Consider the following 42377-nt stretch of genomic DNA (forward strand, 5'->3'; position numbering starts at 1 on the left):
TTCAGATTATCCAAATCAAGTAAATAATATGTTAGCTTTCCCAGGAATATTTAGAGGTGCTTTAGATGTAAGAGCTACGGCGATTAATGAAGAAATGAAGTTAGCTGCAGTAGAAGCAATTGCTTCATTAGTATCAGATGAAGAGTTAAGTGAAGACTTTATTATTCCAAAATCGATGGATGAACGGGTAGCTCAAGTGGTAGCAAAAGCGGTTGGAAAAACAGCTATTCAAACCGGTGTATCTATTTTATATAAACAGTCATTAAATAGCGAATTAGTAATTTAAAAAAAGGGCTACATGATCTATTTTTTCAAATAGATCAGTGTAGTCCTTTTCCTCTTATGCCTTTGTTTCTTCTACTATTTCATTTGTTAATTGTTCAAGCTGGTCTATTAAAGAACCGATAAATGCGATTGTATCTTTTAATGGTTGATCTGTCGTAATATCGACTCCTGCCATTTTAGCAAGTTCTACTGGAGTTTTTGTTCCACCAGTTTTCAATACATTGATCCAATCTTGTACAGCTGTCTCTCCTTCTTGAAGAATGCGCTGAGAAACTTGAGTAGCGATAGTTAGTCCAGCTGAGTAAGTGTATGGATATAAGCCCATATAATAATGTGGTTGGCGCATCCAAGTAAGCTCTGCACCTTCAGTAATTTCAACAGCGTCTCCCCAGAAATCTTCTAATACGTTGCGTTTAATTTGATTTAAAATCGATGCATTTACACTACCACCTTCATCGATGATTTCGTAAACTTTACGTTGGTAAGCAGCCTCAAGTAAATGGGTAACGAAATTATGATAGTAAGTACGGGCAATAATTGTTGAAATAACCCAACGTTTAAAGCGAGGATCATTTGAATTTGCAAGTAAATGATTGGCCATTAACATTTCATTCATTGTAGATGGTGCTTCGATAAAGTATAAAGATGGTCTTGAATTGAAAATGTTTTGTTCGCCATGGGCTAAATAGAAATGGCCCGCATGACCTAATTCGTGGGCTAAGACAAACACTTCGTTCATACGGCTCGTCCATGAAATTAAAATGTATGGATGATACCCATATGGGCTTGAACAGAAGGCACCCGTTGACTTTCCTTGATTTTGAGCAAAGTCAATCCAACGCTCATCAAAGGCACGGTTTAACATGTTTTGATAATCTTCCCCCATAACGGCTAAACCGTCGAGCATATATTGGCGCGATTCTTCAATTGAAATTTTTGGTTCATATGTCGGGTCTAAAGAAATTTTTAAATCTGCAAACGTCATTTTCTCTAATCCATGTACTTTTTGTAATAGCTTTGCATAACGACGCATATGTGGAGCTAACTCTGTTGTAATTAAATCAATTTGGCGATTATAAAGTTCGCGGTCAACCTTTTGATCAAAAAGGAGGGCATCAAAAACGGAATCGAAACCACGCAAATCAGCATCTGTTTTTTCAATTTTTAAATGGTTGTCATACGTTTTAGCTGTCGTATGTTGATAATCACGTAACTTAGTAGAGAAGGCTTCAAATGCAGCGCGGCGAATGGCTGTATCACTTTCTAATTCCCAATCTCCTTCAAAGGAATTGTAGCTAAGTGGATAACTTTCCCCATTTACTTCGAAATTATCAAACTTCATATCTACTAATTTCGTCGTATTATATAGTTCATAAGGTCCGTCAAAGGTAGAACCGAAAGCGGCTAAAGCTTTTTCTGCTTCTGGATGCAATTGATAAGGTTTTTGACGTAACACGTCATCAATGTAATGTTCAAATTGAGGTGCTAACTTTTTAGCCTCCATTAAAACGTCTTCATTCAATTGAAGAAGTTCACTTGTAATGAAAGAAAGTTGAGCGCGAACTTTTGAATAATTTTGCCCTACTTTAGCTGAACGCATTTGTGCTTCATCATTTGTTTGATCTTCACTTAATGAAAGACTTGCATAGGTTGAAATAGGGACCATTTTTTCATATAAATTTTGGTAAGCTGTTAGAACTAAGGTAACTTTTTTTGCACTATCGATTTTCCCTTTAAATTCTTCTTCAATTTGATTGGATACTTTTAGAACGTTTTTCATTGCTTCTTCAAAGGCTTGTTCTGTTTCGAAAAGATGGGATAGATCCCAAGTTTCTTCTAATTTAACTTCGCTTCTTTTTAACATTCCTTTTCCTCCCTTATTCCGGTAGTCGAAATAAATTGTACCATAAACTTTTCAATATGAATATCTATTGAGCGAAAATTCGAACATTTAATTTGTTAATTTAGATAGAATATAATGTAAGGAATCAATGTAAAATGATTTATTATAGGAGGGGATTAGAGATTTTACAATTACTAATTGATGCTGATGCATGTCCAGTTATTGATTTAGCGCTAACTGTCGCATCTCAATACGATATTAAACCGATTTTATTCTGTGATACTTCCCATCGGATTGAAAGGGAAAATGCGATGACAATTATAGTACCAAAAGGACCGGATTCCGTAGACTTTAAATTGGTAAACGCAATCAATAAACATGATATTGTTATTACTCAAGACTATGGCCTTGCAGCAATGTGTATAGCTAAGGGTGCCTTTGTTGTTGATCAAAACGGTCGAGAAATGACGTCAGAAAATATTGATCAGTTGCTTGCTATCCGTTATGAAAATGCAAAATTAAGGCGTGCAGGTGGAAGAACAAAAGGACCGAAAAAAAGGACAGAACAAAATAATTTAAACTTTAAAAATTCCTTTCAACGAATATGTGAAAAAGCTGTATTAGTAAAGGGGGAAGGAAATCGGTGAGGGAAAATAAACAAATAAATCAATTATATCAACAACATCCTTTACTGAAGAAAATCGCTTCTCTGAAAAAGGTTTTGTGGCTTAATCCGTTTGAAGCCCGTGATAAAAAAGTAGAATCTTTTTCTTTTCATAAAGTATTAGATGCAGAACAAAGGCTTAAACGCTTTTCGTCTTATTTAAAAATAGCCTTTCCTGAAACTGAATACTGTAACGGTATTATTGAATCGGATATTAAAAACATATCGAATTTTAGACATTGGTTACAAAAGAGTGGTGATGTTAGCATACAGGGGAAACTATTGTTAAAGTGTGACCATGCCTTACCTATTTCTGGCTCGATTAAAGCGAGAGGTGGTATTTACGAAGTATTAAAATTTGCCGAACAACTTGCTTTAGAAAATCAAATGATTCGTCTAGAAGATGATTATTCCATTTTTCATTCTGAATCTTTCCGAACATTTTTTAACCAGTATAAAATCGCAGTCGGTTCAACTGGGAACTTAGGGTTAAGCATCGGTATTATAGGAGCGAAGCTAGGCTTCCAAGTAACCGTACATATGTCTGCTGATGCGAAGGAATGGAAAAAACAATTACTTCGTCAAAAAGGTGTAGAAGTCATTGAATATATGTCTGATTATAGTAAAGCAGTGGAACAAGGTAGAAAACAAGCAGAGCTAGATCTAAAGTGTCATTTTATCGACGATGAAAATTCACAGGATTTATTTGCTGGTTATGCCGTTGCAGCCTTAAGGTTAGAAAAACAATTAGCGGATGCTAATATTAAAGTCGATGCAAATCATCCCCTATTTGTTTATATACCTTGTGGAGTAGGGGGAGGTCCTGGTGGAGTTGCCTATGGATTAAAGCAACTTTATGGGGAACATGTACATATATTTTTTGGTGAACCACTGCAATCTCCTTGTATGTTAATCGGTATGATGACAGGTTTACATGATGAAATCTCTGTTGCTGACATTGGTCTAACGAATAAAACCGAAGCAGATGGATTAGCAGTAGGAAGGGCTTCGAAATTTGTTGGGAAAGTAATGGAGCCAATCATTAGCGGTTGCTATACTGTGGATGAATCTTTCTTATTTCAAAGCTTACGACGGTTAAATGAAATGGAACAAATTTTTGCAGAACCTTCTGCCCATGCAGGGATTTACGGTCCCATCGCCTTATTTAAAAATGGGCAGCAATATATCGAACGTAATCAATTATCCGATAAAATGGAACAAGCGACCCATCTTATTTGGTCAACTGGTGGTAATATGGTGCCGATAGATCAAAGACAACAATATTTACAAAACAGCAATTAAAAAAATGCCCTAAACGTTTACGTCTAGGGCATTTTAATTAGTCAGCTTGAACTTCTTTTACAGTTCGTTCTACTTCTTCTCTTGTCATTTTTTCTTGGCCATTTTTCATTGCCTTTAACGTTTTATGGGCTAATGCAAGGGGCAGTCGGCAGAACAAAAGAATAGATCGTTTATGAATATCTTTCATATATAAATCGGCTTTTTCTAAATTTTCTTCAGCATATGCAAATAAATCATTACGTGTCCAACCTTCTGGAACGAAGCTTACACCCCGCTCTTCCATATCTTCCTGTTGGTTACGTAAAATGTTTACTAATTGTAGACCGCGACCGTATCCAATAGCTAATTCCCGATCCGTTTTTATCCCTGCATTCCATTCCCAAAGTTCTGAAAGCATGACGCCTACTAGTCCAGCTACATAATATGTATATTCATCTAAGTCTTCTTTCGTACGAACTTGGAAATTAGATTTAGACCATTTCCCCATGCCATCTGCCATTTCACTCGTTGCATCTTTTACGATTTGTTCAGCTCCTGCGGGAATTAAACGAATCCAATCGGCAAGTCGTAAAGTAACCTCGGGCATAAAATCTTTTACAGGACGAAGAATTTCTAAATATTTTTCCTCATTAAAAGTTTTCTCTTTTAACAAGACACTAACATCTGCCAACATGGCGTATTTTAATTCGTTTGATACTTCTGCATGTTCATTATCTTCAATTTCATCGATTGCACGCATCATTAAATAAGCAGTAGCAACAGCCGTTTTCAACTCTTTTTGTAAAAATGTAATTGGAATATAAAAAGTCCGACTCGTTTCCTTTAATACTCGCATTGCATCTTTTAGGAGTTCTTTGTCATTCATTCACATGTTCCTCCGTTCATCACATACATCTATATTATGTTACATTAAATTTCTTCAATTGAGAAATAGAAACTCTAATTTTTTACATGAAATTAATTTTGTATGATAACGTTTCTCCAATTAAAAGTTATTATATTCTACTTTTATAGGTGTTATAATGTCTTTGTGACATTGTTATGTCAGTATTATAAAATTTCGTTACAATAAATAATAGAAATTACAAGAGAGAAGCAATATTAATATTGAAATAGATAATGGGATTTTAAATATATCAATATAGTATAACATCGTTATTTATCTTTCCATATGTGCTCAATTGTGTTTCTCTAACAGTTAAAGGTGGAATGATGGTGCGTAAAAATACTTACATTTTTGTCGATGTAGAGGCTACATTAATCCGTGGCAAACAACACATTATTGAAATCGGTGCAATTAAATGGTTGCCAGATGGAACGATTGAACGTTTTTCGCAGCTAATTCAACCGTATAAATTTAAAAAGTTAAACTCCCATATTCAAAAACTAACAGGCATTACGACGGGACAAATATTAAATGCTCCCTCATTTAAAAAGGTCATGCCTAAATTCATCCAGTGGTGTGAAGGAAATTCGGTTATCGTAACCTTCGGTGAATTTGATCGAAAAGTTTTAGAGGAGGAGCTAATACGAAATCATATGGATGTTCGTTTTTTATATCCAATTGTTGATTTTCAACAAAAATATATGATTGAATTTCAACTGAAGGAGCAACCAAGTCTTAAAAAATTATTAGAGACATATGACATCACTTCAGATATAAACCATCGTGCTTTAGCTGATGCGATTAGTTTATTTCAAGTTTTTAAAGAGGTAAATGGTGAAGAACTAATTGAAAAACATAAAACCGATGAGTTTGGTTTAATATTAAGTGAATTTCGACAACAGGAAGAAATGTATGAACTTTATCTTTCATATATCTCAGGTCGAGTATGGCCAACTTTTATAGATGTGCAATCTGTTAAAACAATTCATAAACAACTATTTTTTGATATAAAAGAAGAACGAAGGGAATTGGAAGACGGGGAAATCGAAACGATTCATCGTACAATTATCCAACCAAATGCTGAGGTCGAAACTTTTTTAAAAATGGTTATGGAAGATATACAGGATAAAGTATTAATTACTCGCAGTGGTTTAAAACAACTAGGGAAAATTAATCGGCTACATCATGCTGTATTTCCAAAAACAGAAGTTATGACGTTACAACATTTACTTCAAAAAGAAGAGGCTGTAAATGAATTTACGATTAGTCAGTTAACGGTTACAACTTATGAAATGAAACTTCAACAGTTGATAGGGAAATATGAAAAAGAAATTATAGCAGAATTTGAGAAAAGAAATTTATTTGTAAAAGAAAAAGTGGATATATAAACTAGTGCCTAGAGGTTTTTTCTTAAAAATCCAATTTTGTAAAATCATTGAATTGAAATAAGATAAAATCATTGCACAATAGTAATAAGACAGTTAAAGTTTAAAAAGGGAGAAAATAAAGGAGAACTTTTATGCAAAATGTAATTGGTATTGATGCAGGGGGAACTTTAACAAAATTAGCTTATATTAATGAGCAAAATGAAATGGATTTTGAAATATTTCCGTCCAATGATTTTTCAAAAGTAAAAAATTGGCTTGAAAATCATCCTCATATAGAAGAAATTGGGTTAACGGGTGGCCGTACAAAACAATTATTGAACGTGTTAAAAACAATGAAATCCATTCAATATTTAGTTGAGTTTGAAGCTACTTTCAAAGGTGTTAAATATTTATTAAATAAAAATGGGTATGACATTGAAAATGCCATTATTTCAAACATTGGCACAGGTACTTCTATTCACTATATGGAAGGTTATAGCCATATTCGAGTCGGAGGTACGGGCATTGGTGGAGGTACATTAACGGGCCTTTCAACGATTATGACCGGTGTTTCGGATTTCAATGAAATTACTTCAAATGCAGCTTTAGGTAGTCGGGAAAATATTGATTTGTTTGTAAAAGATATTTTCCAAGGAATGGAGCCCCCTATTGAAGGACATTTAACAGCAAGTAATTTTGGGAATGTTAGTATTTTAAAAGATACGAAATATGAAACAAATGACTTATTAGCGACTATTCAAGGGTTAGTCGGAGAAGTGATTACGACGTTGAGCATTCAATTTGCTGAAGAGAAAAAAGCAAATGAAATTATTTATATCGGGTCAACTTTAACGAATAATGATCATTTAAAAGAAGTTATTTCCAACTATACAATATTGAAAAAACATAAACCTGTTTTTTTAGATGATTGTGGTTTTACAGGTGCTATTGGTGCTTTATTAAACAAAGTAGAACAGTCCCATATTACACAACCTTAATTGAAAAGGCTTTTAAGCAACTTTTACTTGCTTGAAAGCCTTTTAACCTGTTCATTTTAGCTTGATTTGCATAGCATATACAAAAAACAGTTTTTCATGAATCGTTTATTGAAGGTGGAAAATTGAACATAATAAGATGACAATTATTTTGCCTTTAAAATGGCTTCGCGGGCTAAAGCATCTGCTGCTTTATTTTCGTTATCTGGAATCCATTTGATAAAAAATAAGTCAAATTGTTCTGATAGCTGAAGGGATTTTTCTAAAAATGGTTTATATTGCTCATTTTTCACATATTGTTTTTCAATAGAAGATACAACAATTTTTGAATCGGACCGAACGGAAATAAAGGAAGAACCTAATTTCAATGCTTCTTCTAACCCACGTTGTAAGGCAGTAAATTCAGCAATGTGATTATTTGTTTCACCGATGTATTCACTTATTTTAATGTGATGACCTTCACCTTTTATAAAGATGCCAATGCCACTTGGTCCCGGATTTCCAGCACTAGCACCGTCGATATAAACTTCTAACAAACTATCCCTACTTTTTCATCATTATTTTGAACATATTATAACTTACTTTTAGGGAATTTTAAAAAATTATTAGTAATGATGAAAGTAGCCTTCACTTTGACAAATGAAAAATGATAGTAGTAAAATAGGAAAACGTTGTGTAAAGGGGGAGTATTGTGAATAAAAATACTGTAATAAAAGATATTGATGAATTAACCGATACTTATTGCAACGATTGTCCAATTAAACGGGATTTACGCAATAAGAGGGGAAAATCAGGTGCACATCGTTTTTGTATTGAACAATGTTCTGTTGGGGAACAATTACAATTTTTAGGGAATGAATTAATGAAAATTTATGAGAAGAAGTAAAGTTGGGGAACAATAATGAAACTTTCTTTTCATTTATATACATGTAAATAAATTTTTCAATTAGAGGTCGTCTCCGAAAATTGGGGACGATTTTTTGTTGATGGTTGGGATCGAGATACAAAAAAGTCCTATAGGTTTCTATCCATCCTATAGGACCAATTCGTCTCGAATTAAATGAGCACTGTATTATATTCAAGAAGTTCTTGATAATATTTATTTAATGAAGAGGAAGATACGCCGAAGTATTCAGCAATTTCTTTTATCGTAAATGTTGTGCCATGGAAAAGATCCTTTTCTTGTCCGAAGCGAATAGCACCCGCTGCAATTGCCGCAGCTTTTCTAGCTTTTGGTTTTTTAACAACTAAATAATCCTCCAATTGTTCTAATAATTGGTTCGCTTCAATTTGACGTTCCTCTAAAAATTGTTTCGCTTGTTCCACGACTTCGATTTCGAAAGAAGTATATTCTTCGCCGCTATACCCTGAAGCAACGAGATTCGTCCAAAATTGTAGATGGTTATTTTGTAAAAATTGCTCAACTGTTCCGTTCGATTGATCATATGTTTTTGCAAAGCTTTCAAAGGCTTGTTTATAATTTGTTGGGAAGAAAATCAATGTCGACACCGCTAAGTAATGGTTCTCTTTTTTTGAACCATCTGGTAGTAAAAAGGCGAAAACTTGCATTCCTTCCGGTATAACGCGGTTTGATTCACGACGAATAAAAATAGGTTCATTTGTAATCGATCCTACCGCTTTAAAATATCGTTCCTCTACAGCTTCTACTTCTCCGATAAACATTTTCGGCTGTTGCCATTGATTCAATAACTCCACAATCGCTGGACGAATCGTTTTCTTCATCGTACGTTTAATATAATTTGTCCAAATATCTAATCGTTTATGGAAGAAAAAGTCGTCAAGGGCGACCGCTTCGATTAACTCACGCTGTAGGTGGGTTTCTAATTGGGGCGACCATTCTTTTACAATATCTAAGTAATCTTTTACATCTTTTCTTTCGGGATATATGTTATAAAAAGTTTGAAGAACTTGTTCTATTTCTTCTAAAAACACTTGTTCGGTAGTAACTTGTTCTTTACCTTCACAACACTTTTTGTATTTTTTTCCACTTCCACATGGACATGGGTCGTTACGTCCTACCATACGAACACTTCCTTTTCTTAAAATCTAGTTGAATAGTTACATGGTTTAGTAATTTTATATTTATTACTATGCATTCATAATAATATCGAAAATTACTATCCGATGAAAAATGAAAGTTTATTTTAAACTATTTGAAATATCGGACTTATTATTATTTATATGTTTTATATGGAAAAAATAGAATTAAAATCTATTAAATTGAATCAAATAATAGATTTTCTTTGTGTTTATTAATATAAACCCGAAATATATCTTATAGGCAACGATTCATATATAATGGCAATATAGTAAATGATAAAATCAATATAATAACTACAATAAAATTAGGTGATACGGTTGAAAACATTACAAGGTAAGAAAGTGTTAATTACAAGTGGTGGTACATTAGAAAAATGGGATCGGGTGCGTGGACATACAAATTTATCCAAAGGAACGATGGGTTGTTTTCTTGCAGAAGAAGCTTTAGCGGCAGGGGCAGAAGTTATTTATATGCACGGCTATTTTGCTAATCTCCCCCAACATGTATCGGAAATGAGAACAGTTTTATTTAAAGGGATAGAAGATTTAGCTGAAAAAATAAAATCAATTGTTCAAGGGGAAGTCATTGATTTCGTTATTATGGCTGCTGCTGGTTCCGATTGGGTAATCGATAAAGTATATGACCAATCCGGCAATTTGTTAGAAGAAAAGGGGAAAATGCCCTCAGATGAACCACCAATTATTCATTTTAAAAAAGCACCAAAAGTATTAGGTCAAATTAAAGGTTGGTCGCCGAACACAACATTAATTGGTTTTAAATTAGAGGCAACGGATGATGTTGATTATTTAATCGAGCGAGCTAAGTTAAGAATGGAATCTTCCAATGCAGAATATATGGTTGCCAACAGTTCTAACTCTCTTTATGGAGTAGAAGAACCCCACTTTATCATCTCAAAAGAGGGGGAAGTATTAAAAGTTGAGGGAAAAGAAAAAACAGCTAAAAAGCTAATTGAATTATTAGCGGACAATTAACTTTTATAGACTAGTATTTCTAGTCTATTTTATCATTTGATTTCAGAAATTTCTGTGTATATTCTAAAATAAAATCTTTGAAAGGACGGATACAATGTCATTACAAAGCGTAAAAGAACATTTAGAGAAATTTCATCGTGCACAAGATATTTTAGTATTTGATAAAATTAGTGCGACGGTGGAACAGGCTGCCGAAGCATTAAATGTTCATCCTGCCAGAATCGCCAAAACATTATCTTTTAAAGATAAAGAGGGAAATGGCTTATTAATTGTTACTGCAGGCGATGCGAAGATTGATAATCAAAAATTTCGGAATCAATTTAATATGAAGGCTAAAATGTTGAATGCCGATGAAGTAGAGGAGCAAACGGGACATCCGGTTGGCGGTGTATGTCCTTTTGGATTGGCTAAGGATTTGAAAGTGTATTTAGATCAATCTTTACAACGATTTTCTACGGTTTTCCCAGCATGTGGTCATGATCATTCCGCAATCGAGTTAACTTGCCATGAATTAGAAGAATATTCGAGCGCTATTGCTTGGGTAGATGTAAGTAAAGGGTGGGATCAAGACGTAAGTGAGGCCGGTACTGAGGAAAAGACGTCAATTTCATTTTATTGATATGGAAAGGAGTTCGTTATGTACTTATTAGATCATATTGTACATTTTGTAGAAAAACCTGAACATCTTATCGATCAAACGAAGGAAATCGGGCTTTATACAGTTAATGGCGGTAAACATGAAATGTGGGGAACTTATAACACGTTATGTTACTTTGGGTTAACGTACATAGAATTCATCGGGATCTTTAATAACGAGTTATTTGAGAGGGCGGCGAAAGAACCTTACACATTACATGAAACTTATAAAAAGAGTAATAGGAGCAATGGCTTCACACGTATGGCGCTACGAACAAATTCCATTGAAGAAGACGCTCTTCGGTTAAGACAAGTAGGGTTAGTCGTTTGTGGACCGGAAACCTTCTCAAGGACACGTCCTGATGGTTCGGTTTTAACTTGGAAACTATTACATATAGGTGAAGAAAACACGATAGTAGAATGGCCGTTTTTAATCCAATGGGAAGAAACGGATGAGGCTCGTTTGGATGATTTAGTTAAAAGGGGTACTATCGGAAACCACCCTTTAGGCGATCTTCGCATATCAGAAGTAGTCTATCAGGTGGAAGATTTACAAATCCCACAAAAATGGGCGGACGTTTTCGGATTTGCTATCGAAAAAAATGATTCATGCATTACATTACGAACGTCTAATTGTAACTTTACTTTTTATGAAAACCTCCAGGAAGAAGGGGAACGCAACAATATTGATCAAGTTGTCATTTCAGGTGCTATAGAAGAAAAGATGGTTCAATTAGAGTGCGGGTTGTACAAATTTACGAAGTGAGTATGAGGGCTTCACTTATAGCAGGTGTTTATTAAAAGGGGTTATGTGTCATGATTAACGCTATTTTTTTGTTTATTTGCATGGTTTTTGTTACGTTTATCGTAGTAATTTTTACTTTATTATCAGGTGAAATATATTATATAGGATTGATTGTTGTTGTTGCTTGTATACTTTACTTACTGTTTCTTTTTTTAATGTCTCATTTTTTTAAGACGAAAAAAAGGAAAAGGGTATTTATATCGATTTCAATAATCGCTATTATCATTGCATCTATTCAACCAATCTACCGTGCATATGATAGTTCAAAAATCATTGGAAATATGGAAGTTGATATCTATCAATATATACCGTTCTCTGAAAACGGAAGAATAGCAACGTTAGAGGAAGAATCATCTTTCAAAGTAACAGATGACTTACCGAAAATTGATGGAGCTACTGCTCTTTATCCTTTGTATTCTGCCTTCGTACAAGCTACATTTCCTAAAAAAGACTATGACCCTTATTTCAGTGAAGTGATGGTCAATCAAACCCCTAATGCTTACGAGAAATTATTTAATGGAGAAGTAGACATGATTTTTGTCGCTGCTCCATCTGATTCCCAGAAAAAAGTAGCGAAGAATAAGGGACTTGAACTTGAAATGACGCCAATTGGTCGCGAAGCGTTTGTGTTTTTTGTGAATCAAAAGAATTAAATCAACGGATTGTCTATAGATCAAATAAAAGATATTTATTCGGGTAAAGTGAAAAATTGGGAAGATGTTGGAGGAAAGAATGATTCGATACGAGCATTTCAACGTCCTGAAGATAGTGGTTCCCAATCGGCGTTGCAACGTTTAATGGGTGATAAGGCCATTATGGAGGCACCAACAGAAAATGTTGCTTCTGGCATGGGAGACATTATTGAAGAGGTTGCTAACTATAGAAATTATGATAATGCAATTGGCTATACATTCCGTTTTTATGTGAAGGAAATGGTTAAGAATGACCAAATTAAATTGTTAGAAATTGATGGCATAGCACCGACAAAAGAAACGATTCAAAATGGAACTTATCCCCTTTCAACAGAATTTTATATTGTAACAGCTGGTACTGATAATCCAAATGTAGAACCATTTATTGAATGGATTTTATCCTCACAGGGACAAGAAATTTTAGAAAAAACTGGGTTTGTGCCTGTACGTTAAAGTGAAGCGTAGAGTTGAATTAAAATAAAATTGGTGAGAAGAGGCTGGGACAAAAGAAAAATGTTAGACCAAAATTGTAAATGGTCTAACATTTTTTTGCGGTATAAAGGCGTAATCGAAGTTTTAAATCAGAAAGTTAATGCCCGACTTTTAGATTTCCTCAAAAATTCGAGTTATGTCCCAGCCTCTTTTACTAATTAAAAATTCAATTGATAAATTTTGCTTGGCCGTCCTTTTGCTTTTGTAACTTTATTTGTTATGGAAGTCGCATAGTTCGTTTCTTCTAGTCGTTTTAACAATCGATTGGCAGTGCGAATGGAAACAGATAAATGGATACTCAAATCTTCAGCTGTTATCGCCTCGCGTTTCAGCTTGTAAACTAAACTATAAATTTTTTGTAAATGGAGAAGGGATATATTCGTATCTTCCGCAATTTTTACTAATTTTTCGTTATCAAAATCGTTCATCGTAGCAGTAGCATTGCCATCCAGTGGTCCGATTAGTTGATTTTCTTTCGTTAAAATATAAGCCTCTGTAAGTGAACCAGTACAATAGGTTGCTGCCTTCTCTGCTTGTATTCTTGCCTCTTGTAATGTTTTACCGATTCCCCAACCAATTTTTACTTTGAAGGACAATTGATTTCTTAAAAACTCAACAAGGGAACACATTTCTTGATGATTTGTTATCAATAAAAAGTCTTTGTAGTTCGTTATTAATTCGTAGTGGATAGCACTTCTATATGTAATTAATGAAATTCCTAATTTTCGATTAAAGTCTAAAATCGCTTTGTAAAGAGCAATTTGCCTGTATTCAATTTCAGTAGGATCATTTTGAGACATGGAAAATTCTAAAAATCCTGCAACGACTTGACTGTTCATTAAATCAGCTACTTCTATTTCTTTTAACAATTCTAAAATGGTCGACTTCATACTTTCTAAAGTAGGTGTGACAAGAATAAGATTTATATTTTGATCATCAAAAAAGGAATGTAAATTCGTTAACCGAGTCAAAGAGAAACGAATTTTTTGTTCCTCCCAAAGTTTTGAATGGGCTTCATAGACGACATCGTACGCATTCGGATGTCCAAAAACTTCCACCGTATCCCCAAGTAAGTAGGGGAAATCTTCTGGCGATATAATTTCCTTTAATCTAAAATAATTATTCTCTTTATATAAAAAATCAATGATGCAATGTTTAAAAGAGAAATCCGGATATTTATATTGGATTTCTGCGATTTTAAAATAAAAATCTCGTTCAGAAATGTCAAAATAGGCACATGGTACTTTAGAAAAATGGTCAGGAAGGTTTCTTTGGATATGTAAGTAAGGAATTTGACCACTGAAAATAACTCCATCAAAGGTTTTCACTTTTTCTAAAAATGCCATTTCTAAATCAACTAAATTTTCATAAAAGAAGATTTGCAGATTAATATTATCAATTTGAATCGTTTCACAATTTTTTAACCATCTGTATGAATATTTAGTCGAAAAGACGCATACGTTATACATTTAATATCCTCCGTTGTCACTATTGTGGTAATTTTCAAAATATTTTAACCTAATTTAAAGACATTGTAAAAAATAGTCCAAAAATAAAAAGGGGGAAGTAAAAATATGAACAATCATCAGGAAATAGAAACTGCCAAAAATGGTGCTTTCAACAAATTTTTAAACACTGTTGAAAAAATCGGTAATAAATTACCCCATCCATTTATGCTTTTCTTCTATCTTACACTTATTCTCGTTGCAATTTCATTTATTTTAGGCGTTATGAATGCCTCTGTTATTCATCCTAATACGGGTGAAACGGTAGCGGTTAACAATTTGCTCTCAAAAGAAGGCGTTCGCTATATTTTAGGTAATACGCTAACAAACTTTACCGGTTTTGCACCATTAGGTTTAGTGTTAACAATGATGCTTGGTATTGGTTTATCTGAACGAGTAGGACTATTTTCTGCATTAATGACAAAGGCAATTATCAAAACCCCTAAACGAATCGTAACCTTTATGGTCGTATTCATCGGTATTTTAGGAAATATTGCTTCTGATGCAGCCTTTGTAGTCATTCCTCCTTTAGCTGCTTTAGTCTTTTTATCACTAGGAAGACATCCGTTAGCAGGTTTAGCAGCTGGACTAGCTGGAGCCGGAATCGGTTTTACGGCAAATATTTTAGTTGCCGGCACAGATGCTTTACTTTCGGGTATTACTACAGAAATCGCTAAGTCAATTGATAGTGAGATGGTCGTTTCACCATTAGATAACTGGTTCTTTATGAGCGCATCTACATTTTTATTAGCTTTTTTAGGTGCGATCGTTACGGATAAAATAGTGGAACCCCGTTTAGGTACATATAATGGAGAAAAGAAAGCCGATTTACATGAATTGACACCATTAGAAAACAAAGCTCTTCGTAATACAGGAATCGCTGCTTTATTATTTATCGGGTTCATATTAGTTTTAATGTTTATTCCGAATTCACCGTTATTAAACGATGACGGTACACTATTACGCTCACCATTTTTATCAGGTATAGTACCAATTCTTTTTGCATTTTTCTTAGTAACAGGTATTACATACGGTATGTCAGTTAAAAAAATTGAGAAAATAGCTGATGTTCCGAATTTAATGGCAGAGGCGATTCGCGATCTTTCAAGCTATATCGTTTTAATTTTTATGATTGGCCAATTTATCGGATATTTTAACTGGACGAATATCGCTACGTGGATGGCAGTCCATTTAGCTAACATTCTAACGGCTATTAATTTAACAAATGTCTTTGCAATCGTGTTATTCACATTGCTTGTAGCTGTATTAAGTTTATTTATTATTAGTGGATCTGCCCTATGGTCCCTTGTGGCTCCAATTTTCGTACCGACTTTTATGTTATTAGGTTATCATCCTGCCTTCGTTCAATTAGCATATCGTATTGGGGAATCATCTACAAATATGGTAACACCATTAAATCAATATTTTGCGATAATACTAGGTTTCATGCTTATTTATAACAAAAGAGCAGGAATAGGTACATTGATGTCATTGATGATTCCATACACAATTATCTTTTTAATTGCATGGATTCTTTTAATGTTAGTGTTTGTAATGTTTAATATTCCAATTGGTCCGGGTGTTCACTACTTATTAAAATAGGAGATGACGTTCATGAATTTTCTTACGTTAGAAAAGGATTATTTACAAGTTTTAAAAGAATGGAGAAGGGATTTTCACAAATTTCCTGAACCAGGTTGGTTAGAGTTCCGCACTTCTGCAATAATCGCCGAAAAACTCAGAACTTGGGGATATGATGTATATGTAGGGAAAGAGATTGTTAACGGTATTTCATTAGGTGTACCAAATCAATCATTAGAACAGGCATTTTATCAAAAAGCGGTACAAAGTAATGTTTCATCAAAATGGTTAGAAAAAATGGAGGCTGGTAAAACCGGTGTGATAGCTACCTTCGACACAGGTATTGAAGGACCGACGATTGCTTATCGTGTCGATATAGATGCGCTTCCTATTCTTGAATCAGCAGATGAAGATCACATGCCTGAAAAATTAAATTTCCGTTCTGAAAATGAAGGGTTTATGCATGCTTGTGGTCATGATAGTCATGCAACAATTGGATTAGGGTTGGCACAACAATTAATGGAAAGAAAAGTAATGCTTCGTGGAAAGTTCATTATTATTTTCCAACCTGCAGAGGAAGGTGTAAGGGGAGGAAGTGCTATCGTTTCTTCTCCATTGTTAGAAAATATTGATTATTTATTTGCCCTCCATATTGGAACGGGTGTACCAAAAGGGACATTTGTTGCAGGAGTAGATGGTTTTTTAGCGACATCGAAATTTGATGTAACGATTAAAGGTGTTGCCGCCCATTCGGGAATTAATGCTGAAAGAGGAAAAAATGCTTTGTTAGCCAGTGCTCAAGCAACACTCGCATTACATAGTTTGCCTCCCCATAGTGAAGGGGTAGCACGTGTGAACGTCGGAACGTTACAAGCTGGAAGTGGACGTAATATTATCCCGTCTTTAGCAAAAATGGAATTGGAAATTCGCGGAGAAACAACAGCGATTCATGACTTTTATGAAAAACGTGTTCAAGAGATTTTCAATGGGATACGAGCAATGTATGATGTTGACATTCAAGTAGAAAAAGTAGGATATGCGTTAAATATTCCTTCAGATCAAAAATTGGCCAAAACGTTAAAGGAAACGGCTAAATTCCAATCGGCGATTCATGAGATTGTCGAGTATAAAGAATTTAATTCCGGTTCTGAAGATGCAACGTTTTTAATGAAGCATGTACAAGAACAAGGTGGATTAGCATGTTACTCCATTATTGGGACAACGTTAGCTGCAGATCATCATCACGAAAAATTTGATATTGAAGAAGATGATATGCTTGCAGCCCTTGAAATTTGGTTAAACGTGCCATTCAAAATTTATGAGGAGATGAAAGAGAATGGCTAACATAGTAGAAGAGGTTGAAAATCTATATGACCAATATGAAAAGGAATTGATTCATCTTTCTGATCGTATTTGGGAACATCCTGAAACCCGTTTTAAAGAAACAGAATCTGTTAAAGTATTCACCACCTATTTACGTCAAATCGGATTCGAAATTGAAATGGGTGTAGGTGGCATCGACACGGCCTTTGTTGCAAAATATGGTACAGAAGGTCCGGTTATTGGAATATTAGGTGAATATGATGCCCTCCCTGGGTTAAGTCAAAAAGCAGGCAGTCCGATAAGAGAACCGCTAGTTGAAGGTGGAAATGGTCACGGTTGCGGTCATAATCTACTTGGCACAGCTGGCATAGGAGCGGTTGTCGTATTAAAGGAGTTAATTGACAAAGGAGAAGTCGAAGGTCAAATTCACTACTTCGGATGCCCTGCCGAAGAAGGTGGCTCAGGTAAAACCTTTATGGTCCGTGAAGGGGTATTTGATTATGTCGATGTGGCATTAACTTGGCATCCGAACTCTTTTACAAGTGTATTTAATTTTTCTTCCCTTGCAAACTATCAAGTATATTTTGAGTTTGAAGGGATCGCTTCCCATGCAGCAAATTCTCCCCATTTAGGAAGAAGTGCATTAGATGCGGTTGAATTAATGAATGTTGGGGTGAACTATTTACGGGAACATATTTCGAAGGATGCAAAAGTCCATTATGCGATTACGAACTCTGGTGGGATGTCCCCAAATGTCGTTCAAGCGGAAGCTGAAGTTTTATATTTAATCCGTGCTAATACAATTCAAGAAGTAGATGAGATTTATAAACGAATTGTGAAAATTGCAGAGGGCGCTGCATTAATGACTGAAACGAAAGTAAAAGTAAAATTTGATAAAGCATGTTCGAATTATATCCCTAATGATACGATCAACCAAATTATTTATAAAAAATTACAGTTAGTAGGGTTACCTACGTATAATGAGGCTGAATTGGAGTATGCGAGGAAAATGGCTGAAACGATTAGTCCAGCTGAATTTTCTAGTGCCTTGGATGAAATTAAAACGATGTCTGAAGATAACCCAGTGGTAAAGGAAAAGGGGAGCGAATCCGTATTTTATCCTGTAGTGGTTCCTTACCAAAAGTCAAAGGCGTCAATGGCAGGTTCTACCGATGTAGCAGATGTAAGTTGGGTCGTACCAACTGCCCAATTTTTTGCAACTTGTTTTGTACTAGGGACACCGCTTCATAGTTGGCAGCTTGTCTCTCAAGGTAAAACGGGTCTTGCCCATAAAGGGATGATTTATGCAAGTAAAGTAATGGCACTAACTGGTTTAGAGCTTTTACAAAACCCTGAATTAATTGAGCAAGCGAAAAAAGAGCTACAAGAACAAGTAAAAGATACATATATTAACCCGATACCAAAAGAAATTGTACCAAATATGTACGGTTAATAAATGGGAAAAGAGCTGGTTTAGTTAAGAATACTAAACCAGCTCTTTTAATGAAAAATTATAAAAAACCAGTCAACATATTTTGACTGGTACCCATCTCTCTATAATTTAACAACATTTGAAGCTTGGGGGCCTCGGTTACCTTCTACGATATCGAATGATACCGCTTGCCCTTCTTCCAATGTACGAAATCCTTCTTCTTTAATGCCAGTGAAGTGAACGAAAACGTCTTCACCATCGTTACACTCAATAAAACCGTAACCTTTTTCGTTATTGAACCATTTCACTTTTCCTTGGTGCATAGAGGCGTTCTCCTCCTATTCCATAGTAATGGCATCTTTATTATGAAGCTTGTTACGAATTAAAATATACATTATTATAAAAATAGTGTCAACATTTTGACATTTTCGTAAATAAATGAAATGGAAAAATGAGGAATAGAACTGTACAATTCGTAAAAATATATTGTATAAATTCTTTCAACTTTCTTTTAGGATATTCAATAATCTCTATTTTTAAGCAGTTTTCAGGATAGAAAATACTTAAGTTGTAAGTAGATAGAAAGGAGGGGTATGTTGGAAGATTTTATCATTTTATTTTTATTTGCCATTACATTACATAATTTAGAAGAAGCATTATGGTTACCAACTTGGTCCCAGCATAGTTCTAAATTTCATAGACCAGTTGGGAAAAATGAATTTCATTTTGCAGTAATTGTCATAACTTCATTAGCATATTTGTCTTCTTTCCTTTATCTGTGTTACCCAAATTTGACTTTCATTAAATATATTTTAATTGGTTTCCTCGGTTCTATGGTAGTGAATGCTATTTTTCCTCATTTGCTTGCGACAATTTTATTAAAACGATATGCACCTGGTGTTGTAACTGGAGTATTATTGAACATACCCATCAATAGTTTGATTATCCTTCGATTTATTCAAGGAAACGAAATAACGATTACCGGTTTAATTTTATCAACAATCATTGTTGGTATCGTATTGCTAAGTCTCATTCCTGTTCTATTTAAAGTGGGAAAATCGATTACTCAACAAATCTATTGATATAATCATTTATGAAAATGAAAGCCGCTTACTCCAAAAAAGGTATAAGCGGCTTTTACCTTCTTATTGTTTAAATAACAGCAAATAAATAAAATAAGGGGCACCAATAACTGAAATAACAATACCTACTGGCAATTCAACAGGGGCTAATAGTACCCGTCCGATTGTATCTGCTACTAAAACTAATAATGCTCCTAGACATAAACTAATCGGAATAATTCGACGATGGCTTGCTCCAACAAGTTTTCGTGCCATATGGGGAGCGATTAGTCCAACGAACGTTATACCACCACCAACCGCTACACAAGCGCCTGCTAACGCTACGGAAACAAATAGCAGTAGTCGTCGTTCCTTTTCTACGGATATACCGACCGCAATGGAAGGCACTTCACCTAATGTTAACAAATCTAAAGTACGAGATTTATAAATTACAAATGGTATAAGAATCATTAACCATGGAATGATGGCCCATACATAGGTCCAAGTAGACCCCCAAATCGTTCCTGATATCCAAATGAGCGCTTTTGTAAAATCGGCTGGTTCCATTTTCAATTGAAAGATGGTTAATCCGGCACTAAAAGCTGCATTAACACCTATGCCGACAAGGATCATTCGCGTTGGTTTTATTGTCCCTTTTTTCCACGCTAGCAAATAAATAATGAGCGCAGCGCTAAAAGCACCAAAGAGTGCAATTAAGGGCATTAAAAACACCGAAACCCAAGATTGATAAAATACGTTTCCTTGAATGAAAAACATATAGAACACAACCATAAATCCTGCACCGGAATTAATGCCAAGAATTCCTGGGTCAGCTAAAGGATTTCTTGAAATGCTTTGTAATATAGCACCAGAAACCGAAATACCAGCTCCGACTAATATGGCCATTATAATACGAGGTAATCGAAAATTAACTATTGTTAACTCATCAGAATCGGTTCCTTGTCCAATGAAGGTTTTTAGTACATTTTGAAAAGGAACTTCTATGTATCCGGCGTTGATACTAATAAATATCATGACAAGAATAAGTACGACTAAGCTGCTGATATAAAGGGTGAAAGGGATTTTTTTCTTTAATATTTGCATTATAAACCTCTCCCATCTTTCCGGGCTAAATATAAGAAAAATGGAACTCCTATTAGTGCAGTGACAGCTCCTGCAGGCGTTTCAAAGGGATCATTAATAACCCTACCTACAATATCAGCTACAAGTAAAAGTGCGCCTCCAAAGATTGCGGACATAGGGATAATCCATCGATAATCAACACCGACAATGATTCGAACGATATGGGGAACAATTAATCCGACAAATCCAATCATTCCTGCAATTGATACGGCTGTTCCTGTTAAAATGAGTACGGCAATCGTACTGAGTATTCGAACAAAGTTCGTTTTTAACCCAAGTCCTTTTGCTACTTCATCCCCTAAACTTGCAACTGAAATAGAACGAGAAAGAAGGATTGCAAGAATAATCCCTCCGGAAATGAGCGGAACAGCAATTTGAACATGAATCGGTTGAATACTACTAAGTCCACCAGCATACCAATAACTCATATCTTTTGATATATCAAATTTCAAACCTATAGCGGTAGATAAGGCACTTAATAGGGATGTAATGGCTGACCCAGCTAATGCTAATTTAACAGGGGTTATGCCCCCTTTTGCAATAGAAGTAAATAGAAATACAAGACCAACACCTAAACCTGCACCTACTAAAGCACCGATAACAATGGCCGAATAAGAAGGGTCACGGAAAATGGCAAAAACGATCGCAACAAAAAATGTTGCTCCGGCAGTAACGCCCATAATAGAAGGGGAAGCTAAAGCGTTACGAGTAACTCCTTGCATAATCGCACCTGAAACTGCAAGGGCAGCCCCTACAAAAATGGCAGCAATTGCCCTTGGAATTCTTAGTTGATGAATCAATATATGATTTGAATCGGAAGCATCATACTGAAATATAGATTTCCAAATTGTAGAATAGGTGATGTCATTAGCACCGAAACGAATGGAAAGAATGACTGCTAATAGAATGATGATAAGTCCGATTAAAAAACTTCCAATTTTAATAAATAGATTTCTTTCAGCCATTTCAAAAAAACTCCTACATAATCATATTGACAATCGTTCTTGATTACTGTAATTTTAATGAGAATGATTATCAATGTCGAATTATATCACATTTTTAGGAGGATGAAAATGTCAATTCACTTATTTAATAAGAAAAAAGTAGGGTTAATTTGTGCTAGCTTATTAGCATTATCATTAGCAGCATGTGGAAATGACTCTTCAAGTTCAGAAGACAATACAACGACAAAAAAAACGGAGCAGACTGAAACAACCGGATCCGAAACAAGAACCGTTACAGACGCGTTAGGAAACGAGGTTTCCATTCCGAATGAACCAAAACGTGTCATTGCTTCTTATTTAGAAGATTATTTAGTCGCTTTAGGTATAACGCCAGTAGCCCAATGGAGTGTAGGAGATGGAGCAAGCATCCAAAATTATTTACAAGATAAGTTAAAGGATATTCCTACGATTCCCCACGATTTACCTTTTGAATCAGTACAAAGCTTCGAACCAGATTTAATTTTAATGGATTCTGCTTCTATGGTAGAAGGAGATAAATACGCCCAATATAATAAAATTGCCCCTACATATGTAGTTGGTAAAGAAAATGATAATAACTGGCGCGATGAATTGAAAGTCGTTGGTGAAGTTTTTGGTAAAGAGAAAGAAGCTCAAGCAGTTTTAGAAGAATATGATCAAAAAGTAGCAACTGCTAAAGCTGAAATAGAAAAAGCAGTAGGGAAACCTTCAGTAGCGGCTATTTGGTTAGTAGGGGGAAGCTACTATATCGTTTCTGACAAATTATCTAGTGGTGCAGTAATGTATGAAGATCTAGGCTTAGAAGTGCCTCCTGTAGTAGAAGAAATTTCTGCTAGCGGAACAGCAAGTTGGAATGCCGTTTCTTTAGAGAAATTAGTAGAATTAGATGCGGATTACCTATTCTTAATCAATAGTGATAATACTGAAAATCCAAACGCGGTAAGTGATGCTTTATGGAATACAATCCCGGCGGTTAAAGAAGGTAATGTTTTCTCCTTCTCAGCAGAAACAGCTTGGTTATATACAGGACCAATTGCGAATTCACAAATTGTAGATGATATTGTAACATCACTAACGAAATAGTAGGGATAGTTTGAAAAAATGACTTCCATTGGGAGTCATTTTTTCATTCAAACTGCTATTAAAGAAAATACTATTTTGTATAATAAGATAATAGGTTATTTAATAAAAATTTTTTATTCATAATAATAAAGGTGATGACATGAAGATTAGGCAATTGAATGAAAGAGAACAGGCACCTATGGAATTGTTGCTTTTAGCCGATCCTTCTGAAGAGCTAGTTCATGATTATGTAAAACGGGGATATTGTTTCGTAGCGGACAGTGGGGAAAAGATTATAGGTGTTTATGTATTACTCCCAACAAGACCTAAAACGGTAGAATTAGTTAATGTTGCCGTTTCTGAAGAACAACAAGGTAAAGGAATAGGAAAACAATTAGTATTAAATGCCATACAGGTGGCCAAATCAATGGGTTATCAAACAATTGAACTTGGTACAGGAAATTCAAGTATTAATCAATTAGCCCTTTATCAAAAATGTGGTTTTCGAATCGTTAATATAGAGATAGATTTTTTTGTTAAACATTATGAAGAAGAAATCTATGAAAATGGAATTCAATGTAAAGATATGATTCGATTATCAAAGGATTTATAATTCCTAAAATAGTAAAAGTGAAGAAAACAAATGATTTCCATGATTTTCTTCACTTTATAGAACTACATAGGTTTGGGTATAGTTGATTTTATAGAAAACATCGTCCATTGATAAGTCTCGCCACGTAACTACTCCAATATAGTTTGAATTTTTACTACGCATCATCCAATAAGTAGCAATAGATTTTATATTGTCTTGAGAAGAAAGTATCCTTTTTTCTTTCCACTCCGCTTCAATCATTTTTTAATCTTTTTCTTCTGTGTAAAGTAAATGTACAAATAGAAGCCAAATAATAGAGTTATACTAATTAAAATATATAATGTTAGATCCTCACTCGTTGGAAATTTTATTCCAATATACCATGTTTTTTTAAACGAAATCTAAATTTTCATGTAACTTCCAACTAATTTTTAAGTCAAATGGTAAAAAGGGGTCCATATTGATGAAGTTTAAAATATTCATTTGTTCATTATTAGCCATTTCGTTTCTATTCAATTTAACGAGAACGTCAAGTTATGCATGTTCCTGTGTACAACCAGAGTCTCCACAAAAGGAATTAAATGGACGGGACTTTGTTTTTTCAGGAAAGGTAAAGAGTATTATGGATCCAAATGAACACGCTATTATAAAATCGTCTGCCGATTTACTAGAAATTCATCTCAAAGTGAATGAGACGTGGAAAGGGATAGATGAAACGGAAGTAATCGTCTTTACGGAGCGGGAATCAGCGAGTTGCGGTTTTTCATTTACAGCCAATGAAGACTATTTAGTATATGGTGATAATGAGAATGGAAAAAAGAAAGTAATTAGTTGTTCAAGAACAACTCCTTTAGTTGATGCATCAGCTGACATTCATGAACTAGGTGAAGGGGAAAAACCTGCAAAAATTGTAAACCTGAATGAAAACGATAGAGACGGGGGAATAACAGCCACTTCAATCATTATCGGTTTATCATTAGGTGCATTAATGATTATTTTTATAACATATTTCATTACAAATAAAAGGAAAAATTCCAAATAATATAGTGGGGAGTCATCTATAAAGGTGCTCCTCTTTTTGTATGCAACTTAAATCTCTTCAATTGTACGGATTTTTTATAAAAATATTTTTCTCATTCTAGATATCAATAAATATTGATTTTATCACGTTTATAAAGGGTTTTTTACACTATTAAAATATGACATTTTGTTGAATTTGAAATTTTAGTATAGCTTAAACGGTTCAAATGTGACATACTATAAAAAGTTTTAAATGATATTTTATATGGAATGGTTTACGATAAAATAAAAGATGGAACCGATTACATATGGTTTTTTCTTTTTATGAAATATGTAACCGATACCATATTGTGTTTTACTTTTTTGAAATGGGTGATGATGAGTGCCGACGATTAGTGATGTTGCAAAACTTGCCAAAGTATCGGTTGCGACGGTTTCTAGATTTTTAAATGACAGCGGATACGTAGGGAAAAAATCAAGAGAAGCGATAAAAAAAGCGATTCAAGAATTAGACTATGTCCCTAGTGAAGTAGCACGGTCGCTTTCAACAAAACAATCGGATATTATCGGACTTATTATTCCAGATATTAAAAATCCCTTTTTCCCCGAGTTAGCTAGAGCAGTAGAAGATACTGCCTTTGAATATGGTTATACTGTCATATTGTGTAATTCGGATGAAAATGAATTAAAGGAAAAACATTATTTTCAAACTTTGACAAATAAATATGTAGCAGGAATTATACTGACTTCTATTTTTGATCAAGGAACGAACTTTAAAAAATTAAAAATTCCAATGGTTGCTTTAGATAGACCATTAGAAATCAATATACCGACTGTTACAACGAATAATATAGAAGGTGCAAAGCTAGCTACACAATTTTTAATTGATAAAGGTGCGACTTCATTGTTATGTGTTGGCGGTCCAAAGGAAATTCGCTCTTCTAAATTACGAGTTGAAGGGTTTCAAGAAATAATTAAAGAATACCCAATTGATTCACATATTATTGAAAGTCCCTATGATTTTGAAACAGCCGAAACAATTATTTTCGATTATTTAAAACATAATCCGACTATCGATGGTATTTTTGCCTGTAGTGATGCATCAGCAATAGGTGCGTTAAAAGCGATTCATAAATTAAATTTATCCGTACCTGAAGATATTCAAATTGTAGGTTTTGATGGGATACAAATGGGGAAAGTTGTATCTCCGAGTTTAACAACGGTTGCACAAAATATTTATCAATTAGGTCAAGCTGCAGCGAAAATGTTAATTCATCAAATAGAAGGTAAACCATTGGAAAATACATCCGTATGTATTAATCCGAAGCTTATAGAGCGAGAAACAACTCGAAAGGAAAGAACGTAAATGATTACAATAATTGGTAGCATCAATATGGATATTGCTATCCAGACAACTATTTTTCCAAAACAAGGTGAAACGGTATTAGGAAATTTATTTACAACGATTCCAGGTGGAAAAGGTGCGAATCAAGCAGTGGCGGCTGCTAGACTTGGAAGTGATGTACAAATCATTGGAGCGGTAGGTAAAGATGCCTTTGGTACAGAACTTTATATGAATTTAAAAAATGAAAATGTTCATGTTGACGGCATTCAAAAAACGGACAATTCAACGGGGATTGCCAATATATTATTGCATAACAATGATAATCGTATCATTGTCGTTCCAGGTGCCAATTTTGATGTGGATCAAAAGATGATCGATGCCAATTTGGAGTTAATTAAACAAAGTGCCTTAGTCATGTTGCAGTTAGAAATTCCTGTTGAAACGATTGAGTACGTGCTGAAAGTTTGTGAGGATTTGGCTATTCCTGTTTTATTAAACCCAGCACCTGCCGCTAATTTTAAACAAGAGTGGATCGATAAAGTTTCCTACTTAACACCGAATGAAACTGAGTGTGAAGTTATGTTTGGCGAAGATTATGAAACCGTTTTAAAACAATACCCAAATAAAATAATCGTCACGTTAGGTGGAGAAGGGGCAGCCTACTTTGATGGGAATCAAATTATTCGAATAGCTGGTTATAAAACGAAGGCCGTTGATACAACAGGCGCTGGAGATACATTTAACGGTGCCTTTGCCCATGCCATTATAGAAGGAAAATCAATTGAAGAAGCCGTACGATTTGCAAACATAACTGCATCCCTTTCAGTTGAAAAGTTTGGAGCTCAAGGTGGTATGCCTCGAATAGAGGATGTAATGATCCGTTTGGAGGAAATGAAATGAAAAGACATGGCATTTTAAATCGAGAATTAGCTGGACATTTTGCTAAATTAGGTCATACTGATCGAATTGTTATCGCCGATTGTGGATTGCCAATACCGAAAGAGGTACCGTGTATCGATTTGGCTTATAAATTAGGCGAACCAACATTCCTCTCCATTTTAGAAGTCGTTTTAGATGACTTGATTGTTGAAGCAGCGGTATTGGCGGAAGAGATTCAAAGGAATAATGAAAAGGTTGCAAAAGAAGTAGCAAGTAGCTTATCAAATATTTCCTATGTAACCCATGAAGAGTTCAAAGAGCTAACTAAAGAGGCGAAATTAATCATTCGGACAGGAGAAACAACTCCGTATGCCAATGTGATTTTACAATGTGGCGTTATTTTTTAAAGGACACAATAAAAGTTGAAAAATAAAAGTAGGTGATTTTGCATGATTGAAATGTCTGGCATTACAAAAGCATTCAGTGGAAACGTTGTTTTAAATAATGTGCAATTTGAATTAGCGGATGGCGAAATTCATGCATTGATGGGTGAAAACGGTGCTGGGAAATCAACGATGATGAAGATTTTAAGCGGTATTTATACAAAGGATGCCGGTGAAATCAAAGTAGATGGACAAGTAGTCAATTTTAAATCACCTAAAGATGCAGAAAAGCTTGGAATTATTGTTATCCATCAAGAACTAAATATGTTGCCCGATTTAACAGTGGCACAAAATTTATTTCTTGGAAAAGAATTAACATACGGGAAAACCGGTATTTTAAAAACTCGTCAAATGGAAAAAGAGGCAACTCAATTACTTTCAAAATTAGGATTGAACATAAATCCGAAAACTCGAACTGGAGACTTATCCGTTGGGAAACAACAAATTATAGAAATCGCAAAAGCAATTGCAAGTAATGCGAAAGTAATTGTCATGGATGAGCCGACTGCCGCACTAACGGATCGGGAAATTGAAACTTTATTTCAAACGATTCGTGAGTTAAAAGCGAAAGGGATTTCCTTTGTTTATATTTCCCACCGTATGGAAGAGATTTTTGCCATTTGCGATCGAATTACGATTTTACGTGATGGTCAATATGTTGGGGTTCGGAATATTCCTGAAACGAATTTTGATGAAATTGTGGCTATGATGGTAGGTCGCCAGCTTGGGGAACGCTTCCCGGTAAGAAAAAGTGTCATCGGTGATACGAAATTAGAAGTACGAAACTTAACTGTCAATGGTTTATTCCACAACCTTTCCTTCGAATTACGAAAAGGTGAAGTACTTGGTGTTGCTGGCTTAATGGGAGCTGGTCGCACAGAAGTAGCTCAAACTCTATTTGGTTATCGAAAGGCTAGTAGTGGGGATATTTTAATTGATGGAAAAAAAGTGAATATAAAGTCGCCCATCGATGCTATGAAACATGGTATCGGGTTTGTAACAGAAGATCGTAAAACACAAGGATTAGTTTTAGATTTTTCGATTAAAGAAAATATTACGCTAACAAACCTTAATAAATGTGCTTCATCAGGCATTGTCAATCAAACGAAAGAAAATTCGATGGTTGCAAAATATATCGAAGAATTAAAAATTCGAACTTCTGGTCCAGATCAAAGGGTGAAGTCTTTGAGCGGTGGGAATCAACAAAAGGTAGTACTTGCTAAATGGCTCGGTACAGAACCAGATATTTTAATATTAGATGAACCGACTCGCGGAGTAGATATCGGTGCAAGAAAAGAAATCTATCATATTATTAATCAATTAGCAGAAGCGGGAGTAGCTATTTTGATGATTTCTTCTGAATTACCGGAAGTTATCGGTATGGCGGATCGCGTTATTGTTATGCAAGAAGGAAAGTTAACTGGTGAAGTTAAGAAAGAACAAATGACACAAGAGATCATTATGCAGTACGCAACAGGAGGAGAAAAAGTTGTCCAATCATAAATCGAAAGAAATGTTATCAAAACTTGGACCACTATTCGGGTTAATTTTATTAATAATCGTCGTATCGATTTTAAATCCAAGTTTTTTATCAATCGCAAATATTTTCAACGTTTTACGTCAAGTTTCTATTAGTGCTATTATCGCATTTGGTATGACCTTCGTTATTTTGACAGGCGGTATTGATTTATCCGTTGGGTCCACATTAGCTTTAACCGGTGCAATCGCTGCAAGTCTTCTTGCAAGTGGGACAGATCCATTTTTAACAATGGGTATTGCTTTAATTATTGGTTTAATTTTAGGAGCAATTAACGGTGTTATTATAACGAAAGGGAAAGTGGCGCCATTTATTGCAACCCTTGCAACAATGACAATTTACCGTGGATTAACTTTAGTATATACAGATGGTCGACCTATTTCTGGTTTAGGGGATCATTATTCATTCCAATTATTCGGTAAAGGTTACTTTTTAGGTTTCCCTGTACCGGTAGTCACAATGGTTATTGCCTTCGTTATTTTGTATTTTATATTACAGAAAACGACTTTCGGTCGCCGTGTTTATGCAGTCGGTGGTAACGAAGAGGCTGCAAAGTTATCTGGGATTCATACAGATAAAGTGAAAATTGCAGTTTATGCTATTACTGGTTTCTTAGCTGCATTAGCTGCTTTAATCCTTACATCCCGTTTAAATTCAGCTCAACCAACAGCTGGGGAATCCTATGAATTGGATGCCATTGCTGCGGTTGTATTAGGTGGTACGAGCTTAAACGGTGGTAAAGGTTGGATTTTCGGAACATTGATTGGTGCATTAATTATCGGTGTATTAAATAATGGGATGAACTTAATCGGTGTCTCTTCCTTCTGGCAACAAGTTGTCAAAGGGATCGTTATTTTAATTGCAGTATTAATGGATCGTAAAAAAACTGTTTAGGAGTTTTCGAAACATGAAAAAGTTTAAATTATTATTTGCAACGTTAATGTTACTAGTTCTCACTGCCTGTTCCATGGAATCACCGTTTTTAGAAAATGCGGAAGAAAGTACAACAAATGAAAACTTTAAAATCGGTTTTTCGATTTCTACGTTAAATAACCCATTCTTCGTTACATTAAGCGAAGGGGCAGAGGCAAACGCAAAAGAGCAAGGGGCAGATATTTCAATCGTCGATGCCCAAGATGATGCTTCGAAACAAGCGTCTGACGTGGAAGATTTAATTCAACAAGGGGTTGATTTAATTTTAATTAATCCGGTTGACTCTTCTGCAGTAGGTTCTGCTGTTGAATCTGCCAATGCTGCTGGAATTCCAGTCATTACAGTTGACCGTTCAGCAGAAAGCGGAGAAGTTGTATCTCACATCGCTTCTGATAATGTGGCCGGTGGTGTATTAGCAGGAGAATATTTACTTGAATTAGCGGGTGAAGGGGCAAAAGTAGCGATGCTGGAAGGTACTGCCGGTTCATCGGCAGCCCGTGATCGTGGGGCAGGTTTCCTTCAAGCAGTGGAAGGGAAAGTCGATATCGTAAAAAGCTTAACGGCTAATTTTGACCGTGGAGAAGGCTTAACGGTAATGGAAAACATGCTTCAAGCAAATCCAGAAATTGAAGCAGTGTTCGCTCAAAATGATGAAATGGCATTAGGTGCATTAGAAGCAATTGAAGCTGCCGGTAAAAATATTGTTGTTATCGGTTTTGATGCAACAGATGATGCCCTTGCGAAAATTAAAGAAGGAAAACTTGCAGCGTCCGTAGCTCAAAAACCGGAAGAAATAGGTAAAGCGGCTATTAAAACTGCTGTAGCTTACTTAAATGGGGAAAAAGTAGAAGAATTTGTTCCCGTTGAATTAGAATTAGTAAAATAACAAAAACTGCAGTACCATTGTTTTTTTAGCAATGACTACTGCAGTTTTATTAATTTCCTTCAATTACGGAATTGAATTTTCCCTTTACTATTCTTTTCTTTTGTCGTAAATAGTTGATCTAAAGACATTAATTTGCTTCCGGAAAATAATAAATAAAGAGCCATTGCAATTAATGCAACATTATATTCATAGCCATCAAAGAAACCTTGTTCAAATTTCACAGTAACAATAGCTCCTACCATAATACCAATCATAAGTATAGAAACGAAACGAACTGAAAATCCGATAATTAAAAAGAATCCACCAATTAATTCAATACTAGCTACACCAAATCCCACAATTTCAGCATAAGGAATTTGATAGCCTTGAAATCTACTAATCGTTTCAGCGATTCCTTCTTGGAACTTCGTCAAACCGTGTAGAAGAAAAATACCTCCTAGCACAATTCTTAAAAACAATCCACCAACCTCATTTTTGTACATATTTTTTCCCCTCTCGTAATCTTCTTTGTATTATCTTATTGTGGCTAGTCCCAATATAATACTGATTAAGGGAAATAGTTCTTCATTTAGTTGAAATCATTTCTATATATATAGTAGTTTCATCCATTATAATAATGGGAAGAGGAGATGATTTTTGTGTTAAAGGAACTAAAAGTTGCGGTTCAAGAGATTTATGACCAATTTGATGCTAGTCATGATTTTCAGCATATCGAGCGGGTTTTACAAAATGCCGAGGCAATCCTTGCAACGGAGCCTGATGCTGATGGGGAGATTGTTCGAATTGCCGTCTTATTACATGACGTGAGTGATAAAAAATATAGCGATAGTAAAGAAAATGAAGAAAAACTTTTAAACCTTTTAAATCTGTCTGAAGAAAAGAAACAACATATAAAAGATATTATTGAAAGTGTTTCGTTTAATGGTGGAAATGAAGTAGAAGCAAAGACAATTGAAGCAAAAATTGTGAGAGATGCGGACCGTTTAGATGCCATAGGAGCAGTAGGTATTGCACGTACGTTTGCCTATGGTGGAGCAAAGGGGCGGAAATTATATGACGACGCAGAAGAAGTGAGGGTGCAAATGACGGAAGAGGAATACCATTCTAAAAATACGGCTTCCGTAACCCATTTCTATGAAAAACTATTACTTCTAAAAGACTTAATGACAACGGAGAAAGGGAAGCAAATGGCACAGGATCGCCATGCCTTTATGGAAGGATTTTTAGAACAGTTGAAGAAGGAAAGGGCAGGAAAAGCTTAATAGCAAACTTCTTCTATTATAAAAGTAGTTTTAAGTTTACAATTTTAAAATTACGAAGGAGAAATGGATTCAATGAGTGCTATGAATGCATTGGAGCAGTATATTACCGCAACAAATACCCATGATTTTGAAAATGTTAAACCATTACTACACCCTAAAGCTATTTATTGGTTCTCTGATAAAACTTGTACCACATTAGAAGAAATTCAACATTATTTTGAAGATGCATGGAATACAATAAAAGAAGAAAAATACGCTGCTTCCAATATACAATGGTTAGTAGTTGAGGAAAATACGGCAACATGTATTTACAATTTCAACTATGAAGGACAATTTAATGGAAGTTTTATAACTGGAAGTGGACGTGCGACCAATGTGTTCGTAAAAGATCATGAGCAACATTGGAAGTTAGTTCATGAACATTTAAGTAGTATAAAATAAATTAAATTATATTCGGATTATGAAAAATGCTGATGGAGATTTCCATCAGCATTTTTTGATGCAATTGATAATGAAGCTTTTCGGAATCAATTTTTATAAAAATCTATTAAAAATAATGATAATACTATTATAGTCAACATAGACTTTAGATAGTGCCATGATGGAAACAGAAACTATTTAGATGGGAGAGAATAATATGTCAACAGTAGTTCAGTTAAATTCAAAGGCTGCACAGTTTATTTCGAAGCCGTTAAAAATGTTCATTGGTGGGGAATGGATAGAGGCACAGTCAGGGAAAAGAATAGAAGTGCGAAATCCGGCAGATGGTTCCTTAATCACAACTGTTCCAGAGGCGGATAAACAAGATGTTGACTTAGCAGTTGCTGCTGCTAGAAAGGCATTTGAAACAGGTCCATGGCCTGCAACGAAGCCAAATGAACGGGCAAAGCTTCTTTTAAAGTTAGCCGATTTGATTGAAGAAAATGGAGAAGAAATGGCTCATTTAGATACATTGGATTATGGTCAACCATTATCAACGACGTTAAATTTTGCTAGAGCAGCAGCGGATAATTTCCGTTACTATGCAGGATGGACGACCCGTTTAAATGGTGAAACGATACCATCAAGTCAACCGGGTAATATATTCAACTATACACGTCGTGAACCGTTAGGGGTATGTGGTGCAATAGTACCATGGAACGCTCCATTTATGAATGCGATGATGAAATTATCAGCTCCTTTAGCTGTAGGGAATACAGTTGTCATTAAACCATCTGAAGAAACACCGCTCAGTTTATTAAGGGTAGGGGAATTAATTCAAGAGGCAGGCTTCCCTAATGGTGTTGTGAATATCGTAACAGGTTATGGTCCAACGGCAGGAGAAGCAATTGCCACACATCTTGATGTAGATAAAGTTGCGTTTACAGGCTCTACTGCAGTAGGTAAAAAAATACTTCAAAATAGTGCGACGAACATTAAAAAAGTTACTCTGGAATTAGGTGGCAAATCTGCTCATATCATTTTTGCAGATGCAGATTATGAATTAGCTTTACAAAATGCTGCTAATGCAGTGTTCTGGAATACTGGACAAGTATGTTTTGCAGGTTCGCGACTATTTATTGAAGATAAAATTTATGATAAGTTTTTAACCGATTTAGCAGATTACTCTAAGAAATACAAAGTAGGAAATGGTTTTGATCCAACAACTGTCATTGGACCTGTTATTTCAGCGAAACAAAAAGAACGGGTTTTAAATTATATTGATATTGGCCAACAAGAAGGGGCTGAACTAATTGTTGGTGGGGAAGTTAAAGAAGGCGCGTTAGCCAAAGGTCACTTTGTACGTCCAACTGTGTTGGCAAATGTCAATAATACAATGACTGTTGCACGGGAAGAAATTTTCGGTCCGGTCGTATCAGGAATTCCATTTAAAGATACGGAGGAAGTAATCCATTTAGCAAATGATACAGACTATGGATTAGGTGGGGGGATATGTACGACAAACTTAAGTAAGGCGCATAAAGTAGCCCACGCTCTGAAAACGGGAAATGTTTGGATTAATACGTACAACATTACAGAGCCAGGTTCACCATTTGGCGGATATAAACAAAGTGGATTAGGTCGAGAGAATGGTTTTGCCTCTATTGATGCCTATACAGAAATTAAAAACATTTGGGTGAATATCGATTAATTAAAAGAAATAAACTTTTAGCGGCAAATAGTAAATAGGGGACTATTTGTAGATAAATAAAAATAGCCTTCTAAATGATCATTTAGAAGGCTAATAACTATATGTGAATTAAACTCGTCCGAAACCTACTAAGTATGGTTTCCACCAAGCTGCGTTGATTGATTCGATTTTTACACCACGATTTTGAGCATTTAACATTTGGCCATTTCCTAAGTAAATTCCAACGTGGGCAATACCAGAACCATAGCTAAAGAATACTAAATCTCCTGCAGTAGCTTCACTTTGGCTAATGCGAGTTGTTGCTAAATATTGTGCTCCAGAAGATCTTGGTAAGCTAATACCTGCTTGTTTGTATGACCAATAGATAAGACCTGAGCAATCAAATCCAGTAGATGGGCTGCTTCCGCCATATACATAAGACATACCGATGTATTTTTTCGCTTCAGCGATAGCTCCTGAAAGACCAGATGCAACTGGTTTAGAAGATTCTGTAGCTTTTTGTTTTGTTTCTGTTTTCGCTTTAGTCTCTGTCGTACTGTTCGTTCCTTGACTTTCAGTATTTGCAGAGTTTTGTGTTCCTTGACCTTGAGCATTTGCTACAAAGGAAGTGTTTTGTAATTGACGTAAAGCTAACGCTTCTTGTTCTGCTTGACGTTGTTCAGCTTCTAAACGTTCTTTTTCCTTTTGATCAGCGATCTCTAATTTTAATCGTAAAGATTCAGCTTTATTTTCAGCAATAATTGTATCTAATTCAGCTTCTTGTTCTTGTAATTGTTGGAATTGAACGCGTTGTTGTTCTTCTACTTTTTTAAGTTCTTCTTTTTGATCAGCTAATTTTTTATTATCTGCTTCATGTTGAGCAATTAATTGTTGGTCAGCGTCTACAATTGTTTTAACAGAAGATACGCGGTCAACTAAATCTGCAATACTATCAGAACTAAAAATTACTTCAATATACGTATCTAAAACGGAATCTTGGTTTTGATACGCTACTAAACGGTCAGAAATAATTGTTGAACGTTCTTCGATTCGTTTTTGTGTTTCTTCGATTGAAGCATTAATTTCTCCAATTTTTTTAGTTGTTGCATTAAATTCTTCCGATTTAACGGCTAAAGTTTTTTGTAAAGATGCAATTTGATCATTTAATTGTTGTATTTTTTGATCAACACTAGCTTTTTCAGCTTCTAATTGTTGAACTGTTTCAGCATGAGCGTTGATTGATGTCATTGTGAAAGTAGATCCGAATGTTATTAAAGCACTTAAAGTAAGCACTCCACCCATTTTCGAGTGAATTTTCATTACTTCCAGCTCCTTTATCCATATTTAATTTTTATGAAATGTACCTTTATTTTCTAATTTAATCTAGTTATAACTTTAACAATTAGCGTACTGTCACTCAAGGTCATTTATATTTCATTTACTTTTCTTTTGTGTAACTTGAATATTACGTTTGTTACATATTATTTAGAAATATTATAATTTCTCCATTTTATTTATACATATATAGGTAGTAGTTTTATAGTTCAACGTGTCATTGGGAAACCGTAAGCAATGCAATTCAATAGAAAATCCATTATAATGAAACAATAACTATATAGTCTAAAAGGTTGTCCTATAAAATTGCTTAATAAAATGGAATTTTACAATATTCATTTGTAAAAAACAGAAGAGAAGGAATAATATGAGTCATTTAATTGTATCGAATTTAACAAAAACAGTAGGCGATAAGACGTTATTTAAAAATATCGAATTTACCATTTATGAAGGGGAACGTGCCGGATTAATTGGAATTAATGGGACGGGAAAGTCAACACTTTTATCCATTCTCGCTGGTGAACAAGAGGCAGATGTGATTGAACTAGACCATCCCAATAAGTATCGGATTGCCTATTTACCTCAAGAGCCCCAATTTCAAGAAGGGGAAACGGTATTACAAGCTGTATTCTCTGGTGATTCCCCTATTTTACAATTAAATAGAGAATATGAAGATACGGTCTCTTTACTATCTGAGAATCCTCAATCAGAAGAACTTCAAAATAAGTTGTTCCGATTGCAACAGCAAATGGATAGTGAGAAAGCATGGGATGTTAATGCTCTAGCAAAACAAGCATTAACAAAACTTGGAATTGATATGTATGACCAACAAGTTACAAAACTTTCTGGCGGTCAACAAAAACGTGTTGCATTAGCAAAAGTATTAATTGAACCGGCCGATTTATATTTATTAGATGAGCCGACGAACCATTTAGATGTTCAATCGACGGAATGGTTACAAGAAATGGTGTTACGTCTTAAAGGAGCAGTCATTTTCATTACCCATGATCGTTACTTTTTAGATGAAATTTCTACCCATATTTATGAATTGGCGAATCAAACATTGTTTCGCCATACGGGGAATTACGCAGATTTTTTAGAAGCCCGCGCTATTCGCGAGGAAATGCATGCAGCAAGTCAAGAAAAATTACGAAACCGATATCGTTCCGAGTTAAAGTGGATTCGCCGGGGTGCTAAGGCTCGAACAACAAAACAAAAGGCGAGAATTCAACGCTTTGATGAATTGGATTCGAAAATTGAACGGGGATCAAATGATGCGAATTTAGAATTATCCCTTGCGACAACCCGCCTTGGGAAAAAAGTAATCGAGGGTGAAAAATTATCAAAGGCTTTCGGTAATAAAATCATTTTAAAGGACTTTGATTTTTTATTACAATCAGGTGACCGTATCGGTATTATCGGTGCGAACGGATATGGGAAATCGACTTTGCTAAATATTTTAGCTGGAGAACTTGAACCAGATAGTGGAGAAGTAATTGTTGGTTCTACGGTTAAAAGAGTTCATTTTAAACAAGTATTACCTAGCATGAATGAAAATCAACGAATGATTGAATATATTCGGGAAGCTTCCAATGACATAACAGATGCAGAAGGGGTAAGATATTCTGCTGCTCAAATGCTTGAAAGATTTTTATTCCCACTACATACCCACGGTACACCAATTGGAAAATTATCTGGTGGGGAGCGAAAAAGACTTCATTTATTACGCTTACTTATGGAACAACCAAATGTTTTACTACTTGACGAACCGACAAATGATTTAGATATTGAAACGTTAGGTGTGTTAGAAGATTTTATTGAACATTTTCCAGGTGTTGTCATTACGATTTCCCATGACCGCTTTTTCCTTGACCGAATAGCTAAAAAACTTTGGGTTCTCAACGGCCAAGGGAATGTTGAAGTAAATCTTGACATCTATAGTGATTATTTGGAAAAACAAGCATTGGCACAAAAAGTAGAAGCAAAAGAGTTAAAAGAAGTGAAAGAGGAAAAGCCTAAGCAACAAAAAGTCAAAAGTGAAAAGAAAAAACTTTCTTTTAAAGAGCAAAAGGAATGGGAAACTATTTCAGATGATATCGCTAAAGTGGAGGAACAAATCCTTCAGACAGAAGAGGATATTTCGAATGCTGGCGCTGACTATACAAAGTTGCAGCAACTTACAGAAGCAATTGATGAGTTAAATAAAGAATATGAACGTTTAATTGAAAGATGGACTTACTTAGACGACATAGTAAATGGATAGGAGAGATCATATATGAAAATTGTAACAATTGAACCAACACCAAGCCCCAATTCAATGAAAGTTATTGTAGATGAAGAACTACCCTTTGGTAAAAGCTATAATTACACAAAAGAAAACGTTAGTGATGCTCCTGAAGCGATTCGTTCGATTTTAGCAATTGAAGGTGTAAAAGGTGTCTACCATGTAGCCGATTTTTTAGCGGTCGAACGTAACGCAAAATATAATTGGGAATCTATCTTATCTGGTGTCCGGGTAGCATTAGGTGAAAAAGGTGAAGCAACGCAACAAGAAGTGCAAGCTGCCGATCATTTTGGTGAAGTATTTGTCCATGTTCAAATGTTTAGAGGACTACCCCTTCAAGTAAAAGTGTTTGATTCTTCATCAGAACATCGAGTTTCTACCGGTGACCGATTTGTACAAGCGTTCCAATCGATTGAAGTAGATAAATTTGATGATAACTATATTTTAGAAAGAAAATGGGTAGATTTCGGAGTACGTTACGGTGACAAAGAAGACATTGCTAATCAAATTGTAGAAGAAATTTATGCGACATATCCAGAAGAGCGTATTGCTCAAATTGTTGATGCCGCAAGTAAGAAAAATACCGTTACATTAGAACGGGAAAAAGTAACGTTGGAACAGTTTATCGCAGCTAGTGATTGGCAAAAACGTTATCAATTATTAGATCAAATGCCAGATCCGGAAGTAGAGGATTTACCCCTTCTAGAAAAAGCATTAGAAGATGACCAAATGTCCATTCGGCGGCTAGCAACGGTTTATCTAGGAATGATTGAAGATGTGGCGGTTGTACCATATTTAAGTCGTGCTTTAAAGGATAAAAGTTCTTCTGTTCGCCGTACAGCTGGGGATTGTATGAGTGATTTAGGCTTTTCTGAGTTTGAACCATTCATGATTGAAGCGTTAAAAGATCGAAACAAACTTGTACGTTGGCGCGCGGCCATGTTTCTATTTGAAACAGGTACAGAACAATGTTTACCTGCACTGCATGAAGTCGAAAATGATCCGGAATTCGAAGTGAAACTCCAAGTGAAAATGGCCATTGCGCGTATCGAGCAAGGGGAAGAAGCAAAAGGTTCTGTTTGGAAGCAAATGACAGAAAGAAATGTAACTGAATAATATGAAAGACCGCTTGATGAATCCATCAAGCGGTTTTTAAATGGTTAAATTAGATGCTATAAAACTATACCTTTACGAAGTACTTGCTTGTTTTTCTACAGAAGGATTTGTTTCGATTGTCGTTGTTGGTTTAAATATGATATATAAAATGCTTCCAAAAATTAATATAATCCCAAAGGTTTGTAATAAAGAAGGGATAAATGATAAAACGAGTACATCAAGTAAAATAGCCACTACAGGATCGACAAAGGTTAAGACCGATACGACCATTGTAGGTAAATTTCGTATACTATCAAAAAACAAATAATAAACAAAACCGGTGTGGATAATTCCTGTTCCGAGAATGTATAGCCAATTTGAAACGGTTAGCCCATTAAAAACTGTGAAATCACAGAGGGGCAGAAGCATAACAATTCCGACAGTTGTCTGAATGTATGTCATCGAATAGGCTGATAAATTGTGAATCGTTTTACTTGTAAGCATTGTAAGTGCATAACAAATAGCAGATAACAATGCCCAAACAAAGCCAGAATTCATCAATGAATTTATTGATTGGAAATTATCTATTCCAACTATCAAAATACTACCGATAAAGCAGACGACAGTCGCGAGTATAGCTTTTACGGTCATCCGTTCCTTTAAAAATATTGTTCCAAGAATAAGGACTATTATTGGAGCTAAATTGTAAATAGAAATGGTTATAGAAATTGACATTTTGTTAAATGCTTTAAATAAAAATACCCAGTTTAATACTAGAAATATCCCACAAAGACACGTTTGGAGTACTTCTCTTTTATTCCATTGTTCCGTTTTATGACCACCGGTAAAGTACCATAAAATACTTAAAAATAGTGTGGCACAAATACAACGGATGAAAACGAGTTCTACTGCTGGAATACCAGTATTAATCGTAAAAAAACCGATAGAGCCAAAGATGGCCATGGCAATTGCCAGTTTAATGGCTGCACCTATATTCATTTTAATCCCTACTTTCACCCTCAATCATTAACCACTATAGCAAAATACCATAAAAAGACAATATAATTTCAAATTTTTTTGATTATTCTTTTAAAAAATAGAAAAGTCTATGGTTATAGGGGAAATGGTATAAAAATACTGGATGGTTGTAAGTGGCAAAGTTTTTGAGTGTAGAAATCTAGAGTGAAAATATTAAAAAGAGTAGGATTAAGTTTGCTTGTTGAAAACTTAATCCTTTGCGTTACCTATGTAAGTTATTTTTTGTTATTGAATTGCCATGGTCTGGATAAAGTCATCACGGATTTTTTCGGATTGTTGTTCGCCATCCAAAAGAAGAACGCCGATTTGATAGTCCTTTTGATCATCTTCAACTACGTATTGTAGGTTGACTTCGGATAATTTACCTTCTACATCACAAGATCCTTTATATTCTACGACATGTTGATTTCGTTGGGTTTTAAAATAAACCCATTTTCCTTCTTTACAATGATTAGAAAAAGCTTGGTCAAATGTTTGATTACTAGTTTCGTTAATCGTTTTTTCTTTAATGTACGTAATGTACTCATTATCGGTAATTTCTTCCTGCGGTCCGTAAAAATACCAAAAGATTGCGATGATGAGAATTGGTACGATCCATAAAATGGTACGTTTCGAAACATTTTGCAAAACTATCCCCCCCTATTGATGTAAAAATATTATAGCAATCTATGTATACTATTTCTATAAAATGTTGAAATCTTCTACTTCGAGCACTTAGTATATTATTTTGTATAAAATAAATTTAAGTTTTAAATAGTTATTTCGTTAAATGAAAGATTTTAAAAATATAGGATTCTACTTTATACTAATCATTAAGAAGGGGGTATTCTGTCAATGACAAAAGCATTATTAATCGCAGAAAAACCGTCTCTTATGCGTGATATACAAAAAGTATATAAAAAGTTGCAGCTGCCTTTCGAAATCGACTTTGCATCCTTTGTCGGTCACGTAGTGGAATTGAAAGAACCTCATGAATATAAACCGGAATGGAAAAAGTGGGATTTAAATGTTTTGCCAATGATACCAGAACGATATGAATTTCGCGTGAAAAAAACAGCTTATAAAGTATATAAAGAGATTGAACAATTATTAAAAACGAATCATTATGACTTTATTATTAATGCATGCGATTGTGCTTTATCTCTATAAATTGATATGTACAAAATTATTTTTTATATCCTATTTATTGATATAATTAGATTATTTTATTATTGTGCAAATGTACATAATTTTTAAATTAACTAAAATTATACTTTTATATGTGAAAATTTAATTGTACTTAATATTAAATCATTGAATGCCATTAAACTGTATGTATTCATCAGAAAAAAGCAAAAGGATAGATACAAACAGGTATAATTACTGTTCATCTATCCGTAATTTTAGAGAACAGTCGTTTTAGAAACGGAGAATTACATTAATATGGATATAAAGGAAAGAGTTACGATAGATAGCAAAAGAAATTCGAAAACTTAAAGACTTTGAAAGTGTATGGATAGAAGAAGTATAGTTAGATTTAAATTATATTAGAAAAAGAGTCATACATATATGAACGGACAGCTAATATGGGATTAGTAACATAATGAAGGGGGAGAAGTAAGTCAAGATGTTAAAGAAGATTAAAAGGCTATTAAACTTTCAAAATGATGGAGATGAAATTATCCTATTTGGAACAAGAAGTTTATGGTATGAAATCGGTGTAAATCCAGAAGTTGTAAAAAAACATTTTACTGAATATTTTGGTGAAGAAGAACGGAAAATTCGTAATCGTAAAGAAGCAATAGGAATTTTAGATGAAGTTATTAAAGAAATTCAATTAAAGATGAAGGCTCGAATGGAGAAAACAGATGCTGAGATTTTTATCAATCAACTCCAAAATATGTTCACGAAAATATATCGGATTTATATAGAGCAAAAAACAGTTAGAGCAAATTTAAAGTTGAGGAATATTCGAGATGGAGCAGCTTTAGAAATATATGAGATTAATAAACAAATATCAAAATGTTTAATTGATGGGATAAGTGTCTGGATTGAAAATGCATTACTATATCAATCCTTTAATATAAAAGAAGATAATCATAACAAAGAATTTGATATAAATTTATTAATAGATGTTTATATCTATGGTGTTGTATCGATGAACTTTTCTTTACTTCATATGTCAGAATTTAAACAATTTGGTCCTCAAGAGTTCTTTTATGGGCTAGATATTACACCTCAAGAAGATATACCGATTCAAGCATTTCGAGATGATTTAATAATTTATCATAATCCGATGATAACTGGCAATCAATCGAATTTATTTAGCGATGAAGAATTTAAGAATGCTAATAGTATGGAAATTGGTATGCAATTTAAAAAGAAGCATGGCATTTCTTTTCTGTCTTGTATTTCGCAAGTAAAAATTGAGCCATTTATTAATTAAAAACTGATCCACTTAAACCGAACTATTTTCTAGCCATTCTTTTGTATCTAATATTCGATAAGATGGTCCAACCATGTCTATC

Annotated in this window: 41 protein-coding genes and 1 pseudogene (1 of these 42 only partly in view); 30 read left to right on the forward strand and 12 right to left on the reverse strand. The window is 34.7% G+C overall.

Translation table 11 applies throughout. The features are described from left to right. Positions 1–286 carry the 3' end of an NAD(P)-dependent malic enzyme gene (locus tag EC501_RS03725; protein WP_122970949.1) on the forward strand. 923 nt of this gene lie to the left of the window's left edge, so the window shows 286 of its 1209 coding nt (coding positions 924–1209); its start codon lies off the left edge, out of view; it ends in the stop codon at positions 284–286. 54 nt (positions 287–340) lie between these two features. On the opposite strand, the gene pepF is transcribed toward EC501_RS03725, so the two are convergent. Continuing rightward, positions 341–2149, reverse strand: a complete 1809-nt coding sequence (gene pepF, locus EC501_RS03730; protein WP_122970950.1) for an oligoendopeptidase F — start codon at positions 2147–2149, stop codon at positions 341–343. A gap of 134 nt (positions 2150–2283) precedes the next feature. On the opposite strand from pepF, the gene EC501_RS03735 reads away from it, so the two are divergent. Beyond that, the gene (locus tag EC501_RS03735; RefSeq protein WP_122970951.1) at positions 2284–2775 is read left to right on the forward strand and encodes a YaiI/YqxD family protein; all 492 of its coding nucleotides are present in this window, start codon (positions 2284–2286) and stop codon (positions 2773–2775) included. Further along, positions 2772–4094, forward strand: coding sequence for a D-serine ammonia-lyase (locus tag EC501_RS03740; RefSeq protein WP_122970952.1), 1323 nt, complete (start codon positions 2772–2774; stop codon positions 4092–4094). Before EC501_RS03735 ends, EC501_RS03740 begins: the two co-directional genes overlap by 4 nt. A gap of 37 nt (positions 4095–4131) precedes the next feature. Here EC501_RS03740 and EC501_RS03745 read toward each other — a convergent pair whose 3' ends face one another. Continuing rightward, positions 4132–4959: a squalene/phytoene synthase family protein gene (locus tag EC501_RS03745; protein ID WP_122970953.1), complete on the reverse strand. Its 828-nt coding sequence runs from the start codon at positions 4957–4959 to the stop codon at positions 4132–4134. Between the two features lie 350 nt (positions 4960–5309). Here EC501_RS03745 and EC501_RS03750 point away from each other — a divergent pair, with 350 nt between their 5' ends. Together EC501_RS03750 and coaW are read left to right on the forward strand one after the other, a co-directional pair. Continuing rightward, on the forward strand, positions 5310–6368 hold the full coding sequence (locus tag EC501_RS03750) for a 3'-5' exonuclease (RefSeq protein WP_421930383.1): 1059 nt from the start codon (positions 5310–5312) through the stop codon (positions 6366–6368). Positions 6369–6499: 131 nt separating this feature from the next. After that, complete coding sequence (coaW, locus tag EC501_RS03755) at positions 6500–7345, forward strand: type II pantothenate kinase (protein ID WP_122970955.1); 846 nt, start codon at positions 6500–6502, stop codon at positions 7343–7345. A 143-nt stretch (positions 7346–7488) separates the two neighbouring features. Here the strand turns inward: coaW and EC501_RS03760 are convergent, their stop codons facing one another. Beyond that, positions 7489–7878: a ribonuclease HI family protein gene (locus EC501_RS03760; RefSeq protein ID WP_122970956.1), complete on the reverse strand. Its 390-nt coding sequence runs from the start codon at positions 7876–7878 to the stop codon at positions 7489–7491. Positions 7879–8033: 155 nt separating this feature from the next. Between EC501_RS03760 and EC501_RS03765 the strand changes: the two genes are divergently transcribed. Then, positions 8034–8228: a zinc-finger domain-containing protein gene (locus tag EC501_RS03765; protein ID WP_122970957.1), complete on the forward strand. Its 195-nt coding sequence runs from the start codon at positions 8034–8036 to the stop codon at positions 8226–8228. A 170-nt stretch (positions 8229–8398) separates the two neighbouring features. Here the strand turns inward: EC501_RS03765 and EC501_RS03770 are convergent, their stop codons facing one another. Further along, positions 8399–9385: an SEC-C metal-binding domain-containing protein gene (locus tag EC501_RS03770; protein ID WP_122970958.1), complete on the reverse strand. Its 987-nt coding sequence runs from the start codon at positions 9383–9385 to the stop codon at positions 8399–8401. A 336-nt stretch (positions 9386–9721) separates the two neighbouring features. Between EC501_RS03770 and EC501_RS03775 the strand changes: the two genes are divergently transcribed. The 4 genes and pseudogenes from EC501_RS03775 (at position 9722) to EC501_RS03790 (ending at position 12982) form a co-directional block, all read left to right on the forward strand. Further along, a complete protein-coding gene (locus EC501_RS03775; RefSeq protein WP_122970959.1) occupies positions 9722–10396 on the forward strand; it encodes a phosphopantothenoylcysteine decarboxylase domain-containing protein in 675 nt (224 codons plus the stop codon). Between the two features lie 94 nt (positions 10397–10490). Then, a complete protein-coding gene (locus EC501_RS03780; protein WP_122970960.1) occupies positions 10491–11015 on the forward strand; it encodes a YbaK/EbsC family protein in 525 nt (174 codons plus the stop codon). A gap of 18 nt (positions 11016–11033) precedes the next feature. Then, positions 11034–11798: a VOC family protein gene (locus EC501_RS03785; RefSeq protein ID WP_122970961.1), complete on the forward strand. Its 765-nt coding sequence runs from the start codon at positions 11034–11036 to the stop codon at positions 11796–11798. A gap of 320 nt (positions 11799–12118) precedes the next feature. Beyond that, positions 12119–12982: pseudogene (locus EC501_RS03790) on the forward strand (PstS family phosphate ABC transporter substrate-binding protein). A 197-nt stretch (positions 12983–13179) separates the two neighbouring features. Here EC501_RS03790 and EC501_RS03795 read toward each other — a convergent pair. Continuing rightward, positions 13180–14490, reverse strand: coding sequence for a helix-turn-helix domain-containing protein (locus tag EC501_RS03795; protein ID WP_122970962.1), 1311 nt, complete (start codon positions 14488–14490; stop codon positions 13180–13182). Positions 14491–14595: 105 nt separating this feature from the next. Here EC501_RS03795 and EC501_RS03800 point away from each other — a divergent pair, with 105 nt between their 5' ends. The 3 genes from EC501_RS03800 to EC501_RS03810 are packed head-to-tail and all read left to right on the forward strand — an operon-like array spanning position 14596 to position 18883. After that, on the forward strand, positions 14596–16128 hold the full coding sequence (locus EC501_RS03800) for an AbgT family transporter (protein WP_122970963.1): 1533 nt from the start codon (positions 14596–14598) through the stop codon (positions 16126–16128). Between the two features lie 12 nt (positions 16129–16140). Beyond that, positions 16141–17451: an amidohydrolase gene (locus EC501_RS03805; RefSeq protein WP_158599664.1), complete on the forward strand. Its 1311-nt coding sequence runs from the start codon at positions 16141–16143 to the stop codon at positions 17449–17451. Beyond that, positions 17444–18883 (forward strand): M20 family metallopeptidase, encoded by a 1440-nt coding sequence (locus EC501_RS03810; RefSeq protein WP_122970965.1) that lies wholly within the window; start codon positions 17444–17446, stop codon positions 18881–18883. The genes EC501_RS03805 and EC501_RS03810 overlap by 8 nt, the downstream gene beginning before the upstream one ends. Positions 18884–18984: 101 nt before the next feature. Here the strand turns inward: EC501_RS03810 and EC501_RS03815 are convergent, their stop codons facing one another. Further along, a complete protein-coding gene (locus EC501_RS03815; protein ID WP_122970966.1) occupies positions 18985–19185 on the reverse strand; it encodes a cold-shock protein in 201 nt (66 codons plus the stop codon). 270 nt (positions 19186–19455) lie between these two features. Here EC501_RS03815 and EC501_RS03820 point away from each other — a divergent pair, with 270 nt between their 5' ends. Then, a complete protein-coding gene (locus EC501_RS03820; RefSeq protein ID WP_406927329.1) occupies positions 19456–19944 on the forward strand; it encodes an HXXEE domain-containing protein in 489 nt (162 codons plus the stop codon). A 63-nt stretch (positions 19945–20007) separates the two neighbouring features. On the opposite strand, the gene EC501_RS03825 is transcribed toward EC501_RS03820, so the two are convergent. Then, positions 20008–21027, reverse strand: coding sequence for a FecCD family ABC transporter permease (locus EC501_RS03825; RefSeq protein ID WP_122970968.1), 1020 nt, complete (start codon positions 21025–21027; stop codon positions 20008–20010). Further along, the gene (locus EC501_RS03830; protein WP_122970969.1) at positions 21027–22031 is read right to left on the reverse strand and encodes a FecCD family ABC transporter permease; all 1005 of its coding nucleotides are present in this window, start codon (positions 22029–22031) and stop codon (positions 21027–21029) included. Before EC501_RS03830 ends, EC501_RS03825 begins: the two co-directional genes overlap by 1 nt. 108 nt (positions 22032–22139) lie before the next feature. On the opposite strand from EC501_RS03830, the gene EC501_RS03835 reads away from it, so the two are divergent. The 9 genes from EC501_RS03835 (at position 22140) to rbsB (ending at position 30746) form a co-directional block, all read left to right on the forward strand. After that, positions 22140–23132, forward strand: coding sequence for an ABC transporter substrate-binding protein (locus tag EC501_RS03835; RefSeq protein WP_174232644.1), 993 nt, complete (start codon positions 22140–22142; stop codon positions 23130–23132). Between the two features lie 139 nt (positions 23133–23271). After that, the gene (locus EC501_RS03840; protein ID WP_122970970.1) at positions 23272–23724 is read left to right on the forward strand and encodes a GNAT family N-acetyltransferase; all 453 of its coding nucleotides are present in this window, start codon (positions 23272–23274) and stop codon (positions 23722–23724) included. A gap of 442 nt (positions 23725–24166) precedes the next feature. Next, positions 24167–24745 carry a hypothetical protein gene (locus tag EC501_RS03850; RefSeq protein WP_122970972.1) on the forward strand — a complete coding sequence of 193 codons (579 nt, stop codon included), beginning with the start codon at positions 24167–24169 and terminating at the stop codon, positions 24743–24745. Between the two features lie 360 nt (positions 24746–25105). After that, positions 25106–26089: a LacI family DNA-binding transcriptional regulator gene (locus tag EC501_RS03855; protein ID WP_122970973.1), complete on the forward strand. Its 984-nt coding sequence runs from the start codon at positions 25106–25108 to the stop codon at positions 26087–26089. Continuing rightward, the gene (gene rbsK / locus EC501_RS03860) at positions 26090–26968 is read left to right on the forward strand and encodes a ribokinase (protein WP_122970974.1); all 879 of its coding nucleotides are present in this window, start codon (positions 26090–26092) and stop codon (positions 26966–26968) included. It abuts the gene before it with no gap. After that, a complete protein-coding gene (gene rbsD / locus EC501_RS03865; protein ID WP_122970975.1) occupies positions 26965–27354 on the forward strand; it encodes a D-ribose pyranase in 390 nt (129 codons plus the stop codon). Before rbsK ends, rbsD begins: the two co-directional genes overlap by 4 nt. Before the next feature lie 42 nt (positions 27355–27396). Continuing rightward, complete coding sequence (locus tag EC501_RS03870) at positions 27397–28893, forward strand: sugar ABC transporter ATP-binding protein (protein ID WP_122970976.1); 1497 nt, start codon at positions 27397–27399, stop codon at positions 28891–28893. 10 nt (positions 28894–28903) lie between these two features. Beyond that, complete coding sequence (gene rbsC / locus EC501_RS03875; protein WP_122970995.1) at positions 28904–29821, forward strand: ribose ABC transporter permease; 918 nt, start codon at positions 28904–28906, stop codon at positions 29819–29821. Positions 29822–29834: 13 nt separating this feature from the next. Beyond that, positions 29835–30746, forward strand: coding sequence for a ribose ABC transporter substrate-binding protein RbsB (gene rbsB, locus EC501_RS03880; protein WP_122970977.1), 912 nt, complete (start codon positions 29835–29837; stop codon positions 30744–30746). 59 nt (positions 30747–30805) lie between these two features. Here the strand turns inward: rbsB and EC501_RS03885 are convergent, their stop codons facing one another. Next, entirely contained in the window at positions 30806–31228 is a 423-nt protein-coding gene (locus EC501_RS03885; protein WP_122970978.1) for a DoxX family protein, read from the reverse strand. A 147-nt stretch (positions 31229–31375) separates the two neighbouring features. Between EC501_RS03885 and EC501_RS03890 the strand changes: the two genes are divergently transcribed. The 3 genes from EC501_RS03890 (at position 31376) to EC501_RS03900 (ending at position 34139) form a co-directional block, all read left to right on the forward strand. Further along, on the forward strand, positions 31376–32008 hold the full coding sequence (locus EC501_RS03890; protein WP_122970979.1) for an HD domain-containing protein: 633 nt from the start codon (positions 31376–31378) through the stop codon (positions 32006–32008). Positions 32009–32080: 72 nt separating this feature from the next. Beyond that, on the forward strand, positions 32081–32449 hold the full coding sequence (locus tag EC501_RS03895; protein WP_122970980.1) for a YybH family protein: 369 nt from the start codon (positions 32081–32083) through the stop codon (positions 32447–32449). 196 nt (positions 32450–32645) lie between these two features. Then, positions 32646–34139 (forward strand): aldehyde dehydrogenase family protein, encoded by a 1494-nt coding sequence (locus EC501_RS03900; protein ID WP_122970981.1) that lies wholly within the window; start codon positions 32646–32648, stop codon positions 34137–34139. Positions 34140–34247: 108 nt separating this feature from the next. Here EC501_RS03900 and EC501_RS03905 read toward each other — a convergent pair whose 3' ends face one another. Further along, positions 34248–35438 carry a C40 family peptidase gene (locus EC501_RS03905; RefSeq protein WP_122970982.1) on the reverse strand — a complete coding sequence of 397 codons (1191 nt, stop codon included), beginning with the start codon at positions 35436–35438 and terminating at the stop codon, positions 34248–34250. A 382-nt stretch (positions 35439–35820) separates the two neighbouring features. Here EC501_RS03905 and EC501_RS03910 point away from each other — a divergent pair, with 382 nt between their 5' ends. Together EC501_RS03910 and EC501_RS03915 are read left to right on the forward strand one after the other, a co-directional pair. Beyond that, a complete protein-coding gene (locus EC501_RS03910) occupies positions 35821–37716 on the forward strand; it encodes an ABC-F family ATP-binding cassette domain-containing protein (RefSeq protein ID WP_122970983.1) in 1896 nt (631 codons plus the stop codon). Positions 37717–37728: 12 nt separating this feature from the next. Then, positions 37729–38853, forward strand: coding sequence for a conserved virulence factor C family protein (locus tag EC501_RS03915; RefSeq protein ID WP_122970984.1), 1125 nt, complete (start codon positions 37729–37731; stop codon positions 38851–38853). 72 nt (positions 38854–38925) lie between these two features. On the opposite strand, the gene EC501_RS03920 is transcribed toward EC501_RS03915, so the two are convergent. Together EC501_RS03920 and EC501_RS03925 are read right to left on the reverse strand one after the other, a co-directional pair. Beyond that, complete coding sequence (locus EC501_RS03920; protein ID WP_122970985.1) at positions 38926–39831, reverse strand: DMT family transporter; 906 nt, start codon at positions 39829–39831, stop codon at positions 38926–38928. Between the two features lie 264 nt (positions 39832–40095). Then, positions 40096–40497: a glucosamine 6-phosphate synthetase gene (locus EC501_RS03925; protein WP_122970986.1), complete on the reverse strand. Its 402-nt coding sequence runs from the start codon at positions 40495–40497 to the stop codon at positions 40096–40098. A 207-nt stretch (positions 40498–40704) separates the two neighbouring features. Between EC501_RS03925 and EC501_RS03930 the strand changes: the two genes are divergently transcribed. Both EC501_RS03930 and EC501_RS03935 read left to right on the forward strand, forming a co-directional pair. After that, entirely contained in the window at positions 40705–41019 is a 315-nt protein-coding gene (locus EC501_RS03930) for a toprim domain-containing protein (protein ID WP_122970987.1), read from the forward strand. Between the two features lie 457 nt (positions 41020–41476). Next, positions 41477–42295 (forward strand): hypothetical protein, encoded by an 819-nt coding sequence (locus EC501_RS03935; protein WP_122970988.1) that lies wholly within the window; start codon positions 41477–41479, stop codon positions 42293–42295. Positions 42296–42377 lie beyond the last annotated feature (82 nt).

Origin of the sequence: Lysinibacillus halotolerans, assembly GCF_003711845.1 — a bacterium.
GTDB classification, from domain to species: Bacteria; Bacillota; Bacilli; order Bacillales_A; family Planococcaceae; genus Ureibacillus; species Ureibacillus halotolerans.

Coding starts and splice junctions, on each gene's coding strand:
- EC501_RS03795 (WP_122970962.1), bottom strand. CDS start 14,490: ATGTATAACGTATGCGTCTTTTCGACTAAATATTCATACAGATGGTTA.
- rbsC (WP_122970995.1), top strand. CDS start 28,904: ATGTTATCAAAACTTGGACCACTATTCGGGTTAATTTTATTAATAATC.
- EC501_RS03800 (WP_122970963.1), top strand. CDS start 14,596: ATGAACAATCATCAGGAAATAGAAACTGCCAAAAATGGTGCTTTCAAC.
- EC501_RS03810 (WP_122970965.1), top strand. CDS start 17,444: ATGGCTAACATAGTAGAAGAGGTTGAAAATCTATATGACCAATATGAA.
- EC501_RS03935 (WP_122970988.1), top strand. CDS start 41,477: ATGTTAAAGAAGATTAAAAGGCTATTAAACTTTCAAAATGATGGAGAT.
- EC501_RS03885 (WP_122970978.1), bottom strand. CDS start 31,228: ATGTACAAAAATGAGGTTGGTGGATTGTTTTTAAGAATTGTGCTAGGA.
- EC501_RS03930 (WP_122970987.1), top strand. CDS start 40,705: ATGACAAAAGCATTATTAATCGCAGAAAAACCGTCTCTTATGCGTGAT.
- EC501_RS03745 (WP_122970953.1), bottom strand. CDS start 4,959: ATGAATGACAAAGAACTCCTAAAAGATGCAATGCGAGTATTAAAGGAA.
- EC501_RS03785 (WP_122970961.1), top strand. CDS start 11,034: ATGTACTTATTAGATCATATTGTACATTTTGTAGAAAAACCTGAACAT.
- EC501_RS03920 (WP_122970985.1), bottom strand. CDS start 39,831: ATGAATATAGGTGCAGCCATTAAACTGGCAATTGCCATGGCCATCTTT.
- EC501_RS03780 (WP_122970960.1), top strand. CDS start 10,491: ATGTCATTACAAAGCGTAAAAGAACATTTAGAGAAATTTCATCGTGCA.
- EC501_RS03900 (WP_122970981.1), top strand. CDS start 32,646: ATGTCAACAGTAGTTCAGTTAAATTCAAAGGCTGCACAGTTTATTTCG.
- EC501_RS03910 (WP_122970983.1), top strand. CDS start 35,821: ATGAGTCATTTAATTGTATCGAATTTAACAAAAACAGTAGGCGATAAG.
- rbsK (WP_122970974.1), top strand. CDS start 26,090: ATGATTACAATAATTGGTAGCATCAATATGGATATTGCTATCCAGACA.
- EC501_RS03870 (WP_122970976.1), top strand. CDS start 27,397: ATGATTGAAATGTCTGGCATTACAAAAGCATTCAGTGGAAACGTTGTT.
- EC501_RS03815 (WP_122970966.1), bottom strand. CDS start 19,185: ATGCACCAAGGAAAAGTGAAATGGTTCAATAACGAAAAAGGTTACGGT.
- EC501_RS03840 (WP_122970970.1), top strand. CDS start 23,272: ATGAAGATTAGGCAATTGAATGAAAGAGAACAGGCACCTATGGAATTG.
- EC501_RS03805 (WP_158599664.1), top strand. CDS start 16,141: ATGAATTTTCTTACGTTAGAAAAGGATTATTTACAAGTTTTAAAAGAA.
- EC501_RS03905 (WP_122970982.1), bottom strand. CDS start 35,438: ATGAAAATTCACTCGAAAATGGGTGGAGTGCTTACTTTAAGTGCTTTA.
- rbsB (WP_122970977.1), top strand. CDS start 29,835: ATGAAAAAGTTTAAATTATTATTTGCAACGTTAATGTTACTAGTTCTC.
- pepF (WP_122970950.1), bottom strand. CDS start 2,149: ATGTTAAAAAGAAGCGAAGTTAAATTAGAAGAAACTTGGGATCTATCC.
- EC501_RS03895 (WP_122970980.1), top strand. CDS start 32,081: ATGAGTGCTATGAATGCATTGGAGCAGTATATTACCGCAACAAATACC.
- EC501_RS03735 (WP_122970951.1), top strand. CDS start 2,284: ATGATTTATTATAGGAGGGGATTAGAGATTTTACAATTACTAATTGAT.
- EC501_RS03770 (WP_122970958.1), bottom strand. CDS start 9,385: ATGGTAGGACGTAACGACCCATGTCCATGTGGAAGTGGAAAAAAATAC.
- EC501_RS03850 (WP_122970972.1), top strand. CDS start 24,167: ATGAAGTTTAAAATATTCATTTGTTCATTATTAGCCATTTCGTTTCTA.
- EC501_RS03820 (WP_406927329.1), top strand. CDS start 19,456: ATGTTGGAAGATTTTATCATTTTATTTTTATTTGCCATTACATTACAT.
- EC501_RS03890 (WP_122970979.1), top strand. CDS start 31,376: ATGATTTTTGTGTTAAAGGAACTAAAAGTTGCGGTTCAAGAGATTTAT.
- rbsD (WP_122970975.1), top strand. CDS start 26,965: ATGAAAAGACATGGCATTTTAAATCGAGAATTAGCTGGACATTTTGCT.
- EC501_RS03835 (WP_174232644.1), top strand. CDS start 22,140: ATGTCAATTCACTTATTTAATAAGAAAAAAGTAGGGTTAATTTGTGCT.
- EC501_RS03825 (WP_122970968.1), bottom strand. CDS start 21,027: ATGCAAATATTAAAGAAAAAAATCCCTTTCACCCTTTATATCAGCAGC.
- EC501_RS03915 (WP_122970984.1), top strand. CDS start 37,729: ATGAAAATTGTAACAATTGAACCAACACCAAGCCCCAATTCAATGAAA.
- EC501_RS03830 (WP_122970969.1), bottom strand. CDS start 22,031: ATGGCTGAAAGAAATCTATTTATTAAAATTGGAAGTTTTTTAATCGGA.
- coaW (WP_122970955.1), top strand. CDS start 6,500: ATGCAAAATGTAATTGGTATTGATGCAGGGGGAACTTTAACAAAATTA.